Raw genomic sequence first — 57528 nt, 5'->3', positions numbered from 1 at the left:
CACAAAAATCACCAAAAAACCCAGAAAACCAACACTGAATCGGACCAAACCACCCCTCAACACCCTCAAACAACACAAAAAAAAGCAAAACAAACAAAAAACCCCCCGCTTAAAAAACGGGGGGCTCCTGCCACTCAGACTAAAACTAAAAGAAATTAACGGGCCTCGTATTGCCTGAACCATGAAACGAAGCGGCTTACGCCGTCCTCCAGCACGGTGCTGGGACGCCAACCTGTCAAAGCATGGAGGGCATCAATACAGGCCCACGTTGTTTCCACATCCGCATCCGGGCGCGGCAGAAGACGAAGTTTGGCAGAACGTCCGAGCTCCCGCTCTAGGAGTTGAACCAGATAGCGCACTGATTCCGGTCTGTGATTGCCGATATTCAGAACCCGAGCCTCACCTGGGGCTGGGGGCTTTTCAAAAACAGCCAGAACACCCGTCACAACGTCTGCGATATAGGTGAAGTCTCGCGCCAGTGCGTCGCCCTCGTACAAGGTTACGTCTTCACCGCGCGAAATAGCACGGGCAAAGCTGTAATAGGCCATGTCGGGCCGTCCCCACGGACCATAGACCGTAAAGAAACGCAAACCTGTCTGAGGGATGCCATAAAGGTGGCTGTAAGTTGAGGAGGTCAGCTCACCCGCGCGTTTGGTGACAGCGTAGAAGGAGCCTGGCTGATCGACCCGGTCTGTTTCCCTGAACGGTAGCTGCGTATTACGCCCATAAACGGATGAAGACGACGCATAGACCAGATGCTTCAAACGCGGCAGGCGTCGCGCGAACTCCAGAACCGACACATGCCCCAGCACGTTTGAATCGGCAAAGGCCGCTGGGTTCGTCATGGAATAGCGCACACCTGCCTGCGCTGCAAAATGCAGTACACCGGTAATGTCAGATTCATGGTGCGCCAGTTGCAACAGCGCTGAGGCATCAGAAAGTTCAATATGATGAAAAGTAAAGCCGGACGACTGCTTGAGCCGATCAAGACGCGCTGTTTTCAAAGCAGGGTCATAATAGGCATTCAGGTTATCAACACCGATAACCCGCTCACCCCGTTCCAGTAGCGCCTGACTGACATGGTAGCCAACAAAGCCAGCCGCCCCGGTTACTAAAATCGTCACGTTATTGCCTCGTTACATCCCTGACAGCAGGGATGCATTACCCATACACAAGTCTGTTTTATAAAGTGTGCTGAAAGAAGAAAGCGGTGCGTCAGGATTTTTTCTCCAGCGACGGCGCTTCCACTTTATCACCGACAGTAATACCCAATCGGGCCGTCGTGCCACCTGCCAGTTCAAGCGTGGCTGAAACCACCCCATGACTACTGATATGCGCCAGACTGCGCGGAACCGCATTTTCTGCAATCGCCTGAATACGATGATCAGGCGCAATAAAGACGATATCAAGCGGGATGAGGGTGTTTTCCATCCACATGTCGCTCTGTTGCGGTGCAGACCACAGGAAAAGCATGCCGTTATTAGGGGCAAGCTGTGTGCGGAACATTTCCCCCACCTGCTGCTGACGCGGCGTGCGGGCAAGTTCTACAGAAAAAATATGCTTTCCACTGCCCGAAACAATTGTCAGATCTTCCCGCGGCAAAACTGACTGAGCCTGTGTGGGTTCACTCATATCTTCCGTGCTGGCTATGGCGGTCGCACCAGACAGAACACCAGCCAGAAGGCAGGCCGCAGCCACACCAAGAATACCCTGTTTCACTCACAAACTCCTAATCAGCCGGCACGCAGAAACGGATTATTCTGACGCTCCGCACCCAGGGTGCTGAAACCGCCGTGCCCGGGCATAATGACAATATCATCCCCAAGGGGAAGTAATTTTTCTTTAATAGCCCCAATAAGACGATCACCGTCACCATAAGGGAAGTCTGTGCGCCCGATTGTGCCGCGAAAAAGGGTATCGCCTACAAATGCGACTCTGGCGTCCTGATCAACAAACACAACATGACCCGGGGTGTGGCCCGGTACGTGACGCACATGAAAAGTGCGCCCTGCGGCCTGTATTTGCTCACCATCCTGCGTGTAACGATCAACTTGTGCGTTTTCCAGCCCTTCAATACCAAAATGACGGGCCTGATTTTCTATGGAAGACAGCAGAAACGCGTCCTCCTCCTGCGGCCCGATCACGACGGGAGGCTTCGCTTGTGTTTTTGCCAGCGCCCGACACAAAGGGGCTGTGCCACCCGCATGGTCAAGATGGCCGTGGGTCAGCAAAATGGCGTCAACTGTCAGAGCGTTCTGTTGAATAAACTGGGCCAGCGCGTCAGCATCCCCACCGGGGTCTACCACCACAGCCTGACGTGTTGCTTCGTCCCACAAAATGGAACAGTTCTGGCGAATAGGCGTAACCGGAACAACGCGTAACTGCATACCGGGGTAGGCTAGGTGCAAAACTGTTTCCTTCCTGTCGTCGTTAGGTCGCGGTTTCAGAAAACGGCGGAACCGGTTTCTCATGGCCTGAAAGAACGAATGTTCTCCCCTCACTGACCTGCTTCTTGCAAAACGTCCATAAAAAAACTGCCAGATACTGGGCTCTGGCAGTTTTGTGACGTCTTGCAGCCGTATCCTGCTTAATAAAAGCAGAATTTAAGCAGGAAGCTGCCAACCTGTTTCCGGAATATCGAAATGGTCGCGCAGGTCGTGTGTCGGGATGTTGGTCAAATCCTTGGTAAAGGTTTTGATCAGTTTTGCTGTGGCCGGTTTGCTCAGATGCTCACGAATTTCATGCAGCGTTGTTGCCGGAGCTGCCAGCACGATACCGTCAATTTTGCCACCTTTGTTGATTGCAGCATTAATCCGGTCTGCCACCACGCGGGCAAAAGCATCTTTTGCATTATCTGCGGGCGTAGAGGCCGTTGGAACCTTACCCGGTGTGCCCTGATGGTCGTGGGCATCAAAATCCTGCACTTCTTTCAGCTGGCCCTGAGAATCGTGCAGAAAACGCACCTTGCCACCATCTGCCACAACATAAATGACGCGACCGTCCATTGAATTCGGCATAGTACTGCTCCTTGGCTTCTTAAATAACACCTTGTTATGACATGGGGTGCTTCTGAAGAGGTATCAAGAGGCAGATATCGCGTGAACCAGCAGAAGAAGCAGCCCTGCCCCCCCGCTCATTTCAGGTGTGGCCGCCTATAAGGTTGGTATATGATGGACACATGAGTGTTCTGCCCGCCCCCCTTTCCCCTGAGCCTTTACGTACCTCTGCCGCGCCACGGGTCATGACCCCGTTGGACCACGCGCTGGAATGGGTAAAAGCAGGCCATAAAGTAGCTTTGGCGACCGTCGTTGGCACATGGGGCAGTTCACCGCGTCCGGCTGGCAGTTTTATGGCCATCAGTGAGTCCGGCCGTGTTGAAGGTTCGGTCAGTGGTGGATGTGTGGAGACCGACGTTATCACCACCGCGCAAACCATTATGGAGGGGGCTGGTCCAGAAGTCCTCTCCTATGGGGTTAGTACAGCGCGCGCATGGGATGTCGGGCTGGCGTGCGGCGGCAAGCTGGATGTGCTGGTAGAAGCCATAAAAAGTCCTGCATGCCCAACAGGCACGTTTCCTCAGCAGATACTGGCAAACGCCTGTACACTTCAGGCTGCTCGCAAGGGCGTGGTGCTTGGCCGCACACTGGATGGACATCGACACATCTTATTAAGTGACACGCTAAGCCAGTCTTCTGCCCTGCCAAGTGACGTGACCAGATGCGTGCATGCCAGCCTGCAACATGGCCGAAGCCATAACGTGACCCTTGCCGATGGCGAAGACTGGTTTTTGCAGCCCTTAACCCCTGCCCCGCGTCTGCTGATTGTAGGGGCCGTTCACATTGCACAACATCTGGCACAAATGGCGGCCATGACCGGGCTGGCCCCTTTGGTTATAGACCCGCGCACAGCCTTGGCCACACCCGAGCGCTTTCCCGGCTTCGTACCAGGCGAAACGCTGATTACAGAATGGCCGGACGAGGCGTTGGAAGCGCTGGGCGTTGATACTATGACTGCCATTGTCACCCTGACACATGACGCCAAACTGGATGACCCCACGCTTGAAGCCGCTCTGCGGGGGCCAGCTTTTTATATCGGAGCGCTTGGTTCAAGAAAAACGCAGGCCAGCCGAATGGAGCGTTTGCGAGAATCCGGCTTTTCAGAACAGGATATCAAGCGGATTCATGGCCCAGTCGGTCTGGCGATTGGAGCCGTGGGGGCCGAAGAAATCGCGTTGTCGATTCTGGCCGAAATTGTCGCCGTCCGACGCGGTGCCCCGTTGGCAGAACGGCCCGGATGGTAACGACCACCGCACCTTTCCCTGTTGCACTCATTCTGGCGGCAGGCCGGTCATCCCGCACGGCCCCTGCGCATAAACTTTTAGCCTCAGACGCGGCCGGACGCGCCATGCTGGTGCGCACGACCCACCATGTACTAGGCAGCAATGTCGGTCAGGTGCTTGTGGTAGTGCCCCCCGATAAACCAGAACTCCAAAGCCTTTTGCAAGACGCCTTTCCACATACGGAAAAGCTTGGTTTCTGCGTTGCACAGGATGCCGCATTGGGTCTTTCTGCCTCGCTTCGCGCTGGGGTGAAGGCGGCGGAAAAACTGGGGGCATCATCGGTTCTGGTGTGTCTGGGGGATATGCCGCTGGTTTCCACAGAATTGCTCAACAGCCTGCTGGCCGAGCAGAACCGTATGAACGCTTCTGCCGTGGCCCCTGACCGAGGTGGAAGACCCGGCAATCCTGTTGTCTGGGATAAAAGCCAGTTTCCAGCCTTGAAACAGGTTGAGGGAGACAAAGGTGGCCGCGCCATTTTGCAGAAACTGGGGTGTGCTGTGCATCTGGTTCCTGCGCCGTTGCAGGAACTGGTCGATTTTGACACCCCGGAACGATTGGCCGCTTATGCACGTTTGGGATAGCAGGCCAGTTGACCGCAGCGCGTGCGCCCCTGAAAACTAGACACCGCGTCGGCACAGGATGCCGAGCGTAACAACGCCAATCATATAGAGAGCCTTATGAGCAAAATTCTGCGTACGAACCCCAATCCGATTCTCTCTGCCGCCGTTGAATATCATGGCTTTGTGTACACGCAGGGCGTTGTGGCACGGAATCTGGATCTGGATATTGAAGGTCAGACACGCGACGTGCTGGATCAGCTTGATGCGCTGCTGGAGCAACATGGCACAGACAACACCCGTCTGCTTCAGGCCCAGATCTGGCTGAAAGACATTTCTGACCGTGATGCCATGAACAAGCTGTGGACTGCTTGGCTGCCAGAAAACCACGCACCTGCCCGCGCCTGTGTGCAGGCCGTGATGGCTGACCCGCGCATTCTGGTTGAAATCATGCTGGTGACGACGAAATAAGGTGCCTGCCGGGGTGAGCTGGTTTGGAAAGACGTGGCATCCGTGCCACAGCCCTTCCGAATCCTGCTCCCCCGCTGTTTGTTTAAGCCAACCCTACAAACCGGACTGATTACAGCAAATCGGGCAACTCCGTGGCACACGGTAGGAATAAATTCCTATTTTTGTCTTTTTGTACCCACTCAAACAGCAAACCTGCAAAAGAGTGTTTTTGCCCCGCATTGAGCGCTTGCCTGACCTGCGAAGTTGCTTATACCTAGAAACACCACACCGAAGCCCGTGATGCAGGAAAGGTACGCTGAGATGCGAGATGGACGGCCAGGCACTTTTAAACTGAAGATGGCTGTTGTTTCGCTTCTGTCTTTATCAGCATTTATTTCTCCCGCTTCTGCAAAATCCCGCCATGTTGCAAGTCATGGGCATAGCCATGCGGGCACGCACCGAATGGTTCTGACTGCCGCATCGTTCCACGCTGCTGGCCGTTACGCCGGTGGCCGGTGGCACCCCGCTGCGGGGCGTCATTATCGCGGTGGGTATTCTGGTGGCCATGTTATTCAGTGTGTTGCTTACGCAAAAACAGCGTCAGATGTGATGCTGCACGGAAACGCGCGCGACTGGTGGCATAATGCTTCTGGCGTTTATGACCGCGGGTCTGCACCTGAGCCGGGTAGTGTTCTGAACTTCCGCAGCACACGCCGTATGCCGCTAGGCCACGTTGCCGTGGTGCGAAACATTGTTGATAACCGCACCATTACCATCGATCAGTCTCACTGGGCGCAGAATGGCATCAGCCGCAATGTGCAGGTTATTGACGTCTCCCCCAATAACGACTGGTCAGCCGTTCGTGTTGCGCTGAACAATCGTTCTGGTGGCTTTGGCTCCATCTACCCTACCTACGGCTTCATTTACGGCCGTCACGCTGGTTCCAGCAGTCACGCCAACGAAGTTATGACAGCATGGAACAAAAAGCTGCATCAGGGTTCTGAAACCCAGCTTGCTCAGGCTCCAGCTAATGCCCGTCCCATTACCAGCGGTGCTGAAGAAGCCGGTATTACTTTTGATAACCAGAACTAAGTTCTTACCCACACCATTTGTGGAATAGACGCATGAAAATGCCGCCCGGTTTCATCAGGGCGGCATTTTTTATTAGTTTTACGGGTTGAGCGCTTATGCTTGCCGGATAAGCCCATTTTCGGGGGAAAACGGAATCTGCGGAAAAACGCTAACCAGCGCCGCCTGAGATAACCCAAGATGGTCCCGCAACACCCCAGAGACAACGGCGCGTAAATCTGTTGTCGGGGCAAGGTCTCTGTTTTCAAACAGTTGTATCTGTTTCAAACCGGGCCACACACCCCCAACATGGCCGCCTTTGACTGCCCCACCCAGCAAAAACGCGACAGTCGCTGTGCCGTGGTCCGTGCCCCCTGTGCCGTTCATATGTACGGTACGGCCAAATTCGGTCATAACCAGTATGACTGTATTGGCCCACGTTGGTCCCAACCCCATACGCAAGGCCGTCAATCCATCATCCAGTTGCCTTAACGGCGCGTTCAGCCGGCCTTTCTGCCCGGCATGGGTGTCCCACCCGCCGATTTCCAGCGCAGCGAGGCGTGGGCCGGTGGGGACAGCCAACATTCTGCCCGCTGCATCGGCCAACACGCTGAAGGCACTTGGCTTCTGGCCGTTTTTCCCTTGTACAGGAGAAGTCCCGTCCAATGTCGCTTCAGAAAAGCCACGGGCTTTAAGGCCATTTCTGAACGCAGGCCCTGTTACGGGGTCAGCCGCATTTAACGCTGCAATCTGACTGTATAAAATCTGGTCAGGATGTTGACTGCTTGGCGGCGCGTAGCTGCCAACCCGTGCCGGGCCACGCAGCAAAAGTGGAACAGTCAGCCCCATAGCCAAACCGTTTCCGTCAGGGGCCGCATGGTTTACCGGCAGGCAAGCAGCCACGCGGTTCAGCCATCCACTATTCAGACGCCGGTCTGCCCCACTTTCCAGATAATCCTGCGCTTCAAAGTGTGACCGGCTTCGGTAATGCCCAGCAACAGCGTGAACGGGGAGCATCTGCCCATTGGCATAAAGGTCGTGCAGGCCGGAAAGAGCAGGATGCAAGCCGTAAAAACCACCTAAATCAAGTAGCCCTCCGGGTTGCGCAGGGTCAGGGAGCAAGAGGTCCCGACGAAGAGAGACCAGAGAGACATCACCATATGGCGTGACGGCTGCCAGCCCATCCAGCGCGCCGCGCAGAATAACAACGACAAAACGTGACTGCTGAACACTGGTGGCTGTTCCTGCAACAGCAAGAGCCGAGCGACCCAAGGCCCAGCTTGATGTCAGGCCCAAAAGGGCCGTGCGTCGAGAGAGCATCATTGTTCTAACGCCTCTGAAACTCGGGGGAAGTAAAAAGCAGGGTCAGAGCATCTTGCCGTGCCCCGGCATGTTTGATCGCCTCTATGGTCGGTTTGCGTAAGGTATTGCCCAAAGCATGATGCGCAATATCCAGGGGGTTTCCCGTTTTGACATGGGCAGCAATCCGCCACGCCCAGTCTGCGCGCGCCATCATATCTGCCGGGGCTGACCAGTCGGCCGCACGGTCGCTCCATCCATTTGGCAATGGGGCAGTCCATAACGGCTGCCCTAGAAAGGCAAACCCGCCAAACAGCGTGTGCGCGGCTGACCGTGGGTCGTCCGGGGCACTGGGTGTATCTGCCTGTCCTAATGACAGCGCCCGCATGACAGCAACGGCAAAATCCATTGGGGTTCTAAACTTGCTGCCCCCATTCCCTTTACTGGGAACATCCAGCAGCGCGAGGGAGGCCGTAGCCAGATCACCCTCCGTGTCATGCAGAACATTTGCGACAAAAGTAACGTCAGCCGGGTCTGGGGTATCGGCTATGAAATGTTGGACCATTTGGGTGGCAATATGCCGATAGGTAGCCGGATGTGTGCCCAGAAAATGCAATGCTTGCAGGCCACCCTCTTCTCCATCTGGGAAGGTTTTTCCCATCAGGGTTTTGGGTCCGGGTTCATGCGCTTTGGCATGAAAGGAAAATCCCGGTTGCTGCGCCTGCATATCTACGCCCCAGCCGGTTAGAATGGCGGCAAATTGCGTCACATCGTTCTGGGTATATCCCCCAGCCGGTGACAGCGTATGCAGTTCCAGACATTCGCGAGCCAGATTTTCGTTCAACCCCCGGTGGCGTTTTAAGCCTGCGGGGCTGTTGGGTCCGATGGAGGAGCTATTATCAAGATACATCAGCATGGCGGGATGCCGCATGACCGCCAGCAACAGGTCACTGAACTTGCCGGTTATATGGGGTCGAATCGCTTCCCGCATATACGCGCCCACTATGCCACGCGTGCCACCCTGCCGCAGGCTGACGGTAAAATGGTTGAACCAGAACCATGCCAGACGCTCACGAAAGGGTTGGTTTGTCAGCAAAAGGGCATCAAGCTGGGTTGCCACTTCTGCCTGAAAAAGCGGTTTGACCAGTGGGTCGCCCTGCAATTTGCCCTTACGCTGCTGACGCAAGGCGATAAGCCCATCGGCGGTGCTGCCAACCTGTGCAAAACGGGCCGCATCGGGGGCAGTTATCTGTTCACTCAATTCGCTACGGGTGGGCACGAATGGGAGAGTATCCTCACCGCGTGGTCCCCAGCCAAAACGGGTTAAAGCACCGGAAAACAGCATGGCGCGTGGTCCTCTGTCCGGTTTCAGAATTTTTTACGGGTTAGTTTACATCCCTAGGCTGCCTTCTCTCTGTGACAAAATTTAGACAATAAAAAAGGGCGAGGTCTGCTGACCCCGCCCATGCTCGCGTAACGCAAGAGCCGCGCTTATTCCATCCATTCCGAAATATCGGGGCAGGAACAAACCAAGTTGCGGTCACCATGCGCATTATCAATGCGTCCAACGGGCGGCCAATATTTGCTGGAACGACTTACCCCCGGTGGGAAGCACGCTTCCTGACGGGTATAGGCATGGCTCCATGGATCTGCCGTTACATCGCCCGCAGTATGAGGCGCGTAGCGAAGGGGAGACTGTTCAGCCGTCAGTTTACCGTCTTCAATTGCTTTCACTTCGGCCCGGATGGCCAGCATGGCGTCACAGAAACGATCAAGCTCGGCTTTGCCTTCTGATTCAGTCGGTTCAATCATGAACGTGCCTGCAACAGGGAAGCTGACAGTCGGCGCATGAAAGCCGTAATCAACCAGACGCTTGGCCATGTCATCAACCGTAACACCTGCGCTGTCTTTCAATGGGCGCAGGTCAAGAATGCATTCATGCGCCACACGCCCTTTGCCACCGCGATACAGAACCGGGTAGGCATCAACCAGACGGCTGACAATATAGTTAGCATTCAGAATAGCCACCTGCGTTGCCCGCTTCAGCCCTTCATCCCCCATCAGGCGGATATACGCCCATGAGATTGGCAGAATGGACGCAGACCCAAAAGGTGCTGCGCTAACGGCCAAAGCTGTGTCTGCCGCTGCCGGGTTTCCGGGCAGGAAGGGGGCCAGATGCGCCTTCACGCCGATAGGCCCCATACCTGGGCCACCACCGCCATGCGGAATGCAGAACGTCTTGTGTAGATTGAAATGGCTGACATCCCCACCATAATCACCGGGGCGCGCAAGACCAACCTGTGCGTTCATATTCGCGCCATCCACGTACACCTGCCCGCCAGCTTCGTGCACCAGATCACAGATTTCACGCATGCTTTCTTCAAACACGCCGTGGGTGGAGGGATAGGTAATCATCACAGCGGAAAGATCAGCCGCGTGGGCTTTTACTTTCGCCTGCATGTCGGCCAGATCGATATTGCCACCTGCATCACATTTAACCACCACAACCTTCATGCCTGCCATCTGCGCAGAGGCTGGGTTAGTGCCGTGAGCAGAGGCCGGGATCAGACAGACTGTGCGATTCGCATCACCCCGCGCCTGATGATAAGCGCTGATAGCCAGCAGACCTGCATATTCTCCCTGTGCACCAGAATTGGGCTGGAAAGACACGGCATCATACCCGCTGATAGCGCAAAGCCAGCTTTCAAGGTCCGCAAACAGGGCTTGATAGCCCCGCGTCTGATCGGCTGGGGCAAAGGGATGGATATCGCAGAAACCGGGCCACGTGATGGGAATCATCTCGACCGTAGCGTTCAGCTTCATGGTACAGGAACCAAGTGGAATCATGGTGCGATCAAGCGCCAGATCCTTGTCTGCCAGACGGCGCAGATAACGCAGCATATCCGTCTCTGATCGGCAGGAGCTAAACACCGGCTGTGTCAGAAAAGCAGAATGACGGGACAAATCAGCCGGAATGGTGGAAGCAGCAGGGGCAAGCGCCTGCGCCATTTTATCCACCCGACCTTGCTCCGCACAGAAAGCGGACCACACGGCCACCACCGTCTGTGGCGTAGACGTTTCATCCAGACTGATACCAATGCGACCGTTCCCGGCATCCCGCAGATTGAGGCCAGCAGACCGGGCCCGTGCCAGAATATCCTGTGCGCCGGCTCCTATTTGCGCGGTGATGGTATCAAAAAACTGTTCTGTTTCGACCGTAACACCCAGCGCCTTCAGACCCGCAGCCAGCGTCGCTGCCAGGCCATGTACGCGACGACCGATGGCGCGTAGCCCCTCCGGCCCATGATAGACAGCGTACATCCCAGCGATGACCGCCAGCAGCACCTGAGCAGTACAGATGTTCGACGTCGCTTTTTCGCGGCGGATATGCTGTTCACGCGTTTGCAGCGCCAACCGGTAGGCAGAGCGACCCTGACTATCGATAGAAACACCCACAAGCCGGCCCGGCATGTTGCGCTTCCACGCATCACGCGTTGCCATATAGGCTGCGTGGGGGCCACCAAAGCCCATGGGAACGCCAAAGCGTTGTGTGGTGCCGATGGCAATATCAGCCCCAAGTTCACCGGGGGATGTCAGCAGGGTAAGCGCCAGAAGATCGGCCGCCATAATGGCAATACCACCGGCCGCATGCAGGGCCTCAATCGCCTGACGTGGGTTTTTGACAGCCCCAGAAGTGCCCGGATACTGGAAGATGGCCCCAAACACGTGTTCTGCAACCAGATCAGTTTCGGGCGCGCCAACCACCAGCGTGATGCCCAAAGGCTCTGCTCGTGTTTTCAACACGGCAATGGTCTGCGGCAGACAGTCAGCATCGACAAAAAATGACGTGGCTTTTGATTTTGCAACACGGTGCGCCATCGCCATGGCCTCGGCCGCTGCCGTTGCTTCATCCAGCAGGGACGCGTTGGCAATATCCAGCCCGGTCAGTTCGGTAATCATGGTCTGGAAATTCAGCAGGGCTTCAAGCCGCCCCTGACTGATTTCAGGCTGGTACGGCGTATAAGCCGTGTACCAGGCTGGATTTTCCAGAATATTTCGCTGAATGACACCGGGCAGGATTGTGCCGTAATAGCCCTGCCCTATCAGCGATGTCATAACCTGATTCTGGCTGGCCAGCTTGCGTAGGTGCGCCAGAACAGCAACCTCGCTCCACCCTTTGCCAATCCCCATTTGGGCTGCCGCGCGGATAGCAGCAGGCAGGGTTTCCTGCATCAGGTCATCCAGAGAGGACACACCGACTGTTTTCAGCATAATGGCCAGATCATCCGCCGTGGGGCCGATATGGCGCGGCACGAATGTATCGGCCTCCGGTTGCAAGTCTGCAAACGCAGGCAGGGTATCAGCAGAACAGCCGGAGGAACGGTCAGAACCAGAAGCAAGCGAAAACATGCGGTGTATCCTGATGGAAACGGAAGAAGAAAAAATCAGGCGATGAACGCTGCGTAGGCGTCAGCATCCATCAGGGATGCAAGCTGATCCGGGTTGGTGATGCGGAACTTCAGAATCCAGCCTTCCCCTTCCGGGTCAGAGCTAACGCGGGCCGGGTCGTCCGTCAGGGTTGCGTTGCCTTCAAGCACTTCACCATCAACCGGCGCATAGATGTCTGATGCCGCCTTGACCGATTCAACAACTGCTACGGAATCACCTGCCGTCACTTCCGTTCCGGCGTCACGCACTTCAACAAAAACCAGTTCGCCCAGTTCTTCGGCGGCGTGTTTTGTAATCCCGACAACGGCGGAGTCTCCGTCAACGCGCAGCCATTCATGTTCTTTGGTGAAATAAAGTGTCATATCTGGGTATCCCTTGAAAAAACTGATGTTATGGAAACAGGAAAATAGACTTACCGCTTAAACCGCGACGACACGAACGGCAGCGCGGCCACCACAGCAGGCACCGCACGGCCACGCAGTTCAGCAAAAACCGGGCTACCGGCATCAGCATGGGCCGTGGCCACATACCCCATGGCCACTGGGCCTTCGACCGTTGGGCCAAAGGCACCGGATGTCACTTTGCCAATACCGTCTTCAAATGCGGCATCACCATATAAGGGCGCCCCCCCACGCACAGGCGCACGGCCTTCCGGCTTCAGGCCGACACGGCGACGGGTCACGCCATTTTCAAGCTGAGACAGGATAATGTCCGCCCCTGGAAACCCGCCTTCACGGGCGCCCCCTTTACGGCGCGATTTTTGAATGGACCATTCAAGGGCGGCTTCAACCGGTGTCGTGGTTTCATCAATATCCGCCCCGTACAGGCACATACCGGCTTCCAGCCGCAGGCTGTCACGCGCCCCCAGACCGATAGGCTTCACATTGGGCTGTGCCATCAATTTGCGCGCAACGCGCGAAGCATCAAGAGCAGGGACGGAAATTTCAAAACCATCCTCACCCGTATAGCCGGACCGGGAAATGACACAGCTTGCGCCGTCAACATCCAGTGCCCGGACATCCATAAAGGCCATGGTTTTAACGTCTGGCACTAAAGCAGCCAAAGCCTGCTCGGCCTCTGGCCCCTGAATGGCCAGCAAAGCGCGTTCTTCAAGCGGCTCGACAAGACATTCTGCCAGTTCATCTTGCAACAGCGCGATGTCAGCAGCCTTGCATGCTGCGTTGACAACCAGCAGCAGGGTGTCATCCAGCCGTGCCACCATCAGGTCATCCAGAATACCGCCCTGGGGGTTGGTGAACTGCGTGTAGCGCTGACGGCCATTCTTAATGGCGACGATATCAGCTGGCACCAGACGCTCAAGCGCTTTGGCAGCGACTTCAACACTCCCTGACCGGGCCCGAACCTTGACCTGCCCCATATGAGAGACATCAAACAGCCCCGCATGCGTCCGCACATGCCGATGCTCGGCCATGATGCCATCCGCGTAATTCAACGGCATGGCATAGCCAGCAAACGGCACCATTTTGCCGCCAGCGTCTTCATGCAACGTAAATAAGGGAGTGTGAAGGAGAGTATCTGTGCTCATGCACGCAGCCTTCCGTAAAAAGACTGGGGCACCTTTGCAGATTTAAAAAGCGATAACCGGCAAAAAGACAATGTTCAGGGCCCCGGACCAGAGAATATCCGTCTGCCCCTTCTGTATTTTTGCCTGAGATCGCTATCCCGTCGGCGGACGCATGAAGCGTCTCTCTCCAGAAGTTTACTGCGTAGGGTCCTTTTGCCTGAGAGTTTCCGGGGCGGTTGCTCCTTCGGCGCTGGCAGCGTGCCAGTCTCTCCCACTACGCAGTAAAAGTCGTGACATCATTGCGTTACCAAGTCAATCACGCTTGTTCTGTCTGTCTTCTTTTTCAGCTTTGCCAGCTGATATTACACATCAGCCGTGGGCAGATGCTTGGCAATATAAGGCGGCAAATTAAACGACCCCACATGGATTTCTGGCGTCCAGTACTGCGTATTTTCTAAAATACCAGCCTGCTGGGCACGCGCGCGAACTGCCTGAACATCCTGCCCGACGGGGCTTTTGCCCTTGGCTGCAATACCCAGCGTCATGAAACCACCCACATAGGTGGGAACAGCTGCCACATAGGCAGAGACATGCGGGAAGAATTTTGCACGCCGTTCGCTTGTTTCACGCAGTTCATCAGCCTGCATGAATGGCACGCCGCACTGATTCACAATCAGCCCTTCAGACGTCAGAATCCGTGCGCAATGCTGGTAGAAGGAGTCCGTAAACAGCACCTCACCCACGCCAATCGGGTCGGTGCTATCGACAATAATCACGTCAAAGGAAGCGTCAGCCGCCTTGGCAACGTAATCAATCCCGTCACCCACAATCACTTCTGCGCGCGGGTTTGTCCAAGCATCCACTGCAATAGCTGGCAGATGCTGTTTGGAAAGTTCAATGACTGCACCGTCAATTTCTACCATGACGGCTTTTTCAACACCCGGATGTTCCAGAACCCGGCGTAGCACCCCACCATCGCCCGCGCCAATAATCAGCACGTTGCGTGGTGCGCCATGCGTAAACAGCGGCACGTGCGTCAGCATTTCCTGATAAACAAATTCATCACGCTCGGTAATCTGCACGACACCATCAAGCATGAGAACACGGCCGTGAGAGTCACTTTCAAAAACAACAATATCCTGAAAGGGGCTTTTTGTCCGCGCCAGTTCCTTCGTGACACGGAAGCGCTGGCCCCAGTTGTCATAAAGGGTTTCTTCAATCCATTGATCAGTCATGATTTTTAAAATTCCGAACGAACGGCAGGGTCAGGGCATGAACCACTTCTGGTTACACCCTGACCCTGCCGGAAAATAACAGTATGAACGAAGGCAGGCCTTAGACGGCCACACGCCCACGGCGCTGCTCATCCACCTCAAGACGCTGGGCCTGAAACAGGCGCTGCATCACAGGGATGGCAAGGTTCGGATCACATGCGCCGCACATGAAAATATCCACAGCCGCGAAGTTGCGTTCTGGCCATGTGTGGATGGAGATATGGCTTTCAGCCAGCACAACCACGCCAGAAACACCCCCATTGGGTGTAAAATGGTGAAAATGGCTATGCAGGATTGTCGCCCCGGCAGCCAAAGCGGCTTCACATAATGTCCGGTCTATTTTTTCCGGATCATCCAGATTTGTGGCATCCCACAAATCAACCAGCAGGTGTGTCCCTGCAAATTTTTCGCCGTCTTTTTCGACGAAATAGTCTTTCCGATCATCATCAGATGCGATCGAAACGGAAGATGCCTGGTTATTGCTCGGGAGTTCCGAGACCATCCCCAGTTGAGCAAGTGCGTTCATTGACGTACCCCCAAACCAGTAGACAGCCTGTTGGGCGAAATCGCCCCCTTGGGCCAAGAGCGCGTGTAACTACGGCCTCTATTCCTGTATTACAAGCATTATCTTAGTGTAAAAACAGGTTTTTTTGGGCCCAAAAATTCAGGAACTGAACCAAATCAAGGTGATGCGGGTTTATGGCCCACCTGTTGTAACTGAATTGTAATCAGTTCATCCCGTTCACGGCCCAGCGTGCGCCCTCCCAGCCATGCTTTCAGCCTTTGCAACGTGCCTGCGTCATGCGCTGCGGTTACATCTCCTGCCAGACGAAACGCCAGAGCCCGCTGAGATTCGGTCAAGGCTCCCTGCTCCGGCAAAGCGCGACTGGCCAACCTGCCCACAACCAGAACGGCATCCGCCCATTTATGATCTGCTTCGTACAGCTGACCGCGCAGATCAAGCCCGGCATCTGATTCGTCATGTGCCAACAGAGCCAATGCCTTGTCTGTATCGCCTTGCGCCTGCGCAACACGCGCGGCGTCATAGGCGCGTCTGGCAGCCAGATCATCCGGCATAAGGGGGGAAGCTGCCTGATCAATCGCATGTTGAGCAACGGACAGATGATGCGCTTTCATGGCGGCCTGCGCCAGAAGTTCTGACGCTTCCGCCCGTGCAAGCGGGGCTGCCAGCATAATGTCAGCCTGTTTGAAAGCCGTTACCGCGGCATCCGGCTGCTCTGCCGTCAGAAGAAGCCGACCATACCCCACCAATACTTTCGCTTTTTCCGCTCCATCGGGCAGGCGCGGCAGTATCTGGGCTACCAGCGCCAGACGTTGCGGCACGCTTAATTCTTCTTCCCCGCCTGATTGTGCAGGCCCATTGTTATGCGGTGCACCAAAGACCAGTCTGTATGCTGCTGCACGGTATACGTCAGCCAAACTATCTTCTGGCGTTTCAGGCCCCGGCTGCAAAGACGCCAAAATAGCAAGAGCAGCCCGAGGCTCTCCATTCTGGGTTAATGCCTGTGCCAACCCCAGAAGGGTCAACGCCTTTACCCCCGCAGGCAAAGGGCCCGTTGCGCCGTCATTTTTCAGCAGCTTGCGATACGCCGCGACAGCCATATCCGGGGCAATCAGATCAGCATCACGCATCACGCGAACAATATCCGTGCGCGCATAAGCCGCTGTCTGAAGATTGTCTGCTGCTGTCATATTTTCCAGAGCAATACGGGCTGTTTCCAGTTTCCCGTCACGCACCTGAAGCAGGGCGCGTACCAGATCGTAGTCGGAACCATCAGGAAGATCACCCACCGCACGCACGGCATCCAGACTACCATAGCGTGCAATGAAGGCCGCCATTGGCGGTAAAATACGATCCCTGATTGAGGCAGGGTATTGCTTTGCCTGCACCATAGCGGACGCCAGCACAGTGGCTGTTATCTGACTGTTTTGCCCTGCATACAGACCGTACACCCCTTGCCAGAGCCGCAATTCAGGATCACGCCCCCAATCTGGTTCGTTCAAAATGCTGGCTGACTTCATATCCCCCGCCAACAAAGACGAGGCTGCATACAGAAAAGCCACCTGCTGGCGCTGGGAAACAGCAAAAAACGCTGATGTTGTTGCCTGATTCTGTTCCGAGTGAGTTGAAACAGAAATCAGGCTCCCCAGAACAGAAACGGCTTGTTGAAAGGCACCAGACGCAAACGCTGCCTGTGCCGCCTTCAGACTGGCAGCGTCTTTTTGGCGTGGCCCGGCTTTTGCCAACGCTGCAAAAGCTGCATCGCACTGTTTTTTAAGACTTTCGGCTGTGTCCTTACTCAACCCAAGCCACAACCAGTCTTTTCCCTGTGTCCAGTCAGAACCCGTAGAGGCAAATGGCAGCCCCACAGGCAGAGGATGCACGGCAACAGCCCGCAAGATGGCACCTTCTGTGCTTGCCTGAAGGTGCATCTGGTCGGAATCGGCTTCAACCACCAGACCTTCCAACGTGGCCCGCAGGGAATAGCCCACGTTGTGTTGGACAGGTGCCCACCCTCCGGTTGGAAGGCGGGATGTGGCAATTAACAGACGGGCGCCAGATGCGGGGTCAGGCAACGACACAACATGCCCGGGCTGACGAAGCGAGAAAAGCACAAAACCTGGTTCAGAACGCTGTGTAAGCTGGTTTTGCTGTACGGAACGCGATGCTGACCCAGTCCCGCCTGAAACCACGGTCAGGAGCCAGCCGTCTTTGTCGTGTCCCAACGACAAGGTTGGATGCCGGGGCAGATGCAGGCGCACCAATGTAGCGTGATCAAGCACTGTGACATCCAGCGAGGAAAACACACCATGCCCACCAAAAGCCCGCGTCAAAGCTGGAACAGGTTTATCGGCCACTATGATAAAATCTGGCCCGGACCAGAACGCAGCCACCCCAGTCTGGCTATCGAAGGGCAGAGAAAGCGCTGTCTGCGGCACGGCGGCGTCCTGCTGCGTTAGCTCATCCTGCTGCACGGCAGAAACCGGGGCACGCTGAAGCCCATCAACCCCCTGCGCTCTGGCAGCAGGCAAACTTGCAGAAATCTGGGCCAGCATAAGAAACCCTGCTGCCTGATAGATGCCGGTACGTCCCGTCACGGGGTTTCTGCCTCTCCCTGCCTGCTTACGCCATGTTCCGCAATGTGCTGCCATGCGCTGGCTGATCTGTCTTCGCACTGTTCGAAACGTCTGACAAAGGAAAACACCCGGCCTTCCTCACCCGGAACGATCAGACATCTTGGTGCGTTCACTGCCATCATACGGCCCTATAGCTGCCGTGATGCACATTATACTCCTTCTTTCACGCATGACGTTGATCTGGAGAGTTCAATGAGGAAGCGCTTTCATCTGGGTCTGATCTTGCTCACGCTGCCTCTGGCGCTGACAGGATGCTACGCTGGCCCATACCACCATCACCACCGGGACGATTATTATCGTCATGGACGGCATGACCACGGCTATTACAATGACTACCGTGGACGACCACCCGGCTGGCGATAATGTTCTAAACGAACTGCCATAAACGCCAGTCCCCTCAAAATGAGACCTGCATCAACAAATGCTCCTTACGTCATGACTGTGCTAGACTGAAATAACAGGCCCTTAAGGGCGAGTTTTCAGATAGTATGACGTGGGTTTTATGCTCGACCGCATTACAAGCATGCAGGTTTTTGTGAAAGTTGTCGCCACCGGCAGTTTTACCGCTGCCGGACGGGCGCTGTGTCTTTCACAAACGATGGTGACAAAGCACATTACTGCACTTGAAACGCGATTGGGTGTCACGCTGTTTCACCGCAGCACACGCCGGTTATCGCTAACAGAAGCAGGACGACTGTTTCTGGAAGGATGCCAAAAAATTCTGGCCGACCTTGAAGATGTAGAACAGACCGTCACGGAACAGCGGCGCGAACCACGCGGGCGGTTAAGGCTGAATGCGCCGGTTTCTTTCGCAATACGCTATGTTGCGCCTATCCTGCCCGAATTCAGCAGGCGCTATCCGCTGGTGACCGTTGAACTCGGCCTGAATGACCGAGCGGTTGATCTGATAGAGGAGGGCTGGGATCTTACCCTTCGTATCCGCCATATGGCCCCAAGCAGCCTGAGAAGCCGCAAGCTGGCGTCCATTCGCTGCGTAGTCTGCGCTGCCCCTGCCTATTTACAGCAGGCCGGTGTGCCAAAAACAATTGAGGACCTAAGCCACCACCAGTGCCTTGGGTATACGCTGGGAGAACCCGGTGCGCCCAATCGCTGGCATTTCGGGTTAAAGGGAGAACGAACGGTTTCTGTTTCCGGGGCCTTATGCGCCAATAATGGCGATGCGTTACGTGAAGCCGCCGTAGCGGGTCAGGGGCTTATTTATCTGCCCGTTTTTGTTGTGGCGAATGAATTGCGGAGTGGGCTGTTACAAACTGTGCCGCTTGATGCCCCCCTGATAGAAGCACCGCCACTGCATGCTGTGTATGCACAGGGACAGACTACACCGCTAAAAGTTCGCGCTATGATTGATTATCTGGCCGAATGTTACAGCCCAGCGGCCCCGTGGGAACAGGATCTTCCATAAGCCGTCAAGGAAGATGCCGTATCTAACCCCTTTTGTTGCGAGGCGAAGAGGGATGAGATGAAGAGTCACCCGCATGTGCCGCGCCAGAAACACACCAGAGATTCGGGCGGTGGGTAACTTTGTGGATAATGGGTACAAATCCCCTTACCCGATTCGCCATCGAATCGTAAAAATCTTTGAAAAACCAAGGATTATGATGACAAGCTATTATTCCACAAAGTCTGTGGAAATAATTCTTGATTAGGGGATAAAAAGAAAAAGGATGGTGAGCCGGGAGGGACTCGAACCCTCGACCATTCGATTAAAAGTCGAATGCTCTACCGACTGAGCTACCGGCTCACGTCATCATGCAACAGGAATACGCTGTCTGTCTGAAACAGATGCGCGCTCTGTTGGGGGGTGTCTAAACGCTTCATTCCCCTTGTGTCAAGCGATGTGATGCGTTTTGCCCCAAGATGCTGTTAAAAATCATCTTTCCGGAGCTTGCAGGGTCACCTGATCCACAACGGCATAACAAAGCCGTCATTCCGTATTTATGCTGAACAATCGGCCAGAAACAAAAAACGCGGCCCTTTGCAGAGCCGCGTTCCATGATGGATTATCAAATCAGAAAAATCAGGCGTTTTCAGCAGAAGCCGGACGCATTTTTGTAATCCGGTCTGGTTCGCGCACCATGCCAGACCCACCGCTGCCGCGTTTGATCTTGTCGATGTTTTCCATGCCTTCAATGACGTCGCCCACAATTGTGTACTGACCATCAAGATGAGGAGACGGTTCGAACATGATGAAGAACTGGCTGTTTGCACTGTCTGGGTCAGACGTACGGGCCATACCCAAGGTACCACGCAGGAACTTGGCTTCACGCGTAAATTCAGCCTTCAGGTCAGGCAGCGGGCTGCCACCTGTGCCGGTGCCGGTCGGGTCACCCGCCTGCGCCATGAAACCAGAAATAACGCGATGAAACGGCACGTTATCGTAAAAACCTTCGGCAGACAGGGTGCGGATGCGTTCGGCAGCCAGCGGCGCAATATCGGGGCGCAGACGAATGACAACGCGGCCCGCAGGCACATCCATGTAAATCAGGTCGTTTTTATCTGTCTCGGTAGACATGATGGTTCTCCTTAATCCTTTCTGGCAACGGCATAGAGTATGGCCATTACCCCGCAGCCCGCGCCTTCAGCCGGGCGAGCAGACGTTCCTGTGTATATGGGGTGACGAACTCTGAAACGACACCACCATAACTGGCAATTTCTTTAACAAGACGGGAAGAAATAAATTGGGTCCGTTCAGATGCCATTAAAAACACGGTTTCGATGGAGGAATCGAGGCGACGATTAACCCCCGACATCTGAATTTCATAGTCAAAGTCAGTCAACACGCGCAGCCCTCTGAAAATCAGGGACGCACCATGCAGCTTTACCGCTTCCACCAGCAGGGAATTGAAAGAAGCCACTTTCAGTTCCCCCCCTGTTCTGGCGGCAATGGCTGGGAGTTCGTTTTCCACACATTCCACCCGCTCGGCCAGAGGCATAAGCGGGTTTTTACCTGGATTTTCTGCCACCCCGATCACCAACCTGTCCACCAGACGGGCGGCGCGTTCAATAACGTCCAGATGGCCGGTGGTGACAGGGTCAAATGTACCAGCATAAAAGCCTACACGCCGGGGTTCCCCGGCGTGTACGCCCTCACTCATGCGCTTTCACCTGACGGTTCGGCTGCACCATCCGTGCTGTCTTCATCCGTCTCATCATCCATGACCGGGAAGACACTGGTGACGTGCTCACCGTCATTCAGGCGGAACAGGGTAACACCACTGGCCTGACGGGCCATGACACGCACCTGATCAACCGGAACACGGATCAGACGGCCAGCATCTGTCACCAGCATGACATCCGTGCCGCTAAGCACGGGCAGAGTTGCTGCGACCTCGGTCCCCCGCTTGTTGGCAGAGAAGGTCATGTTGGTAATACCCTGCCCGCCACGCCCGCTAACGCGGTAATCATACGCGGAAGACCGACGACCAAACCCGCCATCACTGACTACCAGCAGAATTTCTTCTGCGGCTTCAAGTTCAGCAAAGCGTTCCGGTGTCAGCAGTTCGGAAGTAGAGGATGTTTCTTCTTCATCCGTATCCACCACAGATGTTTCTGCGTCATCTTCCCCGTTCTCGGCGGCGTTTTCTGCACGCCGTTTGGCGTTGGCCATCCGCAGATAGGTAGAACGCTCGTCCACAGTCGCCTCAACATGGTTGAGAACGGCAAGACTGATCACCTTGTCCCCATCCGCCAGACGGATACCGCGAACCCCTGAAGACCCACGGCCTGCAAACACACGCAGCGTTTCATCCGTAATCTGGAAACGAATGCAACGGGCCCCACGGGTAGCCAGAAACACATCCTGCCCTTCTCGGCAGGTTGCAACGCCAATCAGGCTATCCCCTTCATCCAGCTTCATGGCAATCAGCCCGGAAGACCGGATGTTGCGGAAGTCGCTCAGACGGTTACGCCGCACACCGCCACTTGCCGTTGCAAAGACGAGGTGGAGGGATTCCCACAGTTCCTCATCCTGCGGCAGCGGCAGAACAGCCGTAATCGTGTCCGAGCCAAGATCGGGCAGCAGATTGACCAGCGCACGCCCTTTAGCGGTCGGACTGGCTTCTGGCAGACGCCAGATTTTTTCGCGATACGCCTTCCCGCCGGAGGAGAAGAACATGACCCACTGGTGCGTATGGGCATTGAATGACCGCACCACGATATCATCCCCACGCGTACCGGCGCCGGTGCGGCCACGGCCGCCACGGTTCTGGGCCCGGAATACGTCAAGAGGTGTGCGTTTGATAAAGCCTTCACGCGTGATGGTGACAACCATCTGCCCGGGTTCAATCAGGCTTTCATCATCCTGATCGCCGGCGTAGTCGGCAATTTCGGTCGCGCGGGGTGTCGCGATTTCTGCACGGGCAAGAACCAGCTCATCCCGCAGCACTTCCATGCGGCGGATATGGCTGCCGATAATTTCAAGCAGTTCATTAATCCGAATGGCAACTTCGGACAGCTCCTGCTGAATTTTTTCGCGTTCAAGACCCGTCAGGCGTTGCAGGCGCAGTTCTAGAATACCGCGTGCCTGTGCTTCTGTCAGACGGACCTTGCCATCAACAATCTGGTTACCCTGATCATGAATCAGTTCCAGCAAGGGCGCGACTTCATCGGCATCCCAGCTTGCTGCCATCAGGGATTCACGGGCCGTTGCAGCATCCGGAGCCGCGCGAATCAGGGCAATAACCGCATCGATATTGGCAACGGCAATAACCAGACCGACCAGAATATGACCGCGGTCACGCGCCTTATTCAGTTCAAAGCGGGCACGACGCAGAATAACTTCTTCACGGAAGGTGATGAAGGCTGACAGAACATCCTTCAGGCCCATCAGACGGGGCTTGCCACCATCCAGCGCCAGCATGTTCACCCCGAACGAGGTCTGAAGCTGCGTGTAGCGATAAAGATGATTCAGCACGACTTCTGGCGTTGCGTCACGCTTGATTTCAATGACCACCCGCATACCGGATCGGTCAGACTCATCGCGGATGTCCGAAATACCTTCAATCTGCTTGTTCCGCACCAGTTCAGCGATGCGTTCCTGCAGGGTGGCTTTGTTGACCTGATACGGAATTTCCGTGATCACAATTGCCTTGCGATCTTTGCGGATTTCCTCAACTTCGGCACGCGCCCGGATAATGACGGCCCCACGCCCAGTCGCGAACGCGCTACGGATACCGGAGCGGCCCAGAATAATGCCGCCTGTCGGGAAATCTGGCCCCGGTACGTGTTCCAGCAGCTCATCAAGGTCCATATCCGGCTTTTCGATCAGCGCCAGCGTGGCATCAATCACTTCACCGGGGTTATGCGGCGGAATGTTGGTGGCCATACCCACGGCAATACCCGTGGCACCGTTAATCAGCAGGTTAGGGAACGCTGCGGGCAGAACCGTTGGTTCCTGCTCGCTTTCGTCATAGTTGGGCTGGAAATCAACCGTATCACGGTCAATGTCGTTCAACAGAAAGGTTGAGGCCTTGGCCAGACGGGCTTCCGTATAACGCATAGCCGCCGGGCTATCGCCATCCACGGATCCGAAGTTCCCCTGCCCGTCAATCAGCTTGACGCGCATGGACCAAGACTGCGCCATACGGACCATGGCATCATAAATCGATGCGTCACCGTGCGGATGGTATTTACCCATCACGTCACCGACTGCACGGGCCGATTTACGATAGGGTTTATCGTGTGTGAAACCACTTTCATGCATGGCGTACAGAATACGCCGATGCACCGGCTTCAACCCGTCACGCACATCTGGCAGCGCACGGCTGACAATCACCGACATCGCGTAAGCGAGGTAGGAGGAGCGCATCTCCTCCTCAATGGTGACAGGCAGAAGGGCTGAAGGTTCCGGCGATCCCGGCTGGTCAGAAATCTCGGTCAAGGTCCATCCGTCTTGTCATGCCGCGCACCTGAAAATGAAACAGGTGCGCCTGAAAACTTAGTATGCGCCAGAATAGCAAAGACAGACCGGATTCCGGCCTGCACAGCCACTGGCGGCGGCTTGTGATCTTCTAGCACACAAAGCCGTATGGACCTAGGGCCACGCATCACCGGCACCACCGCAACCGCCGTCTAACCGGCTGTTTTGCCTTTCTTCCAGCCCCACAGTGCGGCAAGAAAGACCAAAACCGTGTTTGAAAGGATTTTTCCATGCGTCTTCTTCTGGCCCTGCTGCTGCCCTGGCTTCAGTTTTTCACAATCGGACGGCCCTTTGCCGGCATTATTTGTCTGGTGTTGCAGGTCACGGTTATTGGCTGGATTCCCGCAGCCATCTGGTCCGTCTATGCCTTGAGCCAGTATAAAACTGATCAGAAAATTGCCCGGATGGGAAAATAATCATCGGGCATGAAAAAAGGCGCCCAAGGCGCCTTTTTTACATCTTTGGCAAAGACGCTGATAAACAGCGTCTGCCTTTAAACGCCAGAACGCAGGCTCAACGCCCGGTCATGATGCGGTCAACCAACTGACGCACTGTTGGCACAAACCCGTTTGAGTAAAACGGATCAGACCCAAAGCGCCATGCGTTGGTGCCACCAAACATCAGATTGTTGTCCACAACCTCATCGGCTTCCGGGCCGCTGGTGTGCGCAACCGTCTGAAGGGTTTTCTGAATGCAGAAAGACCGCGGGTCAGCCTTATGACCGTTGGTGTAGCTGGGGCCACGCTGGCTCCAGTTAGAGAATTTGCACTCAGACAGGCACCCCATACAGGCCACCTGATCTGCCGTGATTTCACGCGCACGATCGGGTGTGACGAAAATCAGCGTGGAATCAGGGGTGCGCATGGCTTCAGTATAGCCCTGCGCTTCCCAACCACGGATATGCGCCAGATCATCAGCCGTCACAAAGACTTCGCGTTTGCGGGCCCCTACGCCATAGGCGACATCATGCGCACCCAAAGGTTCAGGGGAAAATGCAACTTGCCGTTCTGAACGGCCACGCAGTTCCTGCAAAAAGCTGTTGTTCACGGCCGAGGAGTAGAACCCGGTTGGTGAAAAGCGGTTCAGATACACATCCCCTTTTTTCAGCGTCAGCAGACGCTGCTTCCAGGCATCCGGTACCGGGCTTTCCTTGGTCAGAAGCGGACGCGTGCCGAACTGAAAGACAATTGGACCCAGTTCAGGGTTATCAATCCAGTCTTCCCATTCTTCCAGCCACCAGACACCGCCTGCCATAATGATAGGCGTTTCATCCAGCCCGAAAGACCGCATCAGTTTCCGAAGCGCTGCAACCCGTGGGTATGGATCTTCCGGCTTAAGAGGATCTTCAGTGTTGGAAAGGCCGTTATGCCCCCCAGCCCGCCAAGGATCTTCATACACAACGCCGCCCAGCAGGTCTGATGTCTTGCTGTAGGCACGCTTCCACAACGCATTAAACGCGCGGGCAGAAGACACGATGGGGTAATAGTAAACCCCATATGTTGCCGCAATTTCAGACAGGCGATACGGCATCCCCGCACCACAGGTCAGACCGTGAATAAGGCCTTTGGCCCCTTCAAGCACGCCCGTGATAACCCGTTCAGCCGAGCCCATTTCCCACAGGATGTTGGCATGGATACGTCCCTGCCCACCTGCGGTTTCATGAGCAATCTGTGCCTGGGCAATGCCGCCACGAATGGCGTAATCAACCAGTTCTTCATGCCGTTCCCGCCGGGTACGACCATGATAGATCTGAGGCACGGGATGTCCGGCCTCATCATAACTGTCCGCATTGACAATCGAGACCGTACCGGCCCCGCCTGCTGCGGCCCAAGCTCCCGCTGAAGCGCCCGTGGATACGGAAACACCCTTGCCACCTTCAACCAGTGGCAGGACGTCTACGCCCCCCATGCGAACTGCGTTGATCGCCTTCATTGCTGTCCTATCGTTCTGCTGAATAAGCGCTGATGACAAGCACCCCGTAAGGGATGCTTATTCAGCATCCCGACGTGGTGCGCGCGCAGGCTTGGCACCAACGGTTTCCGTGATGTCTGCCCCGGTTGCCTGATCAACAACGCGCATGGATAGCTTCACTTTACCACGGTCATCAAAACCGATGACCTTGACCTTCACGGCATCGCCCTGCTTCACAACGTCAGTGGTTTTACCCACACGACCCTGAGACAGTTCAGAAATGTGAACCAGACCATCACGCGCACCCAGGAAGTTTACAAACGCGCCGAAATCAGCGGTTTTAACAACCTTACCATCGTAAACGCGGCCAATTTCAGGTTCAGCCACGATCCCGTTGATGCGTTCGATGGCTTTTTGGGCCTGATCGTCAGACATAGCGGCGATGGTGATGGTGCCATCATCCCCGATATCGACCTTCGCACCTGAATATTCAACGATTTCACGAATAACTTTACCGCCTGAACCAATCACATCGCGGATTTTTTCGCGAGGCACCTTCATGGTGGTGATTTTCGGTGCTGTGGAGGACACATCGGTGCGGCCTTCCGTCAGAGCCTTGCTCATTTCACCCAGAATGTGCATGCGGCCATCGCGTGCCTGACCCAGAGCAATCTTCATGATTTCTGGCGTAATGGACGTAATCTTGATGTCCATCTGAAGGGCGGTCACGCCCTGTTCGGTACCAGCAACCTTGAAGTCCATGTCGCCCAGATGATCTTCATCACCCAGAATATCGGACAGAACGGCAAAATCCTTGCCTTCCTTGATCAGACCCATGGCAATACCAGCCACAGGGCGTTTCAGGGGCACACCAGCATCCATCAGCGCCAGTGAACTGCCGCATACGGTTGCCATGGAAGAAGACCCGTTACTTTCCGTAATTTCGGAAACGACACGCAGCGTGTACGGGAAGTCCTTACGGGTAGGCAGCAGCGGATGAATAGCGCGCCATGCCAGCTTGCCATGCCCGATTTCACGACGCCCCGGAGACCCGATGCGACCACATTCCCCAACCGAGAAGGGAGGGAAGTTGTAATGCAGCAGGAAGTTGGTGCGGTATTCGCCTTCAAGCGCGTCAATCACCTGTTCATCCTGTGCGGTGCCCAGCGTGGTCACAACCAGCGCCTGCGTTTCCCCACGGGTAAACAGAGAAGACCCATGCGCGCGTGGCAGGATACCAACTTCAGACACGATGGGACGAACCGTTACCAGATCACGACCGTCAATCCGCAGGCCGGTTTTCAGCACGGCTGAACGCACAACATCGGCTTCAAGGTCTTTCAGCATCGGCTTTGCAGCGTCAACGTCCAGTTCTTCAGCAGCCAGCTTTTCAAGGATGACTTCCTTGGCAGCGCCCACTTTTTCGTAACGGGCCTGCTTGACCTTTTCCTTGTACGCATCAGCAATCAGCTTGCGGCCCACTTTATCAACGCGGGTGCGCAGCTTCTGAGCTTCCTTGGATTCTTCAGGCAGATCCCACGGAGCCTTGGCAGCATGTTCAGCCAGAGAAATAATGGCTTCGATGACAGGCTGGAAGGCATTGTGACCAAAGGTCACAGCTTCAAGCATGATTTCTTCAGACAGTTCAGACGCTTCTGATTCAACCATCAGAACGCCTTCTTCCGTGCCGGCCACGACCAGATCAAGGTCGGTGTCCTTCATCTGCTCAAGCGTTGGGTTCAGAACGAATGCACCGTCCTTATACCCTACGCGAGCAGCAGCAACCGGACCGAAGAACGGAATACCAGACAGCGTCAGCGCAGCCGAGCAACCAATCAGGGCTGCGATGGAAGGGTCATTTTCCATATCGTGCGTCAGCACGGTGGCAATAACCTGCACTTCGTTGCGGAACCCTTCAGGGAACAGCGGACGAATGGGGCGGTCAATCAGACGGGAAACCAGCGTTTCGTTTTCAGACGGACGGCCTTCGCGCTTGAAGAAACCACCCGGGATTTTGCCAGCAGCGTAGGCTTTTTCCTGATAATTGACGGTCAGCGGGAAGAAATCCTGACCAGCCTTGACGTTTTTTGCGCCAACAGCGGTACACAGCACAACGGTTTCACCATAGGTGACAACCACAGCGCCATCAGCCTGACGGGCAATCTTGCCGGTTTCAAGAACCAGCGGGCGGCCAGCCCATTCAATTTCCTTGCGGTAGTAGTTGAATTTAATACTCATACTGTTCTGCTTTCATGACAGAGTGAAAGCCACAGAACAGGCGGGAAGAAACCGAAGGGAGCGGACAGCGCCTCGGACGGCATGGAGACTGGCGGCAACACCACCCGACACCATGTGGTCGGAAACGCCGTGGCCCGCCGGGAATCAGGCTCCCGCGCTCATAGCCTGTGGCGATGATTTTTAGCATCCAGCCTATCTGGCTGACATGCAAGGGTCACCCGGCAACGGGTTTTCCCTGAAAAGACAAAAGGGTGCAGCACCGCTTACGCTCGCCGCACCCTTTTACCGCGTCTTAGCGACGAAGGCCCAGACGGGCGATCAGCGCATCATAGCGGGAAACGCTCTTGCCGCGTAGGTAGTCAAGCAGGCTACGACGACGGCCAACCAGGATCAGCAGACCACGGCGAGAATGGAAATCCTTCGCGTGGGTTTTCAGATGCTCGGTCAGGTTGTTGATACGCTCGGTCAGAATCGCAACCTGAACTTCCGGTGAACCGGTATCGGTGGGGGAAGTCTGGTATTCGCTAATCAGCGCCGTGCGGCGTTCAGCAGTAATCGACATCACATGTCTCCATAAAACAAATCAGGTTCAGAGAATCCGCACAGGGCGCAGCCACCCGTCTTCCAGACGACAGAGCCCCAATACGCGCCCCCCTTCCATGGCCCGGATTGTCTCGCCTTCTTCGGTCTGTGGAATACGTCCCATCAGATCGACAAGGCTCAAAGACTGCCCGTGCAACAAGGAAGCAGCTTCATCAGCGGTCAGGGCCAGCGCCGGGATGTCGGCCAGCGCGGTCGCGACCGGACGCAGCAGCTCCGGTGAGGCATGGGCGTTTTCCTCGTTTGGGGTGATTTTGTCCAGTGTTATTGCATCGGCTTCCGTAAAAGGGCCGACGCGCAGGCGTCTAAGGGCCGTTATATGGCCCACCGTGCCACAGGCCAGCGCAACATCACGCGCCAGCGCCCGCATATAAACGCCCTTGCCGGATTCGACCTCAAAAATGGCCGTGTCTTCATCCACCCGCTCAATCAGCTCAAACCGGTCAACACGGGCGGGGCGTGGGGGCAATTCCGGGGGGCGGCCTTCACGCGCCATATCATAAGACCGCTCGCCCGCAACTTTGAGTGCAGAAAACACGGGCGGCACCTGCATGATGTCACCTGTCAACGCAGGCAGGGCCGCACGCAACTGATCATCCGTGGGGCGAACATCTGAATGGCCGGTCACTTCGCCGTCCGCGTCATCACTGTCCCGCGCTTCGCCCATTTTCAGGGTAAAGCGGTACACCTTGGTGCCATCCATAATATAAGGCACCGTTTTTGTGCCGGTGCCGAAAGCCAACGGCAGAAGACCTGTTGCCAGCGGATCAAGCGTGCCGCCATGCCCCACCTTCTGGGCATCAAACAGCCGTTTGGCACGACCAACAACCTGCGTGGATGTCATGCCCGAAGGTTTGTCGATAACCAGCCAGCCATTCAGCGGCCTGCCACGTCTGCGTCGCATGGGAACTCCCGTTTCAACAGGCGCTCTCCGGCCTTGCGGCTCAGAACAGGCACCATCTCATTTTTTTTTGCATCACCCCGGCTCAAAGACCGGAAAACTGGGCTGCATCTAGCCGACCACAGCGGTTGCCGCAATGCTGCGCAGGGAAGCCTTGCAGCCATCCAGCCAGAACAGCGCTGCTGCGCCATTGTCGCAAAGCGCAGGTTTTCTGCGTTCCGCAGCTTATTATACACATGAGAGTTTTTTACCGCACGGGACTGGTCAGGGCGTACCACCTGCCCTAATGTCGCCACATCTTATGACAGATCATGCAGCCATACCCTCCCCCCAGACAAGCCAGACAGCGGCGCAGAAGCCCGAATGGTCGGTTGATCTGACCGCAGGCGCACCGTGTCTGCATGCGTCTGGTGTATGGACCGTGCAAAATGGCGGGATGCTCACGTTTCCACCTGATGGGCTTTCAAAAGCGCACTCAGGAGCGACGCTGAACATTGACACTGACCAGCTAGAACGCTGGGATTCCGCATTCATTACCTTTCTATGGGATGTCAAACAGGCGGCGGGAAAAGCTGGTGTCATTTTTGAACCCGATCATCTGCCAGAGGCAGCCCAGCGCCTGCTGGCGTTGCTTCCAGACAAACCTGCTGGAAATTCCAATGCCAAAAAGCCGCCCGCCCCGTTTCTGGAGCGTGTCGGAGACCGCACCCTCAATGCCCTGACAGAAACAGGCACCGTCACAGAACTGGCGCTTGAAACCACAAAAGGGGCAGCGCAGACCGTTACCGGCAAAGGCGGTATGCGGCTGAAAGATCTGGCTAGCGATATCTGGAATGCTGGCCCCTCTGCCCTGTTGATTGTCGGGATTGTCAATTTTCTGGTAGGGGCCATTCTGGCCTTTGTGGGGCTGGTGGAACTACGCCGGTTTGCTGCTGAAATTTACGTTGCCAATCTGGTTGGTATTGCCTGTGCGCGTGAAATTTCCGCCATCATGACCGCCATTATCATGGCGGGGCGCACGGGTGGCGCATATGCCGCCCGTATTTCAACCATGCTGGGTAACGAGGAAATTGACGCCCTTCAGGTCTTTGGCATCCCGGTTTCCAGCTACATTCTTCTGCCATCCATCCTGTCGCTCGCGCTCATGATGCCGCTTCTTTATATCTATGGTACATTGATTGCGATTTTTGGCGGCTTTGTCGTGGCTATGGGCATGATGAGTGTTTCTGCCATTGGCTACTGGACCACGACGTTTGACGGCGTTGCCCTGCATGAATTTGTGTTCGGCTTTATCAAATCGTTCTTTTTCGCCAGCTTTATTGCGCTGGCAGCGTGCCGTGTGGGCCTGAAAGCAGGGCGTAGCGCAGCCGATGTCGGCATTGCCGCCACACGCGCTGTCGTGATTGGCATTGTCGGTATTATCGCAATGGATGCGATGTTTGCCGTTATCGCAAACGCGCTGGATTTCTGATCATGACCACGTCTGACACCCTGATTTCCGTGCGTGATCTGACCATTGCGTTTGGGCCCAAGGTCATTCAGCAAAATGTCTCGTTTGATTTGAAACGGGGCTCAATCTTTGCCGTCATGGGTGGCTCTGGCTGCGGGAAAAGCACGCTGCTGAAAAGCATGGTCGGGCTTCTACGCCCCACATCCGGCCAGATTCTGGTTGGGGACGAAGATTACTGGGCACAGGACGAAAAGCGCCGCACTGAACTGAACCACCGGTTCGGGGTGCTGTTTCAGAGCGCCGCGTTGTGGAGTTCCATGACCGTGGGCGAAAATGTTGCGCTTCCCATGGAAATGTTCACGTCTCTAACGCCAGATGTCATTCGCAGGCTGGTTGAACTCAAACTGGGGTTTGTCGGTATGGAGCAGGCAATTGATCTGCTCCCATCCGAAATTTCCGGCGGCATGCGCAAACGGGCAGGATTGGCCCGCGCCATAGCGCTTGACCCTGACATTCTGTTTTTTGACGAACCCTCCGCCGGGCTGGACCCGATTACCTCTGCCCGTCTGGATGATCTGATTTTGACATTGCGTGATGGGCTGGGGGCAACAATTGTCATTGTCAGCCACGAACTGCCCAGCCTGTTCAAAATTGCGGATGACGGCATTTTTCTGGATGCCAAAACCCACACCCCCATTGCCCGTGGCGCCCCACGGGACCTGCGCGACCACAGCGCCATACCGGATGTTGTCGCTTTCATGAACCGTATGGCAGAAATCTCTCCTGCCACAGATGCAAAGGGCTGAAGCGCCATGGCTGAAAGCACAAGCCGGAAAACCCTGATTGGTGCGTTTGTGGTGGGCGGTGGCGCATTGGCTCTGGCCATTATCATGCTGTTTGGCCACATGCGTTTCTTCGCCTCATCCCGCGAGGCTGTGGTCGTGTTCCAGAACGCCATTACGGGCCTGACCGTGGGCGCACCGGTTAATTTCCGGGGGGTAAAAGTCGGGTCTGTCAAAAGCATTACACTGAGGTTCGACCCCAAGGACCATAAGGCCTACATTCCTGTTGTGCTGACCCTGGAACCCGACCAGATTCATGTTGTGCATGATGTGCCCGGCGGCACCAAAGTGCAGATGCCAGACATGATTGCCAACGGCCTACGGGCAGAATTGAATCTGCAAAGCTTTGTGACCGGTCAATCCAACATTGAGCTGGATTTTGATAAATCCAGCCCTGTTGTCCTACACCCCCGCATTACGGACATGGTTGAAATCCCTGCCCGTCTTTCCACAATGGAAAAGCTGAAAGACACGTTGGGCCAGTTACCTGTAAAGGATATGGCGCACCATGCGGATGAAACGCTTCGTTCCATCCAGTCCCTCAGCGACAAGCTGAATACTGACCTGCCGCCACTGGTTGCCAGCATGAAAGTCACCACTGACCGGTCGCAGGATACGGTTCTGGCAGCTACGCAGGCGATCCGTGATCTTCAGAACAAGCTGGATATCACGCTTTCAAAAATGGACACACTGCTTCAGACAGGCACGCAGCAGTTAAGTGGCCGCGGGGCCGACATTCACGCAACCATGGTCTCGGCCACCAAAGCGCTGGATAGCCTGCAAAGCGTTATCTCTCCCCGGTCTGTTGACCGTGCCAACCTTGATGCTGCCTTGCGGGATATTGCGTCCGCTGCGGCTTCTCTTCGCGGTTTTGCCAGTGATGTTGAACGCAACCCGCAACTTCTGCTGATGGGACGCCGTCCATGATTTTTTCCGCGCGTAAATCTGTTTTTGCTCTGCTGGCCGGGTGCTGCCTGTTATCCGGCTGTGCTTCGCCACCACTGCGGCTTTACACTTTGGGCATGCCGTCTGATCAGACAGCCAGACAGCCGCACCTGTCTTCCCGCGCCACGACAATTCAGATCAGCCGCGTTGTTATTCCCGACTACCTTGATTCGCAGGATATGATTTTGCGGAACAAGGAAGAAATTGTCCGCAGCCCGAAATCCCGCTGGGCAACGCGCCTTTCACTCGGCATGACCGATCTGATTACCAACGAAATCGCAACATCACACCCGCACGAATTGATTACCGATCAACCGTTGGTCGATGTCGCAACACTCCGGGTGCAGATCAACGTCTCCCGCTTTGATGTCGATGCGGATGGGCAGGCCGTCATGGACGCCAACTGGGCTGTTCTGCCGCAAGACCCCAACCAGCCCCTGATCCGAGATCGTGCACACCTGACGGCCACCGGCCCTGTATCCACAGACGCAGAAATTGCCGCCTTAATGCGTAATCTGGTCATCATGCTGGCAGACCGGGTGAACACGACTATCCCTGCACCATCACACCCTTAATCGTACCCTTGACCACGAAGAACTTTATTGGCGTGACGGTGGGAAGCCGTGTCAGGCTTTCCCGCGCTGACGGCGTGTGGAAACAGCCTTGGTGTTTGAACCTTTAGTCGCCGAATTAAGGCTTTTTGATATAGCCCGACTGGTTTTTGGCGCTGATTTAGCAGAGTGATGCTTTTCAGGCGCAGCCAGCTTTACCGCTTTAACAACGACCTTCTTTTTCGTCTGAACTGCTTTTGCGGCCCTCGGCTTGTCCTGCCGTAATACGCGGGGACGATCAGGCTTTTGTTCGGCTACAGTAGCCTCTGACCCTGCGTGTTTCTGCAACACGCGGTCAATCAGTGCTTCATATTCTTTCAAATAGGTCTCAAGGCACAAGGAGCGTTCTGCTTCTGCACGCGCCGCCTTACCAAGTTTTTTCGCCAAAGGCTTGTTCGTCAAAAGCTCCAGAACGGCCTCGGCAATGCGGTCTGGTTGGGTAAAGGGCACAAGCAAGCCAGTTTCCCCATCTTTGATGAATTCTTCAACCGGTGCCGTCTGGCTACCCACAATCGGGCATCCAATGGCCATGGCTTCACGCAAGGACCAAGACGCCACAAACGGATACGTCAGATAAACGTGAGCGTTTGATCTTTGCAGAAGTGCCAGAAAACTTTCGTACTGCACTTTGCCTACAAAATGCACGCGTGACAGATCAAGCTGGCCTTCAAGCTCTTTCAGCATAATTTCACGCCAGCAACCCGACGGCAACCTGGCACCATAGCTGACCCCGTCACCGCCAATCAGCACAACATGCGCATCTGGCTGTTCTGCAAGAATGCGCGGTAACGCCCTCATGAAAACATGAAAGCCCCGGTAGGGCTCAAGATCACGCGACACATACGTAATCAGCTTGTCTTTGGGTGTAATACGCACATCACCCAAAACAAGTTCATGTTTAGCTGCTTTAGCGTCTGGCCGGCAGGCAACCAGATCAACCCCTTCTGGCAGAACGGTAATATTGTCCTGTGCCCATGCAGGATACGTGCTTTTTTGAAACTGCGTGGGGGTCTGCCCATAACCCGGATTAGTCAACGCCAGCAGATTAACGGTGTTTTTGGCCCGCACCAGCGGAATAACCTGCGGAGCCATCGGAAATTCGGGGTCAAAATTCACATCGAAACCGGGCTCGGTGTGATAATAAAATTCAAAATATCCAATCACCGGCACGCCCGGGTAAACATCCTGAATATTCAGCAGTTCACCCCAGCCGTGATGGCCCAGAATAACATCCGGAACAAACCCAAGGTTTTTCAGCGTTTCGGCTGCTTTGGCTACGGCTTCAGCCCGCATCAACCCAACATCAAGATCACGCACACCAGCATGAGCCTTATCAGTCACTTCGCGCGGCAAGCGATATCTTACACGGCGCACACCGTTAATAACGTTGGGATTATCTTCACTGATAAAAACGATATCGTGCCCACCCTGTCGAACCAGATGACGCACAATATGAAGATATTGACCGGGAAAATTCTGATGGATGAAAAGATATTTCAAGAGCGTGCCCGCATTCGGTGTTCAACCCGTTAGAAAAACCAAAGCCCGGCTTGAAAAAGCCGGGCCTGTTTTCTTAACGGCGTGAGGTCGGCTTACGGCCCCTTCGGCCAGCCGCTGGCGCCGCAGCAGCGCGCGCTTTTGACGCTGCCAGTTTAGCACGTGCGCTGGGGCGGGCAGCAGGCTGCTCTACTGGAGCAGATTTTTTCTCCGCAGTTGCCTGACGGGGACGGCCCGCTTTCCGCTGTGTCACAGCTTCTTTCTCAACAGGCTTCACACTTGCTTTGGCACGACCCCGGCCTTTCCGTGGGGCAGGCTCTTCAGCCGGAGCGATGTCTTCCTCAATAAAGAGATCAAAATCATCCGGTTCAGCTTCTTCCAGTGCCTCAACTTCTTCTTCAAGAAGAGCGGCGAGGTCGGCTGCTGCTTCCGCGACAGATACGCGAGCCGACTTCCCTTTGCCCCGACCTTTGGAAGATTCAGCATTTTTTGGCACGATTTCAAGCAGGAAGGCTTCCAACGGTGCCAGTGTATCGGCTTCAATCGGTTCACCGCTTTCCACAGGACCAATCTTTGTTCCGTCCGTAAAGGTAGCCGTAACGCGGCAGGCAAATTTCTGGGCAGCCTGCCCTTTCAGACGAATGCACAAGCCCAGAATAGGCAGCGCCATGCCACGGCTACCGCAATACTGACCGCCTTCAACCCAAGGAGACAACCAGCCCTTCCCCAGCACAGCCTGATATTCAATATCAGCCGGGGAAATAATTTCAGCCGGGGAAACACCAAAGCCTTCAATCCAGGCATGGCTGCCAGGCTGGCCCATCCATTCACCCAGACGTACGGCTACATCCCCACGACGCTGAATGTGCGCACCGATTTCTGGCTTTGCATTGCTGGCAGGGGCCGCGTTTGGCTGTGCTGTCTGCGGGGCAGCCGGAGCCTGAACCTGCGGCGCCGCTGCGGCCAGCCCGGCAACGCCCGCCGGAACCGGAGCATCAGCCTGCGCGCTTAACTGCACAACCTGCAGGCGAGGCGCTTCATGCTGGGTGTTCAGTTCCTGATAAATTGTGACCATGATCTGGGCGGGGCCACGACGCACACGGATAAGGGCAGCCCCATTACGCGCACCCAACCAGCCGTCATCATCAAAGGTAGCAATATCCACATTGCCAGGATTTTTTACAGGTGGCTGAGAAATACGAACCCCCGGCAGACCGGCGGCCGTTGGTGGCTGTTCATCCGGCGCATGAAAAACACAGAACAGGCCAGTCTGAAGCGTCATCAGATGTCCTGATACTTTAAGGTCTGAAATCCGCTGTTGAGCAGATGCCTGGCTAGACTGTGACATGAACCCTCTTTCACCGTGAAACTTCGTTAGAAAAACATAAATCAAAAATTGTAAATTGGTAAGTTAAGCAACCCACTAAAAAACTATAATTCTCCGCTCTTTTTGCAGAAAAGAGCCTCCTTTATCAATACAGCATTTAACGCTTTTCCTGAAAGAGCAGGATTAATTAGACGCCCCCTGCCGGTGGCGCGGATACGCTCTGCTGGCGCACCCAAGTCAAACGCAATAACAGACAGCCCAGCCTTCCAGGCAATACCCAATGTAAAGCACCAGGTTTCAGGCCATATGGCGGGAAGAAAAACCGCATCGGCCTGCACTGAAGCGACAAGATTTACGGCATCTTCTTCCCGATACTCACCAGTCACAAATATGCGTTGCGTTTTTATTAAGGTCGCATCGTCTGGTGTGTGACCGACAACAACAAATTCAAGGGGTAAATCCCGAAGTGCGGCATCCAAGGCAGCCAACCGTAAAATATCGTAGCCTTTTTCGGTCCCAATACCGCCAATGACACAAAGCCTTATCCGCTTCTTGCCACCATCGCTTCCCAACGCACCACTGGCAGGAATAAAATTCAGTTGGTTCGACTGTGCGCTGACCTGACCATGCTTGATACGCTTCTTAGCCTCCTGAATGATGGCTTTATCTTGTTCCCAAGGAAAAACTTTACAGACAAGGTCTGGAAAATGGCGCGCCATGCGGGCTGCAGTATCGTGAGACGGCGCATACACGGTCCGGGCTGCCGCAAGCATTTTTTGTGACCGCTCAAGATACGCAGGAACATCAATAGTTTCAGCAATATGCCGACCCGCCAACGCTACGCAAGTCACACAGCCCGCAACATCCGGTTCTCCACAATAAGTGCCATAAGGACCGAGGAGAGAAATGCGTTGGCAGAACCACACGTAATCATGCACGTACACGTCATAAGCACACGTCAAATGGCCCGATAGCGTGTATAAAAAAGCATGATGATCAGCCATGTGGTGAAATTCGACCCATTGTACGGTTTCAGCCAGCAATAGGCGCGTCAACAAAGACCACTCATCCGGGAGAGAAAATACCAAAGACGGCATGGAGCCATCCTTGTCTGCTGCGTCTTGCAAAACGCATCCCGTCTTTGTTGAACGCAGAATAAGAACACGCAATCCGTCACGTTGTAGAACCGCAGCACGCTGCTGCACCACACGCTCAACGCCACCACCATGACTATGAGTAACAAAAACAACCGATTTTACGGTGTCTTTCTTGTTTTTTCTCTCACTCAGAAAGCGCACAAGATCCATGCGACGACGTGCAGAAAAAAGTCCGTCCTCTTTAACCCACTTGTCAATAAACGCGTGATAACCGGGATGAAGTTTCTCTAAAATATCTGAATTTCTCTGCAAAAGCGATGATCTGGCAGCACCAAAAGATGCAGAGCCCACATGGGCAACATAAGCACCCACCGCAGCAACATGCCGCCACCCCAGCGCACGGGCACGCATGCAGAAATCATTTTCCTCGCCATATCCCTGCGCAAAAACATCCTCTCTTAGCAAACCGGTCTGGTTCAGACAGTCGTGACGCACATACATGCAGAACCCGTTCGCTGTTGGCACATCAACAAACTGCCCCGCATTTGCCGCTTGCGCCGCGCCCATATAAACCTGCGCCTCCTCCTCCTCCGTCGGCACATCGTTTGTTTTAACTATTGAAGGATAGGAAAAAATACTTGCATCATTTGAAAAAGGCGTAACTGTACCAATATCTGTTTGAGAGTACGCAATACGCCGCAATTCTTCCAACCATCCCGTCGGAACAATGGTATCGCTGTTAAGAATCACAACATCTGACTGACCAGATGCTTTCAGACCTGTATTAACGGCAGCGGGGAAGCCCCGATTACATGAATGATTTAGAATATGAAAATTTTTATTTTCTGAACAGAAATTTTTAATATCCTGTATTAATTTTTTTTCTTGCGATGCATCATTAACAATAAAAACTTTTACCTTTTTACGTTCTATTGATTTTCTTACACTCTGCAAACATGTCATTGTAAGAGAAGCATTTTTAAAGACAGGAATGATCACTACAAGCGGTTTTTTTTCTTTTGAAACCACCGGCGTCGCTGTGATTTTTTCTGATACTAGAAGAGAAAGAAAAAAATCTTCCTTAGAAAGACAATGTTGTGTGTGTTTTCCAATATCGCTGCATTTATTCAAATCCAATGCTAGCTTTTGTGCTGAGCGCGTCTGCATCTGCACATCAAGCGGGCTACCAAGAAGATCGCGTCCATCCGGCCCAACAACATGGACTGGGCCATCTGGAATTTTGCCCCACGGAACAACAATATTCCGATAACGCGCAAGAGGCCTATCAGAACTTACTGCCGAACTAAACTCGTCCAGTGGAAGGGATAAAAAGCAGGTTTCTTTTTTATGGTCGTAAAAATTAATAACCGGAGCACGATCAGCATCATATGGAAGCCAGCACCATCCGCTCAATCCATTTACACCAACTGACACCAAACCTTCGGATGATACTATTGTTTTAGGCTGTAAAGGGCTGCCGAATAACGCGACACCGTTACTATCTTTAACCTCTATGATTTGCGCTAATTTCCATTTTTCAGGGAGAACGCATCCTTGTTTTGTTTTTTTTATTACAGATCGTTTTCCATCTATCGTAATAGAAATTTTCTCTTCTTTTTCTAGAAAATCTGTTTTTAAGAGACCGTCTCCATCTACTGCACACCAAGAGTGTACACCGTATGTTCGGAAAAAATTTCCAACCAACGACCAGTTTTCAAGCGTGATTGCGTAGCGAGATAAAATTGCGTTCCAAGCCCGCAAGACACCAGACGCATTTTTTTTCGCATGATAAAATGTCGCTAAAAGGATCCATCCTTCGCGAAAATCATATTTCTGTAAAAGCTCTTCAGTAAGGCGTATTGCCCCCTCAAGATCTCCTGCTGTTTGACGTGCCAAAGCCAAAGCAAACATGACGTGAGAGTTACCTCGGGCTTGTCGATTGGCCCTTTCCAGCCAATCCCATGCTTTTGCATATTCGCCTTTATGCCACGCTTCACTTCCAGTTCTGAACGAAATCTGAGCCTGCGCACTGGCAAGCTCCATGCGTTGCGCGACTGTTAAACTCTCATTTTGCCACGTCATTTCATGTATAACAGTTCGCAGTCATTACAGGTTTTTCCCATAATGATTGATCTCTCAAATTGATTACGCTTCTACCGAAGCAGGCGGATAGTGCTCGGCCATATTCAATGCAGAGAGTTCAGCACTCGCCTGAAAAACATTCTGTTCTTCTGCTTTACGGTACCAGAAACGCGCTTTTTCAATATCCCGTTCACCAGCCAATCCATTCGCTAGATAACGTCCCATCATAAGTTGAGCAGCTGGACTGCCTTTTTCAGCGGCTTTCTGGAACCATTGCTGCGCAGCAATACGATCTTCTGCAACATCGTGTCCGCCCCCTAACATGGCTCCTATTGAAAACATTGCTGCCACGTTACCTAATTCTGCAGCTTTTTTGTAAAGCTCTAAGGCCAAGTGATGGTTTTTTGGGCCGCCTTCACCTCGCACCAGCATATCTGCATATGTTATCTGTGCATCCACCATTCCCGCTTCAGATGCTTTCTGAATCCAGGATCTACCCTCCTCCAGATTTTCATCCGTACCACGTCCGGCCACGAGCATCTGACCATACCAGTATTGAGCATTAACAACTTTTTCAGCAGCCCGTTTTAGCCAGACAAGAGCCTGTTCTTCGTTTTTTTCAATACCAACGCCCTGAGCCAGACAAACTCCAAAATTAAATGCCGCGAGAAGATCGCCTTTTTCCGCCAACTCCCGATAAGAAGCCATAACCTGTTCACCAACGTGAGCAGGGTCACCATCTCTCAACACCAGATTGCCTAAATCGGCCGATGCATCCTTATTGCCCTGTTGCGCGGCAAGTTTGAACCAATATTCAGCGGCTTCCGGGTCTTTAGGAACGCCAACACCTGTCTGATACAACATGCCAAGTGTATGACTAGCGGAAGCATGTCCATGATCGGATGCAAAACGATACCAGGAAACAGCTTCAGCATAGTTTGGTGGCAGATCAACGCCATGACCATACAAGTCGCCCAACACGGCAGCCGCCTCTGCATCACCTGATAGAGCAGCACGACGCAGCCAAGTTTCGCCTCGAGCAAGGTTTTTCTTCACCCCAAGCCCGGCCATAAGACCTAAACCATATTTTGCCTGTGCTGCATGGACATTTTTTTCAGCAGCTTGCTCGTAATACTGCATCGCAATGGTTTGATCTTGCGGAAGGCCTAACCCGCGTTCTCGCATAACGCCTATAAGATAAAGGGCCGTACCTAACCCACCTTCCGCCGCTTGATGAAGCTCCTTGGCCGCAGCAGCATAATCATCCTGTGTTCTCGCGATATTGAGTGCCGCGAGCCCCAACCCCAAGTGCCCCTGTACACACCCAGCATCAGCTGCTTTACGGTACCAAACCAATCCCTCTTCAGGATCACGCAAATCATCCGGGCCACTACTAAGCACATAACCATACATGGCCTGCGCATCTGCATAGCCTTTATCGGCAGCAATTTTTGCCCAATACGCAGCCTTTCTATAATCAGGCTCGCGATTATCGGACGGTGGTTTAATTTCATCAAAAACAGAAGACGTACCCGAAGGTTCTTCGACTTCCGGTGGAAGGCCATGCAGATAAAGCGTAGCGAGAATAAAGGCCGCCTTTGTCCAACCCTTTTTCGCTGCACGGCGCATCCAGCGTACGCCTTCTATTAGATTTGGCGGGACACCAGTTCCGTTCAGATAACATTCACCAACAAGAAACTGGGCTTCTACATTATTCTCGCGCGCCAGAGCCGAGAGTTGAGAGAAGCCCTTTGCTGCATCATCCTGATTTTCCAGCAGCCCCTTTGCATGAGTAAGGCGTGCTTCAATTGAGGTTTCATCACGACCCAATAGCCGTTTGACAAAGCCAAAAACCATGATGCACGCCTCCTAAAAACAACTATTCCTTTAACATTTGATCGTAAATTATGGCTCTCTCATGCCATCTGTTGCCAATGGAATAAAGCTATTGAAGAAATACTGCATAATTGTCCGTTTCCCGACCCGAATATCAGCCGTAACCGCCATACCTGGTTGTGGATGGAAAAAATTGGGCACGCCATGCAGCGTATAACGGTCAACGCGCAAGCGTACACGATAGAACGCTTTCCCCGTTGCATCTGGCATAATACCACTATCTTGAGGCGATTCAGGAGTGGGAGCAAATGTGTCGGCACTAATAGTTTTTACAGTCGCGTCCGCCCCGCCATATTGCTGGTAAGGGAATGTTGCGAACTTCACCAAAGCTTTGTCGCCTAATTTGACAAAGCCGGCATCCTGACTGGACATAATCGACTCAACTTCTAGGCCCTTCCCTACTGGCACTAGCGTCATAATCCGTTGACCGGCATTCAAAACAGACCCTACCGATACTTTTGCCAAACTTAAAACAACAGAATCTTCTTCGGCTTTTAAAACTACCATACTACTATGAAGAACAGCTTTCTGATAAGCGCTCTTTGCTTCAGCCAAGTGATGTTGGGCTAGGATCAAATCTTTATAAACTTGCGACTTCCAGTTTTGGACATAACTTTCTTTTTCAAAAACCTGTGCCGCTAATTTATTACGTGTGGATCCTGCCTGCTGTTGTGCGCCAATTTGAGAACGTTCTATTTCCATTAAGGAATTTTGTGCACCCAATGTTGAAAGTTTGCTGCCCACCTGATCTTTCTGCAATTGCATACGCATTTTATGGACATCAGCAGCAACTTTTGCCTGAGCGGCATACATGGCAGCACTTGCCTGATATCCTTGTAAATCGTTCTGTAAGCTTGCTATCTGCTTATCATAATTTTGTAGTTTGGCTTCAAAGTCGCCCTTACGTCGCAAAAAGGCTTCTGCCTGCTCTACAGATGCAGGGTTTTTAGAATCTACTTTATACTCATGTTCTTGAGATTCTGCTGTCAGACGGTCAACCTCTGCCTGATACTGCTCATTCTGCATACGCATATTGTCGATATCTGCATGACTTGCAGTCGGATCCAGATGAGCTAACACATCCCCTTTATGAACAAAATCACCAACATTTACATCAATTGACTTAATAATCGATGTATCAAAAGGCTGCACTTCCAATGATGGCTCAATAGAGACAATTTTTCCCTGAGTAGAAACAACGCGATCTAAAGGAAAAACGGTCATTACAGCTACGGACGAAAGAACCAAAGCTCCGATAACCCAAGTAATGTACTGCGCAGAAGCGGTAGGAGGCAGATTAACGAGAGCAGCAGTCGGGGAATGAAACTCCAATAGAGCCGGCGGCATATCTCCCTGCGCATACGGATCATCTGCCTGGCGCAGAAAATCGACTGACTTCTCGGTATTGTTTTCTGAAGCTGGCGTGTTGTCAGATTTAATAAGGTCATTATTGCTCATGACTCACTCACCTTCTGCAATCAGAGAAGACGCGTCGCCAGAATTTCTATGACGCCCTTCAGTATGACGATTCTGCTGCATCCAAAGCGTACGATAAATATCACACCGCTCAAGCAACACATCATGAGGAGCGATGTCAGCTACAGAACCTCGCTCCATAACGCAAATCTGGTCACAATTAACAAGGGAGGAGAGGCGGTGCGAGACAATCACCATTGTTCTGCCCTGGCCAATACGTTCAAGATTGGCGTTCACCAACGCTTCACTTTCTGGATCGAGAGCAGACGTGGCTTCATCCAATATCATCAATTTAGGATCAGTAATAACCGCTCGCGCAATAGCGAGACGCTGACGCTGGCCACCTGAAATATTGGTGGAGCCTTCTTCAATAAATGTTTCATAACCAGCAGGCATACGTTCAATAAATTCTTCAGCACCCGCCAATCGCGCAGCACGCACGACATCATCAATTGTGTAACCTGGACGACCAGCTGTAATATTTTCCCGGATAGTCCCACGGAACAAAAAGTTATCTTGAAGAACAACACCGAAAGACCGCCGTAGATGAGTCAGGTTTATCTCACGAAGATCAACACCATCCAGCTTTAAATAGCCGGTGTAAGAACGACTAACCCCTTGTAAGAGACGGGTAATAGTCGATTTCCCAGAGCCGCTTCGCCCGACCAGACCCAGCATTGTACCCGCTGGAATCTCGAAATTTACATTTTTCAAAGCAAGTGTTGTTGCCGCTGGATATGTAAAGTTTACACCTTCAAATGAAAGCGCCCCTTTAATCCGTGGTCTCATACCGGTAGTCAAAGCTTTAGTCTCATTAGGCTTATTTAAAACAGAAGCAGCTTCTCCAAGAGAGGTGGTAACTTCTGTGAAATCTTCAAGTAACTTGGCTAGGCCAACCAAAGGACTTGCCACTCGACCACCTAGCATCATGAAAGCAACCAGAGCACCGACACCGACCGATCCCGGACTTGTCAATGCAAGATAAGCACCGACCAAAATAATGCCACGATTAATAAAAAGATCTAATGGCATAACCAAAGTCTGAGGCCAGTTTGTCATCCGCCCCAAAGCCAGCTTCCACCTCACAACTTTAGCTGTCACTTCATCCCACGTCTGCTTGCGGCTGTTTTCAAGGGCAAGAGTCTTAAGAGTACGGATACCAGCAACGGTTTCGTATAAAATAGCCCCTCGGTCACGTTCGGCAAGAACTTGCTTATTCATTATTTTTGAAACTGGCCTCATGAAAATTAAAACTATCAGGCCGATCAAACCAGCTGCTGCCACAGTCATCCAAGCAAGAGTCGAGCTTAAATAAAACAGGAACGGTAGAACAACAACAAGAGTAAATAAATCAAGAAAGGTCGTCATTAGACGACCTGTCAAAAAATCGCGTACCTTATAGATTGCCAACACACGACCGAGAAGGTTACCTGCCTGCTGTCGTTCGAAATATTCAAGCGGCAGCGCAACAAGTCGACTAAAAAGGTGCAATGAAAGGCGAGAATCAATGCGCGTTGTCAAAACCATCGACAACTCACGCCGTCCATAACTCAGCAAAACTTCATAAAACGAGAAGACCACTATAATTCCACTAATCGAAATAAGCGTCGACATTGAGTGATAATTTACCACTTTATCGACTACCTGCATGACAATCAGAGGTGGAAATATTTGCAGGATGCTCAGCGTCATCGACGCGATTGCGATATCCCGCAGAGATTTTTTTTCCCGCAAAACCATTTTGGCAAGCCACGCGAACCCAATTGGCGCATCAGCTTCCGACTCATCCTGACGCCGCTTGATCAGAAGAACGTCACCTGTCCAGATACGACTGAGCCTTAGTTCGTCAACTGGAACCGGGGTTGCTCCCTCTCCCTTCAGGGGATCACGCAGCCACACGACCCCTCGCTCAGGCGAGGCATTGACCATAAGGGCAGCGGAGCCGTCTCTGAACATCAGCACGATCGGGGGCGAATTGGTCATTTTGACCAAGTAACGCCACTTGATCCGCATACCCTTGGCAACAGCGCCCTGCTCTTCCAGCCAACGACATAGGGTCGCAGGTGAAGGACTATCTTCTTCGGGGTCTGCCGCGAAATCCTGAATATCCAGCACAAGACCATGATAGTGCGCCGCGGCCAGAACGGCCTTCAGACGAATCATGGTGGGGCTTATACGGGACGAGGTCTCATGATCTGAATCAGAAGAAGAGCCGGCAACCTCAGGCACATGGTCAGACTGGTTCACGAACAACCCTTTTGAAAAAACCTACTCTCTATGACCCGACACTGCTCGCAAGCCACCCGCCGGATACGTTCTTATGACAGGGAGCGCGATTGACCTCAAAGTCTTTCTTGGCTTCCTGAAGCCTAGAATGTCTTTTTTATTCAACTGTCACAGGAAAAACGGCCAGAAACTGGCTGTAATCCATAAAGTGATGTCACAACTGAATCTGACAGGATCATATCTATTACGGCGTCTTTCTGCGTAGAAGAGCACGCAATTACTGCGTTACGAAAAAAATTACACATCCCTCGCGCCCGTTCTTGAAATAAAGCGATCAAAAATCGACCTAATCCGTCCAGTCCGGAGCAACAGAGACAACCACCGCCGTGCTGGGATTTCGACGTTATTATGCCGCTCCAGTGTTTTATTTCCAGCCATTCCCCGCCACGTTCAGAAGGGCACTCATTATTCACGAAAATTGCCACAGCATCATCACGGACACAGAACTGACTTTCTGCCATTGTGACTATCCGCAGTGGAATGCGGGCATCCGTTTGCCCTTTCCAGAAGGCAGTGGTGGACAGCGGGGCTTCTGTCTGGAATAACGTCCTGCTTTCTGTCTGGCCCCTGTCTGGCAGGGTCTTCCCCCCCTTTTCTTGCTCCATGGATGCCATGTCTTCTCGTCTTCCGCTTCTTGATGCCCTGCATGAACAGGTTCTACTGTGTGATGGTGGAATGGGGTCGCGCATTCAGATGCTTGATCTGGATTTGACACGTGATTACTGGGGGCAAGAGAACTGTACCGAAATCCTGACGCTGTCACGCCCTGAACTGATCCGTGAAATTCACCGTGGCTATTATGAGGCCGGGGCGGACATGGTCGAGACCAATACCTTCGGGGGGTCTCCCATTACATTGGGTGAGTTCGGGCTGACAGACAAGACCCGTGAGATCAATCGCACCTCCGCCATTCTGGCGCGGGAAGCAGCAGACAGCTTTGCGGATGGACGTACCCGCTACGTTATTGGTTCCGTCGGGCCGGGCACCAAGCTGCCGTCGCTTGGCAACATTGATTATGACACGCTTGAAGCAGCCCTTGCCGAACAAGGGCGTGGCCTGATTGAAGGTGGCGTGGATGCCATTCTGATTGAAACCTGTCAGGACACGCTTCAGATCAAGGCGGCGGTTAACGGCATGAAAATTGCCCGCGCTGAAATGGAAACAAAGACGCCCATTTTTGTGCAGGTCACTGTTGAAACCACAGGCACTCTGCTGGTTGGACCAGATATCGCTGCGGCAACCACGGTTGTTCATAGCCTGGATGTTGATTTGATGGGCTTGAACTGCGCCACAGGCCCGCAGGAAATGGCCGAGCATGTCCGCTGGTTGAGTGAGAACTGGCCGCGTCTTATTTCAGTGCAGCCGAATGCCGGTTTACCTGAACTGGTAGACGGTCAGACTCACTACCCGCTAACTCCGGCAGAAATGGCCACTTGGGTTGAGCGTTTCATTGTTGAAGATGGACTGAACCTTATTGGCGGGTGCTGTGGCACATCCACCCCGCATATTGCAGCGCTTGATGCCATGCTCCGCCGCCGTGCAGAAGGCAGTGGCCACCATCGCCCAGCCCCTGTGCGTCGCACGTCTGTCTGGGTGCCGTCCGTTGCCAGCCTGTATAATCAGGTGCCTTTACGGCAGGAAAACGCGTATTTCTCCATTGGTGAGCGTTGCAACGCCAACGGCTCGAAAAAATGGCGCGAACTTCAGGAAGCCCATGACTGGGATGGCTGCGTTGCCCTTGGTCGTGAACAGGCCAAGGAAGGCTCAAACGCGCTGGATGTCTGCACAGCCTTTGTCGGCCGGAATGAACGGGCCGAAATGGATGAGGTGATCAAACGCTTCACGTCATCGGTCAATGCACCGCTGGTTATCGATTCAACGGAAACGCCGGTTATTGAAGCTGCGTTGAAACTACATGGCGGCAAGCCGATTATCAACTCCATCAACTTTGAAGATGGAGAAGGCCCGGCGGCTGATCGTCTGACATTGGCCCGCAAGTTTGGCGCAGCAGTGGTCGCATTGACCATTGACGAAGAAGGCATGGCGCGTCGCCCCGAAGACAAGCTGCGCATTGCCGAACGGCTGATCACGTTTGCCTGCGACACATATGGCTTGCCGCAATCTGACCTGATGATTGACCCGCTGACCTTCACCATTGCCACAGGCGCGGAAGATGACCGCAAACTGGGCGTATGGACGCTGGAAGGCATTAAAATGATCCGGGACAACTTCCCGGATGTGCAGATTGTGCTTGGTCTTTCAAACATTTCCTTCGGGTTGAACCCGGCCGCGCGTGCAGTGCTGAATTCGGTTTATCTGGACCACGCAGTGCGGGCCGGGATGACCGCCGCTATTGTGCATGTATCAAAAATCCGCCCCCTGCATATGATTGCGCCAGAAGAGGTCAAGGTTGCGGAAGACCTGATTTTTGACCGCCGCACCGCAGACTATGACCCGCTGCAAACCCTGCTGGCTATGTTCGCAGACCGTAAAGCGTCTGAAGCCGTGCAGCGTAAACGGGCTGAAACCGCAGAAGACCGTCTGAAAGACCGCATTGTTGATGGTGACCGCAAGGGACTGGAAACAGACCTTGAAGAAGCCATGACGCGCCTTTCCCCGCTCGATATCATCAATACGGTTCTGCTGGACGGTATGAAGGTTGTTGGGGAACTGTTCGGCGCAGGGAAGATGCAGCTACCGTTCGTGTTGCAATCTGCCGAAACCATGAAGGCCGCTGTCGCGTGGCTTGAGCCCCATATGGAACGGGCGGACGGTCAACAACGCGGCACCATTGTCCTCGCAACCGTTAAAGGCGATGTGCATGATATCGGTAAAAATCTGGTTGATATCATCCTGACCAACAACGGCTATAAAGTTGTTAATCTGGGTATCAAGGTCCCTGTGGCCGACATGATTGAAGCCGCTAAACGCGAGAAAGCACATGCAATTGGCATGTCAGGCCTGCTGGTGAAATCAACCGTTATCATGCGGGAAAACCTGGAAGAAATCAGCCGTGGTGGGTTGGATGTTCCCGTGCTGTTGGGTGGCGCAGCGCTGACCCGCAACTATGTGGAAGAAGACTGTGTGGCATCTTACAGCCCCACAGGCCGCGTCGCCTATGCACGCGACGCCTTCGACGGTCTGACCCTGATGGACCAGATCACGCAGAACAAGTTTGACGATTATCTGGCCGCCATCAGCAAGCGCCGTGAAGGCAAGGCGACGCGCAAAAGCGCCCGTACGCCAGAACAGGCTGAAACACGCGGCTATGCGCCTATTAACCCGGCCCTTGCCAAGGCCCGGCGTGAACGCATAACCGCTGACGAACCACGCCTTGTGCCACCTTTCTGGGGTAGCAAGGTTATTGAAGCCCCGACAGACGCCGTCATTCCTTTCCTGAACGAGCGTTCGCTTTATCAGTTTCAGTGGGGGTTCAGAAAACAGGGCCGTTCGCTGGAAGATTTCATGGTGTGGTCAAAGCAGGAACTGCGCCCCATTCTGCGCCGTATGCTTGACCTCGCCGCCAAAGAAAACATTCTGCGCCCACAGGCAGCTTACGGCTACTGGAAAGCCGCTGGTGACGGCAACGACCTGATTCTGTTTGAAGAAGATGGCATCACCGAAGCTGCCCGCTTCACTCTGCCGCGCCAGCCCCGTGAAGACGGAGAGTGTGTGGCTGACTTTGTGCGGGATATCTCCGACCCAGAGCGGGATGTTGTGGCCCTGCAGGTTGTCACGGTTGGGCAGAAAGCGTCTGACATTGCCCGCGACTGGTTTGAAGAAAACCGTTATCAGGATTATCTGTACCTACACGGTCTGTCCGTTGAAGTGGCAGAAGCCATGGCAGAATACACCCATAAGCGTATTCGTGCCGAACTGGGTTTTGCAGCGGAAGATTCCCGTGACATGGATGCTCTGTTGCAGCAGGGGTATCGGGGGTCACGTTATTCCTTCGGTTATCCGGCCTGCCCAAAGCTGGAAGATCAACACCCTATTCTGGGCCTGCTGGGCGCGGAGCGTATCGGTGTTTCCCTGACGGATGGGGACCAGCTTCACCCGGAACAGTCCACGTCTGCGCTTGTCATCATGAACAAGCGCGCCAAATATTTCACAATCTGACCCACGGGCCCGAAGCGTTCTGCGCGTTTCTTCGGGCCATGTGCCCGCTGAAACCCGAAGGACCATAGCCCTTGGAATTGCTGACCCTTGTTGATCTGGCCGGAAGTGTCGCCCTGCTGCTGTGGGGCGTGCATATGGTGCAGACAGGGGTACAGCGGGCCTGCGGCGCAAGGCTGAACAGCCTGCTGGCCCGCATGTTGGGCAATCGGTTTCAGGCCTTCCTGACCGGGCTTGGCATTACTGCTGTTCTGCAGTCCTCCACCGCCACTGGGTTGATGATTACCGGTCTGGCAGCCCGTGGGCAGCTTGACCTTGCTCCTGCGTTGGCCGTCATGCTGGGGGCTAATGTTGGCACGACGCTGATTGTACAACTGCTATCCTTTGATGTGTCCTCCATTGCGCCAGCGTTTGTGCTGACGGGTGTCATGCTGTTCCGGCGCAGTCAGGGGGCATGGCGGGATTCCGGGCGTGTGTTTATCGGGCTTGGGTTGATTCTGCTGTCCCTGCGGCAATTTCTGACACTCCTGACCCCTTATACCCAGAAGCCTGAGTTAACAGCGGTTCTGGCCTCCATGAACTCTCATGATCTGGCGGCCATTCTGCTGGGTGCTGTTCTGACATGGATCAGCCATTCCTCGGTCGCCACAGTCATGTTGGTAACAACATTTGCCACCAGTGGCACCATTCCGCTTGAAACCGCATTGGCGTTGGTGCTGGGCGCAAATATCGGCACCTCCATTAACCCCGTGATGGAAGGCAGCCGCACCGACCCAACGGCACGGCGTATTTCCATGGGGAATCTTCTGGTCCGCTGCGTGGGGGCTCTTCTGCTGGTGCCGGCTTTGCCGTTTATCAGCGCCCTTATGACCCGTCTGGAACCCGATGCAGCCCGACAGGTTGCGGACTTCCATACGCTGTTCAATATCGGGCTGGCGGTTCTGATGATGCCCGCCCTGAGCCATTATGCCCGCCTGATGATCCGGCTTATTCCAACCCCACCAGAAAACAAACAGGCTTCTCCGGGCACGCCGCGTTATCTTGACCGCCTTTTGCTTGATAAAGCGCCCCAACTGGCCATTGGCAGCGCAACCCGCGAAGCTATGCGTTTGTGTGACCTGTTAGGAGCAATGTTGGGCGCCATGCAGGATGGCCTCCGCACCACAGACCCCGCCAAGGCCGGGGCAGCACGACCGCTTGGCAACGCCATGGAGGATCTAGGGGCAGCAATACGCTCGTATCTTGCGGGGCTGGACCCGGACAATGCCAGCCAGCCGGAGATGGAGCGGGCGGAAGACATTCTGGCCTTCTGCACCCAGATGCTGCATGCGGAAGATATTGTTGACCGCAGCCTTGTACCAATGGTGCAAAAAATGGCGCGTCAGAGGATTGTGCTACCGCCTGACCTGTTGCGCCCGGTTCTGAGCATGACGCAACAACTGACGCACAACCTGAACATCTGCGCCACAATTCTGATTGGCCAGCAGAGTGTGGAAAACAACCCACTGTCTGGACAGAAAGACTTTTTCCGCGATGTGGAAATTGAGGCAACTTCTGCCTATTTTGATCGGCTCAAACGGCAGTCTACCGAGATTTCAGGCGTAATGGAGTCTTCCGAAACATCATTACAGGATGAAACAGCAACGTATCAGCTCACCCTGCTGCGGGACTTGAGGCGCGTGAACACACATATTGTAGCAGCAGCATCCTACCCTCTGGGCGCGGGAGAAGACGCCATGTTGCTAGATCCTTCCCCCACACCATCCACCTGATGTGTCAGGCTTTCGAGAGAGTAATCTGGAGAGCCGAGAGCGAATTATCCTGAGGTTGCAGAACAACGTTCATAAGCCCGCCCTGCCCATCATTTTCCGTTTGGAAATAGCTGGCAAATATATAAATTTCACCGTATTCCTGCCGGAACGTCGTATTCACGTTCCATTCCTCAAAAGGACAGTTGATAGGGAGTTGACCGGCAGCGTTTCTCCTGCCCATCATGATGGAATGCTGCATTCTGACCGTTCAAAGGCACTCCCTTCTTCTGTTTCTTCATCCGGAGCCGATTCGGAATCAGGAGCAGGCAATCGGCAGCCAACACCCCCTTATGCCCTGCAGGACATGGTACGGACCTGTAATGAAGCCGGTGTGCATGCAACGGCCTGTACCGCTGCCTTCATTGCAAAAAACAGACAGGATATTCTGACCGAAAGCGCTGCGTTTATGGAAAGTCTGGCAGATATCTGGCATCTGCACGGTCTGGATGATGTTGAAGTCTGGACGGAAATTTTGCGCCGGATTGAAGTTGGAGAATTGTTCCACCGCCTGAATCAACCGCCCCACCGCAAACGGCGGGAAGGACGGATTCCACGGCCGTGGCGTATTTCTACCAGCAAACTGCCCTGATTGTACTGTTTGGCAGTTACCACGGCAGATAACCGACGTGACACCTAACCTCTGTCTGGCGTAACCGTACCCTTATGGCAGCCATCGATCTTATTTCTCTTGTTCTTGTCGGGTTATCGACCCTGCACGGCTTCTGGCGGGGTTTTACCCGTCAGGCACTGGGGCTGGCGGGGTGGATTTTCGCGATTGCTCTGGCATGCCGGTATTATGGAACCGTCATCCCCCTGACGCGCAACTACATCAGCAATCATCTGGCGGCTGATTTTGCTGCGTTCGGGCTGATGCTGATTGCTCTGCTGATTGCCGCTACGCTGCTCACCAGCATTATCACCAGATTGGTGCATATTGCCGCCCTTGGCGGGCTGGACAGAACACTGGGTGCGCTGTTCGGAGTTGTTCGGGGGGTATTTTTACTGGTGCTGCTTTTTATGGCGGCTGAATGGCTTATGCTGCCGGAAGACATGCAGGCCCTTGAAGAGAACGGGAAGCTGACCCCTTATATTCGGCTTGCGACAACTTATATCCAACCTTTCCTGCCTGATTTCGGCACGAAAGGGGTTGCGCCAAAGCGCGCCACAGGTCATGACGCCACCCTATAGTCCCTATGCTGCCCTGTCCGGCTATATTGCGGAGGCCTTGCGCACCCATGCACGCCCACGATGCCACCTGTTTTTCCCCGCCCGCCGGCACCCCCTGCCATGACGATGACCATCCGCATGAAGAATGTGCGGTTTTTGGAATCTGGAATGCCAAGGATGCCGCTGCCCTGACTGCCTTGGGTCTGCACGCCCTGCAACATCGCGGTCAGGAAGCCGCAGGAATTGTGTCTTATGACACCCAGTTCCATTCCCACCGCGGGCTTGGTCTGGTTGGGGATGTCTTTAATGACCCCCGCGTCATGGCCACCCTGAAAGGCGACCGCGCCATTGGGCACAACCGGTACGCAACAACCGGGGCAACGTTGTTGCGCAACGTGCAGCCACTGTTTGCTGAATTTGCATTCGGCGGTCTGGCTGTGGCGCATAACGGCAACCTGACCAATTCAGAAACACTCCGCAAAGAACTCATCCGCCGTGGTTGTCTGTTCCAGTCCACCATGGATACGGAAGTGTTTGTGCATCTGATTGCCACATCCCTGTATGCCACGGTGGAAGACCGGCTGATTGATGCGTTAAAGCGCGTGACAGGGGCCTACTCTCTTGTCGTTCTGCACAAGGACGCCCTGATGGGGGTGCGCGACCCCATGGGTGTGCGCCCACTGGTACTCGGCCGCCTGCCGGGTGAAGAAGGGTCTGACGGCAGCTGGGTTCTGGCATCAGAAACCTGTGGGCTGGATATTATCGGCGCGGAATATGTGCGGGATGTCGAAGCCGGGGAACTGGTCATTATCGACAAAAACGGTATCCGCTCCCTGCGCCCATTTGGAGAGACCAAGCCGCATTTCTGCGTGTTTGAATATATCTACTTTGCCCGCCCCGATTCCGTGCTGGAAGGCCTGCCGGTTTACGGTGTGCGCAAACAGATTGGCCATGAACTGGCCTTGGAAAGCGGCGTGGATGCAGACGTTGTGGTGCCGGTCCCTGATTCAGGGGTGCCTTCTGCCATGGGCTATGCTGAAGCCAGTGGTATTCCGTTTGAACTGGGTATTATCCGCAACCATTATGTTGGCCGCACCTTCATTGAGCCCACGGACCAGATTCGTAATCTGGGCGTAAAAATGAAGCATTCCCCCAACCGGCCTGCGCTGGATGGCAAGCGGGTTATTCTGGTGGATGATTCTATCGTACGCGGCACAACATCGCGCAAGATTGTGGATATGGTCCGGGCGGCTGGGGCAAAGGAAGTGCATATGCGCATCTCCTCTCCTCCGACCAAACATTCCTGCTTCTACGGTATTGATACGCCTGAACGCAGCCACCTGCTGGCTGCAAACCATGATCTGGCCAAAATGGCAGAACTGATTGGCGTTGATAGTCTGGCGTTTATCTCGCTCGATGGTCTGTATCGTGCCATGGGGCATGAAAGCCGCACCGCTTACCGTGAACGCTACTGCGATGCCTGCTTCACCGGTGACTACCCCATTCCGTTGATTGACCATGACCGGGAATTTGGTGAAGGCACAGCCTGAGTTCAGCCTTTTCTAATACGATAATAAAAATGGCGGCCTCTTTCTAAGAAGCCGCCATTTTTTATGTCTTCCACCTAAAAAACAGAAGAAGCTTACCCCGTTAAGCCAACCTTCTGTCAGCGGGATTTACCATAAGATTTCGTATTTTCAGGCACTATTTGATCTGGTTGTGCCTGAATCGTTGGTGGCAACAGACGCAACTGGGCAGCAGCCGTATCGGCAATCTGCCCCAGCAACTGGCTGAGCGCTTCAACCAGGGAAATAGTGCTGGCAGTGCTTGCGCCCTGCACTGAAACCCGTTGAAGAAAAACCTTTGCGCTGCCTGAAGGCGCACCAGCCAATGCCGGCTGAACAGAAAGCGATGCCTCAATTTCAGCCTTGCCGGATGGTCCTTCAGAAAAACGGGTTACGGAAAGTTCTACATACGCGTCTGGCTGGGTGGTGACGGCATCATTTTCAGCAAAAACGGCTGTACCCGGTAAACGCTGGGCCAGGTCCCCAGCCAAAGTGCGGCTGATCTGCCCTGCCAAGGAATCGCCCCATGCCTCGCCGGAGGAAACTGTCAGTTTGTATCCGGTATCTTTGGTGACAATCCGATCACGATCCAGACCTGATGCAATGGTCGGTTGGCGTACCTCGACATAGCGCGGTCCACCCGGAACTGGCTGCCCCGGCACGACGGAAAGCGTATAAAGCGTTGGCCCGGCACCCGAGCAAGCAGTTAACGTCGTGGCCATGACCCCAAGCCCGGCAGCCCCCAGCAACACGCTACGGCGGGTAGAAAGAGCCTGTGCTGGCTGTGCGGAATAATCGTTTTTCATAGCGTTACCGTCCAGATATCAGGGCACCGGGGTGGTTTGTCAGGAAGTCTGACAGGAAGCGAAGCGAGCGCGCAGCCTGCCCCAGTTGCAGCACCATGCTTTGCAGGCTGCGATGGAAATCACTGTTTCCACCATAGCTGGCCAACAGACGGTTGGCATTCTGCAAGGTCTGATCAAGCTGGTTGGTCATTTCTGGTAGACGCTGCATCAGCGGGCCGATGCCATTGCGCATCTGGGTGCTCATGGCCTGAAGGTTCTTGAGCGACTCTTTCAGGCTGCTGAGTGACTGCTTCACGTCAGGGCTGGTTAATGTCTTGTCTGCATTCGCCAGCAGGTTATTGGCATTCACGCCAATCTGTTCAAACGGCATGGCAGCCAGACGGGATGCCACGGTGGAAAGCGAGTCCATAATCCCGTTCATGCCGCCCGGCTGGCTTGGAATAACCAGCGTCTGGCCTTCCATGCTGGTGCTGGCAGGGGGCGGATTTTTCACGAAGTTCAGGGAGATCATGGTTTCACCCGTCAACAGACTGGCACTGTCTGTTGAGGCACGCAGACCATTTTCAACCAAGGTTTTGAACATCTCGGTCAATGCGCCGTGTTTAATATCTTTCGGGTCAAGCACGCGTTCAGGCTGAATCTGCATGCCAATCCGCACACGCGGGTGACCCGCTTTCTGGTCCAGATCAAGTTTGACACTGGTGACATTGCCAATCTGAATCCCGAACATGGTCACCTGACTACCCGGTGCCAGCCCTTTGACGGATGACGTCACATACGTCGCCAGTGGTACGCGCTCATGATAGCCCGCGCTGTCAGCTTCTTCCTTGCTGTCATACAGTTTGAAGACTGTATCGGCCTGTGCTTCATCGCCCTGGGTATGATTTTCCTCACGCGGCAGGCCGAACGCCACACCACCAGAAAAAAGAGCCTGTATAGACTGCAACTGAACTTTCAGGCCGCCAGCACCAAAACCGACCGTGACACCGGACACGTTCCAGAACCGGGTATCCGTATAAAGGTAATGGTCATACGGTTCGCGCACGAACAACTGAATGAGGATAGGCCCTCGCCCACCGGGCGGCATGGTGTAGCCCAGCACTTCACCCACATCGACATCGCGGAAGAAGACAGGGGCCCCCTGCCCGATTGAGCCGATACTGGGTGCGATCAGGGTATATGTCCGCCCCGGTTGATCAGACCGCACACCGGGAGGCGCTTCAAGACCGCGAAATTCGCTGATGTGCCGCCCTTTGTCCCCGCTTTTCCCATCCGGGCCGGGGTCAAATGCTATGTATGCGCCAGACATGACTGTTTCCAGCCCGGTAATACTGGCCCCGTTAATGCGGGGCCGTACCACCCAGAATCGCGCCTTATCTGTCAGCATGGGGCTGGTGCCCGAGTTCATGCGGATACGGACAAGAACATGGCGCAGATCGTCCGTCAGGGAGATCCCCTGCACGGTACCCAGCACCACGGCCTTGTTCTTGACCTGTGTCTGACCACTGGTCAGGCCATCGGCCGTATCGAACATAACCGTAATTTCTGGCCCGTTATTGGCGAAGCTACGCCAGACCAGAAACCCGGCAATCAGGACGGAAACAAGAGGGATAATCCAGATAATGGAAAACCGGATACGCCGCACGACAGCATCAGGCATGATGCTGTCGTTATTATCCTGAGGAGACTGATGAGAATTCTGCCCGTTCACGCCCTGTCCGGCTCCATATTACCCAGATATGCCCCTGCACTCTCCTGCCGGGTGTGACCCGGCTGATCTGCCCCCACGGAAGAGCGGGGGGTATCAGAGTGTGCACCGTCTTTTTCTTCAACGGCATCCCACATCAGACGGGGGTCAAATGTGTGCACCGCAAAAATTGTCAGCACAACCACTGCGGCAAAACAGACCATGCCGCCATTGGCCGTAATGCTGGCCATGTGACTGAAACGCACAACAGCCACAAGAATAGACACCATAAACACGTCAATCATGGACCAACGACCTACGATATCAATAACACGATACAGTTTTGAGCGAAAAACCAGCCCCTTGGCCGACCGCCGATGCGTCGCGGTTACCATGACAATCAGCCCGACCACTTTCAGTACCGGTACCGTGACGCTGGCAAACAGAACCAGCAAGGACAAAGGAATCATGTCGTCCTGCCACAGTTCTATCGCCCCTTCGACAATGGTATGCCCTGACCCGTTGCCCATCTTGATAACCGTCATGACGGGGTAGAGGTTGGCTGGCACATAAAACACAATGGCTGACGCCAGCAGCGCCATGGTACGAGAAATGCTGTTTGCCCGGCGGCGTCTGACAACGTGACCACAGCGTGGGCAAAAACCGACAGGTTCCGTCTTGTGAACAGCGCGATCAAATTCAAGCACTAACCCACATGCCGGACAGGAGACCCGATTGTCAGACGGTGCCAATGCGCCTTCTTCAGCAGAAACAGCACTTAGGGCAATACGCTTGCCATTCATGGTGCGCATGAAGGGATCAATCTTGCGCTGCTGCCAGATCAGTTCTGTGTCAAGTGTGGCATCGGTTGCCGCCATGGTCACCATCAGGCCAGCCACCAGATAAACTGCGGCCCCGACCTGCACAAAAGCCAGATCAACCAGCTTGGTGTAGGCAACAAATACGCCCAGAATATAAACTTCGACCATGGACCACGGGCGCAGCAATTCATACCACTTTAGCAGATGTGGCACCCAGGAGGGCAAGGTCGGCCTGAGCGCTGCGGTCAGGATCATGCCCATCATGCCGATAACCACACCGGGGGCGAGGATGGTGGCAATGGCAACCAGCACCCCGACTTCACCCCAGCCTTCATGCA

At 54.1% G+C, this 57528-nt stretch carries 45 protein-coding genes, 1 tRNA gene and 1 riboswitch (1 of these 47 running past the window's edge); of the genes, 16 read left to right on the top strand and 30 right to left on the bottom strand.

Features of this window, described 5'->3' with window-relative positions; translation table 11 throughout:
* Positions 1–155 precede the first annotated feature (155 nt).
* From Abin_RS09740 to Abin_RS09725, 4 genes are all read right to left on the bottom strand, one after another.
* A complete protein-coding gene (locus Abin_RS09740) occupies positions 156–1124 on the bottom strand; it encodes an NAD-dependent epimerase/dehydratase family protein (RefSeq protein ID WP_048846326.1) in 969 nt (322 codons plus the stop codon).
* 91 nt (positions 1125–1215) lie between these two features.
* Positions 1216–1719 (bottom strand): DUF192 domain-containing protein, encoded by a 504-nt coding sequence (locus tag Abin_RS09735; RefSeq protein WP_174766830.1) that lies wholly within the window; start codon positions 1717–1719, stop codon positions 1216–1218.
* Between the two features lie 14 nt (positions 1720–1733).
* On the bottom strand, positions 1734–2408 hold the full coding sequence (locus tag Abin_RS09730; protein WP_084593577.1) for an MBL fold metallo-hydrolase: 675 nt from the start codon (positions 2406–2408) through the stop codon (positions 1734–1736).
* 195 nt (positions 2409–2603) lie between these two features.
* Positions 2604–3017, bottom strand: a complete 414-nt coding sequence (locus Abin_RS09725; protein ID WP_048846322.1) for a host attachment protein — start codon at positions 3015–3017, stop codon at positions 2604–2606.
* A 224-nt stretch (positions 3018–3241) separates the two neighbouring features.
* On the opposite strand from Abin_RS09725, the gene Abin_RS09720 reads away from it, so the two are divergent.
* The 4 genes from Abin_RS09720 to Abin_RS09705 all read left to right on the top strand — a co-directional run bounded on the left by Abin_RS09720 (position 3242) and on the right by Abin_RS09705 (position 6438).
* Entirely contained in the window at positions 3242–4300 is a 1059-nt protein-coding gene (locus Abin_RS09720; RefSeq protein WP_048846402.1) for an XdhC family protein, read from the top strand.
* A complete protein-coding gene (locus tag Abin_RS09715) occupies positions 4294–4920 on the top strand; it encodes a nucleotidyltransferase family protein (RefSeq protein WP_084593573.1) in 627 nt (208 codons plus the stop codon). Before Abin_RS09720 ends, Abin_RS09715 begins: the two co-directional genes overlap by 7 nt.
* A gap of 96 nt (positions 4921–5016) precedes the next feature.
* Positions 5017–5367, top strand: a complete 351-nt coding sequence (locus Abin_RS09710) for a RidA family protein (protein WP_048846320.1) — start codon at positions 5017–5019, stop codon at positions 5365–5367.
* A gap of 276 nt (positions 5368–5643) precedes the next feature.
* Positions 5644–6438, top strand: a complete 795-nt coding sequence (locus Abin_RS09705; RefSeq protein WP_174766829.1) for a CHAP domain-containing protein — start codon at positions 5644–5646, stop codon at positions 6436–6438.
* A gap of 93 nt (positions 6439–6531) precedes the next feature.
* On the opposite strand, the gene Abin_RS09700 is transcribed toward Abin_RS09705, so the two are convergent.
* From Abin_RS09700 to Abin_RS09665, 8 genes are all read right to left on the bottom strand, one after another.
* The gene (locus Abin_RS09700) at positions 6532–7737 is read right to left on the bottom strand and encodes a DUF1501 domain-containing protein (RefSeq protein WP_048846316.1); all 1206 of its coding nucleotides are present in this window, start codon (positions 7735–7737) and stop codon (positions 6532–6534) included.
* Between the two features lie 4 nt (positions 7738–7741).
* A complete protein-coding gene (locus Abin_RS09695; RefSeq protein ID WP_084593572.1) occupies positions 7742–9058 on the bottom strand; it encodes a DUF1800 domain-containing protein in 1317 nt (438 codons plus the stop codon).
* 146 nt (positions 9059–9204) lie between these two features.
* On the bottom strand, positions 9205–12123 hold the full coding sequence (gene gcvP / locus Abin_RS09690; RefSeq protein ID WP_048846315.1) for an aminomethyl-transferring glycine dehydrogenase: 2919 nt from the start codon (positions 12121–12123) through the stop codon (positions 9205–9207).
* A 35-nt stretch (positions 12124–12158) separates the two neighbouring features.
* Positions 12159–12524, bottom strand: coding sequence for a glycine cleavage system protein GcvH (gene gcvH / locus Abin_RS09685; protein WP_048846312.1), 366 nt, complete (start codon positions 12522–12524; stop codon positions 12159–12161).
* Between the two features lie 50 nt (positions 12525–12574).
* A complete protein-coding gene (gene gcvT / locus Abin_RS09680; RefSeq protein WP_048846310.1) occupies positions 12575–13708 on the bottom strand; it encodes a glycine cleavage system aminomethyltransferase GcvT in 1134 nt (377 codons plus the stop codon).
* Between the two features lie 174 nt (positions 13709–13882).
* Positions 13883–13972: riboswitch (glycine riboswitch) on the bottom strand.
* A 77-nt stretch (positions 13973–14049) separates the two neighbouring features.
* Positions 14050–14922: a polyamine aminopropyltransferase gene (speE, locus tag Abin_RS09675; protein WP_048846308.1), complete on the bottom strand. Its 873-nt coding sequence runs from the start codon at positions 14920–14922 to the stop codon at positions 14050–14052.
* A gap of 100 nt (positions 14923–15022) precedes the next feature.
* Entirely contained in the window at positions 15023–15487 is a 465-nt protein-coding gene (speD, locus tag Abin_RS09670; protein WP_048846398.1) for an adenosylmethionine decarboxylase, read from the bottom strand.
* Positions 15488–15642: 155 nt separating this feature from the next.
* Complete coding sequence (locus Abin_RS09665; RefSeq protein WP_048846306.1) at positions 15643–18081, bottom strand: tetratricopeptide repeat protein; 2439 nt, start codon at positions 18079–18081, stop codon at positions 15643–15645.
* 231 nt (positions 18082–18312) lie between these two features.
* Between Abin_RS09665 and Abin_RS09660 the strand changes: the two genes are divergently transcribed.
* Together Abin_RS09660 and Abin_RS09655 are read left to right on the top strand one after the other, a co-directional pair.
* Entirely contained in the window at positions 18313–18483 is a 171-nt protein-coding gene (locus Abin_RS09660; protein ID WP_158319908.1) for a hypothetical protein, read from the top strand.
* Between the two features lie 139 nt (positions 18484–18622).
* A complete protein-coding gene (locus Abin_RS09655) occupies positions 18623–19543 on the top strand; it encodes a LysR family transcriptional regulator (protein WP_048846304.1) in 921 nt (306 codons plus the stop codon).
* Between the two features lie 263 nt (positions 19544–19806).
* Here Abin_RS09655 and Abin_RS09650 read toward each other — a convergent pair.
* From Abin_RS09650 to gyrA, 4 genes are all read right to left on the bottom strand, one after another.
* Positions 19807–19882, bottom strand: a tRNA-Lys gene (locus tag Abin_RS09650).
* Positions 19883–20158: 276 nt separating this feature from the next.
* Complete coding sequence (locus Abin_RS09645; protein WP_048846302.1) at positions 20159–20653, bottom strand: peptidylprolyl isomerase; 495 nt, start codon at positions 20651–20653, stop codon at positions 20159–20161.
* 46 nt (positions 20654–20699) lie between these two features.
* Entirely contained in the window at positions 20700–21236 is a 537-nt protein-coding gene (gene coaD, locus Abin_RS09640) for a pantetheine-phosphate adenylyltransferase (RefSeq protein WP_048846300.1), read from the bottom strand.
* Entirely contained in the window at positions 21233–24019 is a 2787-nt protein-coding gene (gene gyrA, locus Abin_RS09635) for a DNA gyrase subunit A (RefSeq protein WP_048846299.1), read from the bottom strand. The genes coaD and gyrA overlap by 4 nt, the downstream gene beginning before the upstream one ends.
* 269 nt (positions 24020–24288) lie before the next feature.
* Between gyrA and Abin_RS09630 the strand changes: the two genes are divergently transcribed.
* Positions 24289–24474 (top strand): YqaE/Pmp3 family membrane protein, encoded by a 186-nt coding sequence (locus tag Abin_RS09630; RefSeq protein ID WP_048846297.1) that lies wholly within the window; start codon positions 24289–24291, stop codon positions 24472–24474.
* 97 nt (positions 24475–24571) lie between these two features.
* Here Abin_RS09630 and Abin_RS09625 read toward each other — a convergent pair whose 3' ends face one another.
* The 4 genes from Abin_RS09625 to truB form a co-directional block, all read right to left on the bottom strand.
* Complete coding sequence (locus Abin_RS09625) at positions 24572–25990, bottom strand: NAD(P)H-dependent flavin oxidoreductase (protein ID WP_048846296.1); 1419 nt, start codon at positions 25988–25990, stop codon at positions 24572–24574.
* A gap of 57 nt (positions 25991–26047) precedes the next feature.
* The gene (gene pnp, locus Abin_RS09620; protein WP_048846294.1) at positions 26048–28207 is read right to left on the bottom strand and encodes a polyribonucleotide nucleotidyltransferase; all 2160 of its coding nucleotides are present in this window, start codon (positions 28205–28207) and stop codon (positions 26048–26050) included.
* Positions 28208–28499: 292 nt separating this feature from the next.
* Positions 28500–28769 carry a 30S ribosomal protein S15 gene (gene rpsO, locus Abin_RS09615; RefSeq protein ID WP_048846292.1) on the bottom strand — a complete coding sequence of 90 codons (270 nt, stop codon included), beginning with the start codon at positions 28767–28769 and terminating at the stop codon, positions 28500–28502.
* A 27-nt stretch (positions 28770–28796) separates the two neighbouring features.
* Positions 28797–29711: a tRNA pseudouridine(55) synthase TruB gene (truB, locus tag Abin_RS09610; RefSeq protein ID WP_048846290.1), complete on the bottom strand. Its 915-nt coding sequence runs from the start codon at positions 29709–29711 to the stop codon at positions 28797–28799.
* 298 nt (positions 29712–30009) lie between these two features.
* Here truB and Abin_RS09605 point away from each other — a divergent pair, with 298 nt between their 5' ends.
* The 4 genes from Abin_RS09605 to Abin_RS09590 are packed head-to-tail and all read left to right on the top strand — an operon-like array spanning position 30010 to position 33520.
* Positions 30010–31179 carry an MlaE family ABC transporter permease gene (locus Abin_RS09605; RefSeq protein WP_048846286.1) on the top strand — a complete coding sequence of 390 codons (1170 nt, stop codon included), beginning with the start codon at positions 30010–30012 and terminating at the stop codon, positions 31177–31179.
* 2 nt (positions 31180–31181) lie between these two features.
* The gene (locus Abin_RS09600) at positions 31182–31964 is read left to right on the top strand and encodes an ABC transporter ATP-binding protein (protein ID WP_048846284.1); all 783 of its coding nucleotides are present in this window, start codon (positions 31182–31184) and stop codon (positions 31962–31964) included.
* A gap of 6 nt (positions 31965–31970) precedes the next feature.
* On the top strand, positions 31971–32927 hold the full coding sequence (locus Abin_RS09595; protein ID WP_048846282.1) for an MlaD family protein: 957 nt from the start codon (positions 31971–31973) through the stop codon (positions 32925–32927).
* A complete protein-coding gene (locus Abin_RS09590; RefSeq protein WP_048846280.1) occupies positions 32924–33520 on the top strand; it encodes a PqiC family protein in 597 nt (198 codons plus the stop codon). The genes Abin_RS09595 and Abin_RS09590 overlap by 4 nt, the downstream gene beginning before the upstream one ends.
* A gap of 51 nt (positions 33521–33571) precedes the next feature.
* Here Abin_RS09590 and Abin_RS09585 read toward each other — a convergent pair whose 3' ends face one another.
* The 6 genes from Abin_RS09585 to Abin_RS09560 all read right to left on the bottom strand — a co-directional run bounded on the left by Abin_RS09585 (position 33572) and on the right by Abin_RS09560 (position 45178).
* Positions 33572–35056, bottom strand: coding sequence for a glycosyltransferase family 4 protein (locus Abin_RS09585; protein WP_084593571.1), 1485 nt, complete (start codon positions 35054–35056; stop codon positions 33572–33574).
* 73 nt (positions 35057–35129) lie between these two features.
* Positions 35130–36401 carry a hypothetical protein gene (locus tag Abin_RS09580; RefSeq protein ID WP_048846278.1) on the bottom strand — a complete coding sequence of 424 codons (1272 nt, stop codon included), beginning with the start codon at positions 36399–36401 and terminating at the stop codon, positions 35130–35132.
* 83 nt (positions 36402–36484) lie between these two features.
* The gene (locus tag Abin_RS09575; RefSeq protein WP_084593570.1) at positions 36485–39559 is read right to left on the bottom strand and encodes a glycosyltransferase; all 3075 of its coding nucleotides are present in this window, start codon (positions 39557–39559) and stop codon (positions 36485–36487) included.
* Between the two features lie 63 nt (positions 39560–39622).
* Positions 39623–41416 (bottom strand): SEL1-like repeat protein, encoded by a 1794-nt coding sequence (locus tag Abin_RS09570; protein WP_048846275.1) that lies wholly within the window; start codon positions 41414–41416, stop codon positions 39623–39625.
* A 48-nt stretch (positions 41417–41464) separates the two neighbouring features.
* Positions 41465–42913: an HlyD family type I secretion periplasmic adaptor subunit gene (locus Abin_RS09565; RefSeq protein WP_048846273.1), complete on the bottom strand. Its 1449-nt coding sequence runs from the start codon at positions 42911–42913 to the stop codon at positions 41465–41467.
* Between the two features lie 3 nt (positions 42914–42916).
* Positions 42917–45178, bottom strand: a complete 2262-nt coding sequence (locus Abin_RS09560; protein WP_084593569.1) for a peptidase domain-containing ABC transporter — start codon at positions 45176–45178, stop codon at positions 42917–42919.
* Between the two features lie 651 nt (positions 45179–45829).
* On the opposite strand from Abin_RS09560, the gene metH reads away from it, so the two are divergent.
* Both metH and Abin_RS09550 read left to right on the top strand, forming a co-directional pair.
* Positions 45830–49336 (top strand): methionine synthase, encoded by a 3507-nt coding sequence (gene metH / locus Abin_RS09555; protein ID WP_048846392.1) that lies wholly within the window; start codon positions 45830–45832, stop codon positions 49334–49336.
* Positions 49337–49407: 71 nt separating this feature from the next.
* The gene (locus Abin_RS09550) at positions 49408–51105 is read left to right on the top strand and encodes a Na/Pi cotransporter family protein (protein WP_048846268.1); all 1698 of its coding nucleotides are present in this window, start codon (positions 49408–49410) and stop codon (positions 51103–51105) included.
* A 4-nt stretch (positions 51106–51109) separates the two neighbouring features.
* Here Abin_RS09550 and Abin_RS09545 read toward each other — a convergent pair whose 3' ends face one another.
* Positions 51110–51265, bottom strand: a complete 156-nt coding sequence (locus Abin_RS09545; RefSeq protein WP_158319907.1) for a hypothetical protein — start codon at positions 51263–51265, stop codon at positions 51110–51112.
* A 33-nt stretch (positions 51266–51298) separates the two neighbouring features.
* On the opposite strand from Abin_RS09545, the gene Abin_RS09540 reads away from it, so the two are divergent.
* The 3 genes from Abin_RS09540 to purF all read left to right on the top strand — a co-directional run bounded on the left by Abin_RS09540 (position 51299) and on the right by purF (position 53861).
* On the top strand, positions 51299–51733 hold the full coding sequence (locus Abin_RS09540; RefSeq protein WP_052948202.1) for a hypothetical protein: 435 nt from the start codon (positions 51299–51301) through the stop codon (positions 51731–51733).
* Positions 51734–51807: 74 nt separating this feature from the next.
* Positions 51808–52332 carry a CvpA family protein gene (locus Abin_RS09535; protein WP_048846264.1) on the top strand — a complete coding sequence of 175 codons (525 nt, stop codon included), beginning with the start codon at positions 51808–51810 and terminating at the stop codon, positions 52330–52332.
* Between the two features lie 47 nt (positions 52333–52379).
* Positions 52380–53861 carry an amidophosphoribosyltransferase gene (gene purF, locus Abin_RS09530; protein WP_048846262.1) on the top strand — a complete coding sequence of 494 codons (1482 nt, stop codon included), beginning with the start codon at positions 52380–52382 and terminating at the stop codon, positions 53859–53861.
* Positions 53862–53977: 116 nt separating this feature from the next.
* Here purF and Abin_RS09525 read toward each other — a convergent pair whose 3' ends face one another.
* The 3 genes in view from Abin_RS09525 to Abin_RS09515 are tightly spaced (at most 47 nt apart) and all read right to left on the bottom strand, a layout consistent with a single transcriptional unit that may run on beyond the window.
* A complete protein-coding gene (locus tag Abin_RS09525; RefSeq protein ID WP_048846260.1) occupies positions 53978–54682 on the bottom strand; it encodes a PqiC family protein in 705 nt (234 codons plus the stop codon).
* A 4-nt stretch (positions 54683–54686) separates the two neighbouring features.
* Positions 54687–56342 (bottom strand): PqiB family protein, encoded by a 1656-nt coding sequence (locus Abin_RS09520; protein ID WP_048846387.1) that lies wholly within the window; start codon positions 56340–56342, stop codon positions 54687–54689.
* A gap of 47 nt (positions 56343–56389) precedes the next feature.
* Positions 56390–57528, bottom strand: partial view of a paraquat-inducible protein A gene (locus tag Abin_RS09515; RefSeq protein ID WP_048846259.1) — the 3' portion only. It continues 349 nt past the right edge of the window; the window shows 1139 of its 1488 coding nt (coding positions 350–1488); its start codon lies beyond the right edge, outside the window; the stop codon is at positions 56390–56392.

The sequence above is a fragment of the Acetobacter indonesiensis genome (genome assembly GCF_000963945.1).
GTDB lineage: Bacteria > Pseudomonadota > Alphaproteobacteria > Acetobacterales > Acetobacteraceae > Acetobacter > Acetobacter indonesiensis.
This window is presented reverse-complemented; position numbering and strand designations above follow the sequence as displayed.

Excerpts from the sequence above, each read along its gene's own strand:
- Abin_RS09725 (WP_048846322.1), bottom strand. The coding sequence starts at position 3,017 with ATGCCGAATTCAATGGACGGTCGCGTCATTTATGTTGTGGCAGATGGT.
- Abin_RS09720 (WP_048846402.1), top strand. The coding sequence starts at position 3,242 with ATGACCCCGTTGGACCACGCGCTGGAATGGGTAAAAGCAGGCCATAAA.
- Abin_RS09715 (WP_084593573.1), top strand. The coding sequence starts at position 4,294 with ATGGTAACGACCACCGCACCTTTCCCTGTTGCACTCATTCTGGCGGCA.
- Abin_RS09710 (WP_048846320.1), top strand. The coding sequence starts at position 5,017 with ATGAGCAAAATTCTGCGTACGAACCCCAATCCGATTCTCTCTGCCGCC.
- Abin_RS09700 (WP_048846316.1), bottom strand. The coding sequence starts at position 7,737 with ATGATGCTCTCTCGACGCACGGCCCTTTTGGGCCTGACATCAAGCTGG.
- Abin_RS09695 (WP_084593572.1), bottom strand. The coding sequence starts at position 9,058 with ATGCTGTTTTCCGGTGCTTTAACCCGTTTTGGCTGGGGACCACGCGGT.
- gcvP (WP_048846315.1), bottom strand. The coding sequence starts at position 12,123 with ATGTTTTCGCTTGCTTCTGGTTCTGACCGTTCCTCCGGCTGTTCTGCT.
- gcvH (WP_048846312.1), bottom strand. The coding sequence starts at position 12,524 with ATGACACTTTATTTCACCAAAGAACATGAATGGCTGCGCGTTGACGGA.
- gcvT (WP_048846310.1), bottom strand. The coding sequence starts at position 13,708 with ATGAGCACAGATACTCTCCTTCACACTCCCTTATTTACGTTGCATGAA.
- speE (WP_048846308.1), bottom strand. The coding sequence starts at position 14,922 with ATGACTGATCAATGGATTGAAGAAACCCTTTATGACAACTGGGGCCAG.
- speD (WP_048846398.1), bottom strand. The coding sequence starts at position 15,487 with ATGAACGCACTTGCTCAACTGGGGATGGTCTCGGAACTCCCGAGCAAT.
- Abin_RS09660 (WP_158319908.1), top strand. The coding sequence starts at position 18,313 with ATGAGGAAGCGCTTTCATCTGGGTCTGATCTTGCTCACGCTGCCTCTG.
- Abin_RS09655 (WP_048846304.1), top strand. The coding sequence starts at position 18,623 with ATGCTCGACCGCATTACAAGCATGCAGGTTTTTGTGAAAGTTGTCGCC.
- Abin_RS09645 (WP_048846302.1), bottom strand. The coding sequence starts at position 20,653 with ATGTCTACCGAGACAGATAAAAACGACCTGATTTACATGGATGTGCCT.
- coaD (WP_048846300.1), bottom strand. The coding sequence starts at position 21,236 with ATGAGTGAGGGCGTACACGCCGGGGAACCCCGGCGTGTAGGCTTTTAT.
- Abin_RS09630 (WP_048846297.1), top strand. The coding sequence starts at position 24,289 with ATGCGTCTTCTTCTGGCCCTGCTGCTGCCCTGGCTTCAGTTTTTCACA.
- Abin_RS09625 (WP_048846296.1), bottom strand. The coding sequence starts at position 25,990 with ATGAAGGCGATCAACGCAGTTCGCATGGGGGGCGTAGACGTCCTGCCA.
- pnp (WP_048846294.1), bottom strand. The coding sequence starts at position 28,207 with ATGAGTATTAAATTCAACTACTACCGCAAGGAAATTGAATGGGCTGGC.
- rpsO (WP_048846292.1), bottom strand. The coding sequence starts at position 28,769 with ATGTCGATTACTGCTGAACGCCGCACGGCGCTGATTAGCGAATACCAG.
- truB (WP_048846290.1), bottom strand. The coding sequence starts at position 29,711 with ATGCGACGCAGACGTGGCAGGCCGCTGAATGGCTGGCTGGTTATCGAC.
- Abin_RS09605 (WP_048846286.1), top strand. The coding sequence starts at position 30,010 with ATGACAGATCATGCAGCCATACCCTCCCCCCAGACAAGCCAGACAGCG.
- Abin_RS09600 (WP_048846284.1), top strand. The coding sequence starts at position 31,182 with ATGACCACGTCTGACACCCTGATTTCCGTGCGTGATCTGACCATTGCG.
- Abin_RS09595 (WP_048846282.1), top strand. The coding sequence starts at position 31,971 with ATGGCTGAAAGCACAAGCCGGAAAACCCTGATTGGTGCGTTTGTGGTG.
- Abin_RS09590 (WP_048846280.1), top strand. The coding sequence starts at position 32,924 with ATGATTTTTTCCGCGCGTAAATCTGTTTTTGCTCTGCTGGCCGGGTGC.
- Abin_RS09580 (WP_048846278.1), bottom strand. The coding sequence starts at position 36,401 with ATGTCACAGTCTAGCCAGGCATCTGCTCAACAGCGGATTTCAGACCTT.
- Abin_RS09575 (WP_084593570.1), bottom strand. The coding sequence starts at position 39,559 with ATGACGTGGCAAAATGAGAGTTTAACAGTCGCGCAACGCATGGAGCTT.
- Abin_RS09570 (WP_048846275.1), bottom strand. The coding sequence starts at position 41,416 with ATGGTTTTTGGCTTTGTCAAACGGCTATTGGGTCGTGATGAAACCTCA.
- Abin_RS09565 (WP_048846273.1), bottom strand. The coding sequence starts at position 42,913 with ATGAGCAATAATGACCTTATTAAATCTGACAACACGCCAGCTTCAGAA.
- metH (WP_048846392.1), top strand. The coding sequence starts at position 45,830 with ATGTCTTCTCGTCTTCCGCTTCTTGATGCCCTGCATGAACAGGTTCTA.
- Abin_RS09535 (WP_048846264.1), top strand. The coding sequence starts at position 51,808 with ATGGCAGCCATCGATCTTATTTCTCTTGTTCTTGTCGGGTTATCGACC.
- purF (WP_048846262.1), top strand. The coding sequence starts at position 52,380 with ATGCACGCCCACGATGCCACCTGTTTTTCCCCGCCCGCCGGCACCCCC.
- Abin_RS09525 (WP_048846260.1), bottom strand. The coding sequence starts at position 54,682 with ATGAAAAACGATTATTCCGCACAGCCAGCACAGGCTCTTTCTACCCGC.
- Abin_RS09520 (WP_048846387.1), bottom strand. The coding sequence starts at position 56,342 with ATGCCTGATGCTGTCGTGCGGCGTATCCGGTTTTCCATTATCTGGATT.